At 72.5% G+C, this 45,391-nt stretch carries 45 protein-coding genes (1 of these 45 only partly in view); 27 read left to right on the top strand and 18 right to left on the bottom strand.

What is annotated here, in order from left to right; translation table 11 throughout:
• A protein-coding gene (locus ACZ4VK_RS33790; RefSeq protein ID WP_468360775.1) for a response regulator transcription factor crosses the window boundary here: on the top strand, positions 1-286 show its 3' portion. The gene continues 386 nt to the left of window position 1, outside the view; 286 of the gene's 672 nt are visible here — the last part of the coding sequence; its start codon lies beyond the left edge, outside the window; the stop codon is at positions 284-286.
• Between the two features lie 89 nt (positions 287-375).
• Here the strand turns inward: ACZ4VK_RS33790 and ACZ4VK_RS33795 are convergent, their stop codons facing one another.
• Entirely contained in the window at positions 376-1,458 is a 1,083-nt protein-coding gene (locus ACZ4VK_RS33795; RefSeq protein WP_468360907.1) for a DUF5937 family protein, read from the bottom strand.
• Between the two features lie 106 nt (positions 1,459-1,564).
• Between ACZ4VK_RS33795 and ACZ4VK_RS33800 the strand changes: the two genes are divergently transcribed.
• On the top strand, positions 1,565-1,774 hold the full coding sequence (locus ACZ4VK_RS33800) for a hypothetical protein (RefSeq protein ID WP_468360778.1): 210 nt from the start codon (positions 1,565-1,567) through the stop codon (positions 1,772-1,774).
• A 59-nt stretch (positions 1,775-1,833) separates the two neighbouring features.
• Here the strand turns inward: ACZ4VK_RS33800 and ACZ4VK_RS33805 are convergent, their stop codons facing one another.
• Positions 1,834-2,991, bottom strand: coding sequence for a threonine aldolase family protein (locus ACZ4VK_RS33805; RefSeq protein WP_468360780.1), 1,158 nt, complete (start codon positions 2,989-2,991; stop codon positions 1,834-1,836).
• A 125-nt stretch (positions 2,992-3,116) separates the two neighbouring features.
• Between ACZ4VK_RS33805 and ACZ4VK_RS33810 the strand changes: the two genes are divergently transcribed.
• The 10 genes from ACZ4VK_RS33810 to ACZ4VK_RS33855 all read left to right on the top strand — a co-directional run bounded on the left by ACZ4VK_RS33810 (position 3,117) and on the right by ACZ4VK_RS33855 (position 11,219).
• Positions 3,117-4,076 carry a Rossmann-like and DUF2520 domain-containing protein gene (locus tag ACZ4VK_RS33810; RefSeq protein ID WP_468360783.1) on the top strand — a complete coding sequence of 320 codons (960 nt, stop codon included), beginning with the start codon at positions 3,117-3,119 and terminating at the stop codon, positions 4,074-4,076.
• Positions 4,073-5,143 carry a pantoate--beta-alanine ligase gene (gene panC / locus ACZ4VK_RS33815; protein WP_468360786.1) on the top strand — a complete coding sequence of 357 codons (1,071 nt, stop codon included), beginning with the start codon at positions 4,073-4,075 and terminating at the stop codon, positions 5,141-5,143. Before ACZ4VK_RS33810 ends, panC begins: the two co-directional genes overlap by 4 nt.
• Positions 5,140-6,837 carry an L-aspartate oxidase gene (locus ACZ4VK_RS33820; RefSeq protein ID WP_468360789.1) on the top strand — a complete coding sequence of 566 codons (1,698 nt, stop codon included), beginning with the start codon at positions 5,140-5,142 and terminating at the stop codon, positions 6,835-6,837. The genes panC and ACZ4VK_RS33820 overlap by 4 nt, the downstream gene beginning before the upstream one ends.
• Positions 6,834-7,853: a carboxylating nicotinate-nucleotide diphosphorylase gene (nadC, locus tag ACZ4VK_RS33825; protein ID WP_468360792.1), complete on the top strand. Its 1,020-nt coding sequence runs from the start codon at positions 6,834-6,836 to the stop codon at positions 7,851-7,853. The genes ACZ4VK_RS33820 and nadC overlap by 4 nt, the downstream gene beginning before the upstream one ends.
• Positions 7,853-8,659 (top strand): type III pantothenate kinase, encoded by an 807-nt coding sequence (locus ACZ4VK_RS33830; RefSeq protein ID WP_030219841.1) that lies wholly within the window; start codon positions 7,853-7,855, stop codon positions 8,657-8,659. Before nadC ends, ACZ4VK_RS33830 begins: the two co-directional genes overlap by 1 nt.
• Positions 8,660-8,806: 147 nt before the next feature.
• The gene (locus ACZ4VK_RS33835) at positions 8,807-9,379 is read left to right on the top strand and encodes a hypothetical protein (protein WP_468360910.1); all 573 of its coding nucleotides are present in this window, start codon (positions 8,807-8,809) and stop codon (positions 9,377-9,379) included.
• Positions 9,380-9,393: 14 nt separating this feature from the next.
• Positions 9,394-9,573: a hypothetical protein gene (locus ACZ4VK_RS33840; RefSeq protein WP_468360795.1), complete on the top strand. Its 180-nt coding sequence runs from the start codon at positions 9,394-9,396 to the stop codon at positions 9,571-9,573.
• Positions 9,574-9,707: 134 nt separating this feature from the next.
• The gene (locus tag ACZ4VK_RS33845) at positions 9,708-10,127 is read left to right on the top strand and encodes a BlaI/MecI/CopY family transcriptional regulator (RefSeq protein WP_468360798.1); all 420 of its coding nucleotides are present in this window, start codon (positions 9,708-9,710) and stop codon (positions 10,125-10,127) included.
• A gap of 9 nt (positions 10,128-10,136) precedes the next feature.
• A complete protein-coding gene (locus ACZ4VK_RS33850) occupies positions 10,137-10,682 on the top strand; it encodes an amino-acid N-acetyltransferase (RefSeq protein WP_073810891.1) in 546 nt (181 codons plus the stop codon).
• A gap of 201 nt (positions 10,683-10,883) precedes the next feature.
• Entirely contained in the window at positions 10,884-11,219 is a 336-nt protein-coding gene (locus tag ACZ4VK_RS33855) for a histone-like nucleoid-structuring protein Lsr2 (protein ID WP_468360802.1), read from the top strand.
• Here ACZ4VK_RS33855 and ACZ4VK_RS33860 read toward each other — a convergent pair.
• On the bottom strand, positions 11,198-11,785 hold the full coding sequence (locus tag ACZ4VK_RS33860) for an SCO3374 family protein (RefSeq protein WP_468360805.1): 588 nt from the start codon (positions 11,783-11,785) through the stop codon (positions 11,198-11,200). The two genes, ACZ4VK_RS33855 and ACZ4VK_RS33860, sit on opposite strands and share 22 nt — an antisense overlap.
• 461 nt (positions 11,786-12,246) lie before the next feature.
• Here ACZ4VK_RS33860 and ACZ4VK_RS33865 point away from each other — a divergent pair, with 461 nt between their 5' ends.
• A complete protein-coding gene (locus ACZ4VK_RS33865; protein WP_468360807.1) occupies positions 12,247-14,769 on the top strand; it encodes an ATP-dependent Clp protease ATP-binding subunit in 2,523 nt (840 codons plus the stop codon).
• An 81-nt stretch (positions 14,770-14,850) separates the two neighbouring features.
• On the opposite strand, the gene ACZ4VK_RS33870 is transcribed toward ACZ4VK_RS33865, so the two are convergent.
• On the bottom strand, positions 14,851-15,060 hold the full coding sequence (locus ACZ4VK_RS33870) for a hypothetical protein (protein WP_468360810.1): 210 nt from the start codon (positions 15,058-15,060) through the stop codon (positions 14,851-14,853).
• On the bottom strand, positions 14,991-15,488 hold the full coding sequence (locus ACZ4VK_RS33875; RefSeq protein ID WP_468360813.1) for an NACHT N-terminal Helical domain 1-containing protein: 498 nt from the start codon (positions 15,486-15,488) through the stop codon (positions 14,991-14,993). Before ACZ4VK_RS33875 ends, ACZ4VK_RS33870 begins: the two co-directional genes overlap by 70 nt.
• A 368-nt stretch (positions 15,489-15,856) precedes the next feature.
• Between ACZ4VK_RS33875 and ACZ4VK_RS33880 the strand changes: the two genes are divergently transcribed.
• Positions 15,857-16,588: a M23 family metallopeptidase gene (locus ACZ4VK_RS33880; RefSeq protein ID WP_468360816.1), complete on the top strand. Its 732-nt coding sequence runs from the start codon at positions 15,857-15,859 to the stop codon at positions 16,586-16,588.
• Positions 16,589-16,624: 36 nt separating this feature from the next.
• Here the strand turns inward: ACZ4VK_RS33880 and ACZ4VK_RS33885 are convergent, their stop codons facing one another.
• Complete coding sequence (locus ACZ4VK_RS33885) at positions 16,625-17,182, bottom strand: TetR/AcrR family transcriptional regulator (protein WP_468360818.1); 558 nt, start codon at positions 17,180-17,182, stop codon at positions 16,625-16,627.
• A gap of 101 nt (positions 17,183-17,283) precedes the next feature.
• Between ACZ4VK_RS33885 and ACZ4VK_RS33890 the strand changes: the two genes are divergently transcribed.
• Complete coding sequence (locus ACZ4VK_RS33890) at positions 17,284-18,867, top strand: MDR family MFS transporter (protein WP_468360820.1); 1,584 nt, start codon at positions 17,284-17,286, stop codon at positions 18,865-18,867.
• 111 nt (positions 18,868-18,978) lie between these two features.
• On the opposite strand, the gene cseC is transcribed toward ACZ4VK_RS33890, so the two are convergent.
• The 6 genes from cseC to ACZ4VK_RS33920 all read right to left on the bottom strand — a co-directional run bounded on the left by cseC (position 18,979) and on the right by ACZ4VK_RS33920 (position 24,678).
• Entirely contained in the window at positions 18,979-20,295 is a 1,317-nt protein-coding gene (gene cseC, locus ACZ4VK_RS33895; protein WP_468360822.1) for a two-component system sensor histidine kinase CseC, read from the bottom strand.
• A gap of 9 nt (positions 20,296-20,304) precedes the next feature.
• Positions 20,305-21,006 carry a two-component system response regulator CseB gene (gene cseB / locus ACZ4VK_RS33900; RefSeq protein ID WP_468360824.1) on the bottom strand — a complete coding sequence of 234 codons (702 nt, stop codon included), beginning with the start codon at positions 21,004-21,006 and terminating at the stop codon, positions 20,305-20,307.
• Positions 21,007-21,121: 115 nt separating this feature from the next.
• On the bottom strand, positions 21,122-21,976 hold the full coding sequence (locus ACZ4VK_RS33905) for a hypothetical protein (RefSeq protein WP_468360825.1): 855 nt from the start codon (positions 21,974-21,976) through the stop codon (positions 21,122-21,124).
• Positions 21,964-22,536 (bottom strand): SigE family RNA polymerase sigma factor, encoded by a 573-nt coding sequence (locus ACZ4VK_RS33910; protein WP_351216954.1) that lies wholly within the window; start codon positions 22,534-22,536, stop codon positions 21,964-21,966. Before ACZ4VK_RS33910 ends, ACZ4VK_RS33905 begins: the two co-directional genes overlap by 13 nt.
• Before the next feature lie 259 nt (positions 22,537-22,795).
• The gene (locus ACZ4VK_RS33915) at positions 22,796-23,860 is read right to left on the bottom strand and encodes an HhH-GPD family protein (protein WP_468360826.1); all 1,065 of its coding nucleotides are present in this window, start codon (positions 23,858-23,860) and stop codon (positions 22,796-22,798) included.
• Between the two features lie 146 nt (positions 23,861-24,006).
• Positions 24,007-24,678 (bottom strand): phosphatase PAP2 family protein, encoded by a 672-nt coding sequence (locus ACZ4VK_RS33920; protein ID WP_468360827.1) that lies wholly within the window; start codon positions 24,676-24,678, stop codon positions 24,007-24,009.
• A gap of 245 nt (positions 24,679-24,923) precedes the next feature.
• Between ACZ4VK_RS33920 and ACZ4VK_RS33925 the strand changes: the two genes are divergently transcribed.
• The gene (locus ACZ4VK_RS33925; protein WP_468360829.1) at positions 24,924-25,769 is read left to right on the top strand and encodes a hypothetical protein; all 846 of its coding nucleotides are present in this window, start codon (positions 24,924-24,926) and stop codon (positions 25,767-25,769) included.
• 168 nt (positions 25,770-25,937) lie between these two features.
• Here the strand turns inward: ACZ4VK_RS33925 and disA are convergent, their stop codons facing one another.
• Together disA and radA are read right to left on the bottom strand one after the other, a co-directional pair.
• On the bottom strand, positions 25,938-27,062 hold the full coding sequence (gene disA / locus ACZ4VK_RS33930; RefSeq protein WP_468360832.1) for a DNA integrity scanning diadenylate cyclase DisA: 1,125 nt from the start codon (positions 27,060-27,062) through the stop codon (positions 25,938-25,940).
• A 322-nt stretch (positions 27,063-27,384) separates the two neighbouring features.
• The gene (gene radA, locus ACZ4VK_RS33935; RefSeq protein ID WP_468360835.1) at positions 27,385-28,788 is read right to left on the bottom strand and encodes a DNA repair protein RadA; all 1,404 of its coding nucleotides are present in this window, start codon (positions 28,786-28,788) and stop codon (positions 27,385-27,387) included.
• 160 nt (positions 28,789-28,948) lie between these two features.
• Here radA and ACZ4VK_RS33940 point away from each other — a divergent pair, with 160 nt between their 5' ends.
• Complete coding sequence (locus ACZ4VK_RS33940; protein WP_468360839.1) at positions 28,949-30,721, top strand: BACON domain-containing protein; 1,773 nt, start codon at positions 28,949-28,951, stop codon at positions 30,719-30,721.
• Positions 30,722-30,757: 36 nt separating this feature from the next.
• On the opposite strand, the gene ACZ4VK_RS33945 is transcribed toward ACZ4VK_RS33940, so the two are convergent.
• Positions 30,758-31,543: a DUF3109 family protein gene (locus ACZ4VK_RS33945; RefSeq protein WP_468360913.1), complete on the bottom strand. Its 786-nt coding sequence runs from the start codon at positions 31,541-31,543 to the stop codon at positions 30,758-30,760.
• Positions 31,544-31,719: 176 nt separating this feature from the next.
• On the opposite strand from ACZ4VK_RS33945, the gene ACZ4VK_RS33950 reads away from it, so the two are divergent.
• From ACZ4VK_RS33950 to ilvD, 4 genes are all read left to right on the top strand, one after another.
• Positions 31,720-32,652, top strand: a complete 933-nt coding sequence (locus ACZ4VK_RS33950; protein ID WP_468360842.1) for a Ppx/GppA family phosphatase — start codon at positions 31,720-31,722, stop codon at positions 32,650-32,652.
• A 128-nt stretch (positions 32,653-32,780) separates the two neighbouring features.
• A complete protein-coding gene (locus tag ACZ4VK_RS33955) occupies positions 32,781-33,617 on the top strand; it encodes a sugar phosphate isomerase/epimerase family protein (protein WP_468360845.1) in 837 nt (278 codons plus the stop codon).
• Complete coding sequence (locus tag ACZ4VK_RS33960) at positions 33,614-34,225, top strand: TetR/AcrR family transcriptional regulator (protein ID WP_468360848.1); 612 nt, start codon at positions 33,614-33,616, stop codon at positions 34,223-34,225. Before ACZ4VK_RS33955 ends, ACZ4VK_RS33960 begins: the two co-directional genes overlap by 4 nt.
• Before the next feature lie 136 nt (positions 34,226-34,361).
• On the top strand, positions 34,362-36,215 hold the full coding sequence (gene ilvD, locus ACZ4VK_RS33965) for a dihydroxy-acid dehydratase (RefSeq protein WP_468360851.1): 1,854 nt from the start codon (positions 34,362-34,364) through the stop codon (positions 36,213-36,215).
• Positions 36,216-36,339: 124 nt separating this feature from the next.
• Here the strand turns inward: ilvD and ACZ4VK_RS33970 are convergent, their stop codons facing one another.
• A complete protein-coding gene (locus ACZ4VK_RS33970; protein WP_468360854.1) occupies positions 36,340-38,526 on the bottom strand; it encodes a protein kinase domain-containing protein in 2,187 nt (728 codons plus the stop codon).
• Positions 38,527-38,683: 157 nt separating this feature from the next.
• On the opposite strand from ACZ4VK_RS33970, the gene ACZ4VK_RS33975 reads away from it, so the two are divergent.
• The 5 genes from ACZ4VK_RS33975 (at position 38,684) to proC (ending at position 42,129) form a co-directional block, all read left to right on the top strand.
• Complete coding sequence (locus tag ACZ4VK_RS33975; RefSeq protein WP_468360857.1) at positions 38,684-38,983, top strand: peptidase; 300 nt, start codon at positions 38,684-38,686, stop codon at positions 38,981-38,983.
• 35 nt (positions 38,984-39,018) lie between these two features.
• Positions 39,019-39,534, top strand: coding sequence for a hypothetical protein (locus ACZ4VK_RS33980; protein WP_468360860.1), 516 nt, complete (start codon positions 39,019-39,021; stop codon positions 39,532-39,534).
• A gap of 79 nt (positions 39,535-39,613) precedes the next feature.
• On the top strand, positions 39,614-40,501 hold the full coding sequence (locus ACZ4VK_RS33985) for an ABC transporter ATP-binding protein (RefSeq protein ID WP_468360863.1): 888 nt from the start codon (positions 39,614-39,616) through the stop codon (positions 40,499-40,501).
• On the top strand, positions 40,498-41,235 hold the full coding sequence (locus tag ACZ4VK_RS33990; protein ID WP_468360866.1) for an ABC transporter permease: 738 nt from the start codon (positions 40,498-40,500) through the stop codon (positions 41,233-41,235). The genes ACZ4VK_RS33985 and ACZ4VK_RS33990 overlap by 4 nt, the downstream gene beginning before the upstream one ends.
• An 84-nt stretch (positions 41,236-41,319) precedes the next feature.
• Complete coding sequence (proC, locus tag ACZ4VK_RS33995; protein WP_468360869.1) at positions 41,320-42,129, top strand: pyrroline-5-carboxylate reductase; 810 nt, start codon at positions 41,320-41,322, stop codon at positions 42,127-42,129.
• A 24-nt stretch (positions 42,130-42,153) separates the two neighbouring features.
• On the opposite strand, the gene ACZ4VK_RS34000 is transcribed toward proC, so the two are convergent.
• Positions 42,154-42,750 carry a cysteine hydrolase family protein gene (locus tag ACZ4VK_RS34000; protein WP_468360872.1) on the bottom strand — a complete coding sequence of 199 codons (597 nt, stop codon included), beginning with the start codon at positions 42,748-42,750 and terminating at the stop codon, positions 42,154-42,156.
• Positions 42,751-42,795: 45 nt separating this feature from the next.
• Between ACZ4VK_RS34000 and ACZ4VK_RS34005 the strand changes: the two genes are divergently transcribed.
• Positions 42,796-43,839: a GlxA family transcriptional regulator gene (locus ACZ4VK_RS34005; RefSeq protein ID WP_468360875.1), complete on the top strand. Its 1,044-nt coding sequence runs from the start codon at positions 42,796-42,798 to the stop codon at positions 43,837-43,839.
• Here the strand turns inward: ACZ4VK_RS34005 and trpS are convergent.
• Complete coding sequence (gene trpS / locus ACZ4VK_RS34010; RefSeq protein ID WP_468360878.1) at positions 43,806-44,804, bottom strand: tryptophan--tRNA ligase; 999 nt, start codon at positions 44,802-44,804, stop codon at positions 43,806-43,808. The two genes, ACZ4VK_RS34005 and trpS, sit on opposite strands and share 34 nt — an antisense overlap.
• Between the last annotated feature and the right edge of the window lie 587 nt (positions 44,805-45,391).

A 45,391-nucleotide genomic window follows, 5' to 3' on the forward strand; every position in this document is an offset into this window, starting at 1 on the left:
GACCACCCGGCGGCTGCTCGACCGCTTCTCGCCGATGCTGCCGTCGTCGGGCAAGGAGCCCGAGCACAAGGAGCTGGGCCGCCTGACGGACCGGGAGCGCGAGGTGATGATGCTGGTCGCCCAGGGCCTGTCGAACGGCGAGATCGCCGCGCGGCTCGTCCTCTCGGAGGCGACGGTGAAGACCCATGTGGGCCGCATCCTCACCAAGCTGGGCCTCCGCGACCGGGTGCAGGTCGTCGTCCTCGCGTACGAGACGGGCCTGGTCCGCGCGGGCGGCAGGCCCTGAGCGGTCCGCGAGAGGGACGGACTCCGAGCGGTCCGCGCGGGCGGCAGGCCCTGAGAGTCCGCGTCGGCGCCAGGCCCTGAGGCGGCGGCTCAGCGCAGGACCGACTCCAGGAAGTCGCTGCCGAGGCGGGCGACGACGGCCACGTCGAGCTGGTGCAGGACGTACCGGCCGCGGCGCTGGGTGGTGATCAGGCCGGCCTTCTTCAGGACCGCGAGGTGCCGCGAGACCTCGGGGGCGGTGATGTTGTACGCGTCGGCCAGCTCGCTCGTCGTGCTCGAACCGCGGGCCAGACTGCGGCAGAGCCGCATCCGCATCGGGTGGGCGACGGCCTCCAGGCGCAGCCTGACCTCCTCGACGGACGCCGCGCCGCCGAGGTCGCGGTCGGGGACCGGGTACTGGATGACGGGCTGCCAGCCGGGCGTGTAGAGCGCGAAGAGGTGCGGCCAGCCGAAGGCCGTCGGCAGAAACGTCACCGCGGAGCCCTGGGCCCTGATCCGGCCCTGGACCAGCTTGTCGACGACGATCCGGGAACCCTGCGCGTCCTCCTCCAGGGTCATGGCGCCGGAGGCGGCGGCGACGGCTTCGGCGAGCCCCCTGCGGCGCATCAGCTCCGTCTTGTGGCGGGCGTCGGCGGCGAGCTGGACGTGGACGCGGCGCCAGGTGTCCGCGAAGAAGGCCTCGTCGCAGTCCTCCAGGAGCCGCCGGACCCACGCGCGCGTGCCGGGAGGGTCGGCCAGCATCCGCTCCACGAACGCGGTCTGCCGGGGCCCCCGCGCCGCGGCCAGGTCGAGGGCGCGGCGCCGCATCCGCTCGTCGACGAGCGGGGAGGGGGCGCCGTGCGTGTACTTGCTGTTGCAGGAGATCTCCAGGGCGGAGCCCACGTACTTCTCGTCGTCCATGCGGTCGAGGTCGTCCAGCTCCTCGGCCAGGGTCTCCCGGGGCCGCGGCGGCAGCAGGATGTCCGAGCGGGTGGAGTTCCACATGAAGTCGGCCTCGTGGAGCCGGTCCGCGAGCTCCGGCTTCAGCGCCGCCGCGGTCGTGGTCGTCCAGGCGTGCAGCCGGGGGTGGTGCGTGGGCTCGGCCAGGGCGTGCAGGGCGGCGCCCAGTTCCGCCAGGGGCGAGGGGCAGAAGGTGATCCGCTCGTGCGGCAGTCCGGTGATGTCGATCGTCACGCTCACCCGACCATGGTGCGGGGTGGGTCGGGGGCGCTGTCGCGCCGTTTGACGACCCCCGTCAAACCACGGGCCTGACCACACCGGCGCGGCGCACGGTGAGGGCATGAACGCGCTGCACCAGTACGTCTTCGACAGCTACCGTGCCGCCCGCCTCGGGGAACCCCCGCCTCCGCCGCCCGGCACCTACGACGTCGCCCTGCTGCGGGCCGTCCGCGACCGCCGCCGCTTCGAGCGGGTGGTGGCGGGCCGCCTCGCACGGGGTGGCATCCGCGCCGCCCTGAGCCGGTGGCGCCGCCGACGGGCCTCCACGTGAGCCGAGCCGCTGGCCGAGCCGCTGAGCCCCGGTGGCGGCCACGGTCGCCGTCCACGCGCCTACGTGAGCCGCGACAGGAAGTCCCGTACCGCCGCCCCCACATCCTCCGCCGTCCACTCCAGGCCTCGTGCCGCCACCGTCAGCTCCGTCACCGCGACCCCCGGCGGGCCGCCCGGGCCCGGGGCGGACCAGCGGCGGAAGAGGGCCGTGCCGGTGGCCTCGGTCTGGGCCAGGGCCGCCGCCGTCAGGGCCTCCGGGGCGTACGGCAGCCAGACCTGGAACTGGTGGGTGTGCGGGACCTCCGGGTGGACCCGGAACCAGCCCACGCCCGCCTCCGTGAACGCCTCCCGGACCGCGTCGGCCACCACGCGCGCGTGTGCCACGTACGAGGGCAGCCGGGGCAGCTCGACGTCCAGGCCCCGGAGCGCGGAGAGCGCCGCCGGGTACTGCTGGAAGAGCAGGCCGCCGTACCGGTGCCGCCACACCCGCGCCTCCGCCATGACCTCCTCGGGTCCGGCGAGCGCGGCGCCGGACAGGCCGCCGAGGGACTTGTAGAACGAGACGTACACGCTGTCGGCGAGCCCCGCGATCTCCGCGAGCGGACGGCCGAAACGCGTCGGGCACTCCCAGAGCCGAGCCCCGTCGAAGTGGACCACCGCGTCCCGCTCCCTGGCAGCCTCCACCACCTCGGTCAGCTCGTCCCAGGTCGGCAGCACGAAGCCGGCGTCCCGCAGCGGCAGCTCCAGCATCAGCGTCCCGAAGGGCTCCGGGTGGTCGCGCACCTCCTCGGCCGTCGGCAGCCGGGGCGCGTCGGTGAGGTGGACCGTACGGAGCCCGGACACGGCCCCGAGCGCGCCGCCCTCGTGGACCTCGGGGTGGGCGAGCGGGTGGAGGGCGACGACGGGGCTGCCGGTGCGGCCGGCCCAGCAGCGCAGCGCCACCTGCTGGGCCATCGTGCCCGTCGGGAAGAAGACGGCGGCGGGCAGGCCGAGCACCTCGGCGACGCGCCGCTCCAGCTCCTCGACCGGCCCGTCCGCGTACGTGTCCACGGGCTGGTCCGCCCGCCCGGACGCCTCCGCCCACGCGGCGAGCTCACGCAGGTGCGTGCCGACCGTGCCGTCCGCCTGGGTGTGCCACAGCGTGCGCTCGGCACCGCCCCAGACCTTCGCCCGGTAGAGCCGGGCCGCTTCCTCGTCCACAGGACTCACAGGTTCCATGGCCCGATCATCACACCGCCGCCCACACCCTGTGGACAGCCACGGAGCAGCGCGAAACGCTGGCGTAGCATGACCAGAAATCGTCCGGTACCCGCCGAGGACTGGAACGGAAGGCCGTCCCCACCGTGAACGCACCAGAAGCGCCAGAGCCCCGATCCGAGGACCGACCCGCCCGGCTCACCGTCGGAGTCGTCGGCGCCGGCCGCGTGGGCCCCGCCCTCGCCGCCTCGCTCCGGCTCGCCGGGCACCGCCCGGTCGCCGTCTCCGCCGTCTCCGACGCCTCCCGGCGCCGCGCGGCGGCCCTCCTGCCCGACGTCCCGGTCGTCGAGCCCGCCCGCGTGCTCGCCCTCGCCGACCTGGTCCTCCTCACCGTGCCGGACGACGCGCTGCCCGGTCTCGCCGAGGGCCTCGCCGAGACCGGAGCCGTACGGCCGGGACAGCTGATCGTGCACACCTCCGGGCGGTACGGGGTACGGGTGCTCGACCCCGTCCGCCGGGCCGGCGCGCTCCCGCTCGCCCTGCACCCCGCGATGACCTTCACCGGCACCGCGGTCGACGTCCAGCGGCTCGCCGGCTGTTCCTTCGGGGTGACCGCTCCCGAGCAGCTGCGGCTCGCGGCGGAGGCCCTGGTGATCGAGATGGGCGGCGAGCCCGAGTGGATCGCGGAGGAGGCCCGGCCGCTGTACCACGCGGCCCTGGCCCTCGGCGCGAACCACCTGGTCACCCTGGTGGCCCAGTCGATGGAGCTGCTCCGCACGGCCGGGGTCGCCGCCCCCGACCGGATGCTGGGACCGCTCCTCGGCGCCGCCCTCGACAACGCCCTGCGCTCCGGCGACGCGGCCCTCACGGGGCCCGTCGCGCGCGGTGACGCGGGCACGGTCGCCGCCCATGTCGCCGAGCTGCGCAAGCACGCGCCCGGCACCGTCGCCGGCTATCTGGCGATGGCCCGTACGACCGCCGACCGGGCGCTCGCGCACGGCCTGCTCAAGCCCGAGCTGGCCGAGGACCTCCTCGGGGTGCTCGCCGCCGACACCTCGACGGGCACCGCCGGAGCGGCCGACGGGCCCCAGGGAGACGACCGATGACGCTGTTCGCCCGCAAGAGCGCCGAGGGCGGCCGGACCGTCCGTCACCAGCCGGCCGAGCTCCTCCCCACGGCCGAGGAACTCGCCGACGCGGTCGCGCACCACGGCGCCCCCGGCCGCAACGCCGTGGTCATGACCATGGGCGCCCTCCACGAGGGCCACGCCACCCTGATCCGCACCGCCCGCGAGCGCGTCGGCGACAAGGGCTTCGTCGTCGTCACCGTCTTCGTCAACCCGCTCCAGTTCGGCGCGGGCGAGGACCTCGACCGGTACCCCCGCACCCTCGAAGCCGACCTGGAGCTCGCCTTCGACGCGGGAGCGAGCGCCGTCTTCGCGCCCTCCGTCGACGAGGTCTACCCCGGCGGCGAGCCCCAGGTCCGGATCACCGCGGGCCCCATGGGCGAACGCCTCGAAGGCGCCGCACGGCCCGGCCACTTCGACGGCATGCTGACCGTCGTCGCCAAGCTCCTCCACCTCACCGCGCCCGACCTGGCCTTCTTCGGCCAGAAGGACGCCCAGCAGCTTGCCCTGATCCGCCGCATGGTCCGCGACCTGAACTTCCCGGTCGAGATCGTCGGCGTCGAGACCGTCCGCGAGACCGACGGCCTCGCGCTGTCCAGCCGCAACCGCTACCTGTCGGCCGACGAGCGCCGTACCGCCCTCGCGCTGTCCCGCGCGCTCTTCGCCGCCTGCGACCGGCTCGCCGCCCAGGAGGCACTGCGCGCGCGTGCCGCGTCCCTGCCGGGCGCCCAGGGCCGGGCCGAGAACCGCGCCGAGGCGCTGTCCCGGCTCGGCGAGGCACGGGCCGCCGCCGACGCCCACGCGGTCGCGCAGGCCGTCGAGGGCGGCCGCGCCGGGGCCGTACGGGCCGCGGCCCGCTCCGTCCTCGACGAGGCGACCAGGGCCGAGCCGCCGCTGACCCTCGACTACCTGGCCCTCGTCGACCCGGCCGACTTCACCGAGGTCGCCGACGACCACGACGGGGAGGCGATCCTCGCCGTCGCCGCGCGCGTGGGGACCACGCGGCTCATCGACAACATCCCCCTGACCTTCGGAGCCGCCAAGTGACCGGAATACGGCTGCACGCGCCCGCGCCGGGCTGGGCCATCGACGCCGACGTCGTCGTGGTCGGCTCCGGTGTCGCGGGCCTCACCGCCGCCCTGCGCTGCACCGCCGCCGGGCTCCGCACGGTCGTCGTCACCAAGGCGCGCCTCGACGACGGCTCCACCCGCTGGGCCCAGGGCGGCATCGCCGCCGCGCTCGGCGAGGGCGACACCCCCGAGCAGCACCTCGACGACACGCTCGTCGCCGGCGCCGGACTCTGCGACGAGCGGGCCGTGCGCGCCCTCGTCACGGAGGGCCCCGACGCCGTCCGCCGCCTCATCGCCACCGGCGCGGACTTCGACAAGACCGCCGACGGCGAGATCGCCCTGACCCGCGAGGGCGGCCACCACCGCCGCCGGATCGCGCACGCGGGCGGGGACGCCACCGGCGCCGAGATCTCCCGCGCCCTCGTCGAGGCGATACGGGACCGGGGCGTGCGCACCATCGAGCACGCCCTCGTCCTCGACCTCCTGACGGACGCCGAGGGCCGCACGGCGGGCGTGACCCTCCACGTCATGGGCGAGGGGCAGCACGACGGCGTCGGCGCCGTCCACGCGCCCGCGGTGGTCCTCGCCACCGGCGGCATGGGCCAGGTCTTCTCCGCCACCACCAACCCGCCCGTCTCCACCGGCGACGGCGTCGCGCTCGCCCTGCGCGCCGGGGCCGAGGTCTCCGACCTGGAGTTCGTCCAGTTCCACCCCACGGTGCTCTTCCTCGGCGCGGGCTCCGAGGGCCAGCAGCCGCTGGTCTCCGAGGCGGTACGGGGCGAGGGCGCCCACCTGGTCGACGCCGACGGCGTCCGCTTCATGACCGGTCAGCACGAGCTGGCCGAGCTCGCGCCCCGCGACATCGTCGCCAAGGCGATCACGCGCCGGATGCAGGAGCAGGGCACCGAGCACATGTACCTCGACGCCCGTCACTTCGGCGCCGAGATGTGGGAGCAGCGCTTCCCGACGATCCTGGCCGCCTGCCGCGCCCACGGCATCGACCCGGTGACGGAGCCGATCCCGGTCGCCCCCGCGGCGCACTACGCCTCCGGCGGCATCCGCACGGACCTCCGGGGCCGCACCACCGTGCCCGGCCTGTACGCGTGCGGTGAGGTCGCCTGCACGGGCGTCCACGGCGCCAACCGGCTCGCCTCGAACTCGCTCCTGGAGGGCCTGGTCTTCGCCGAGCGGATCGCCGAGGACGTCGTGGCCGCCGCGCCGCGCGCGGTGGGCGCGCCGCTGCCGCCCGCGGCCCCCGTGACCCTGCCGCTGCCCGTGGCGGGCGCCCGCACCCGTATCCAGCGGACCATGACGGCCGGCGCCGGGGTGCTGCGCTCCGAGGCCAGCCTGCGGGAGGCCGCCGAGGCCCTCGACGCCCTGCACAGCGACGCCCTCGCGGGCGGCACCGACGACACCAAGGCCGCCGAGCCGGGCGTGGACTCCTGGGAGACCACCAACCTGCTGTGCGTCGCCCGGGTCCTGGTCGCCGCCGCCCGCCGCCGCGAGGAGACCCGCGGCTGCCACTGGCGCGAGGACCACCCGGACCGGGACGACACGGAGTGGCGCCGCCATCTCGTCGTACGCCTGACCCCGGAGCGGACCCTCGACGTCCGCACCACCGAGACCCCCGACCTTCCCCCCACCCTCGACGCCCCAGGGAGCCGTAAGTGAGCACGCCCGAGGAAGCCCGTCCCGAGCCCGTGGACGTCCCTCTCATCCAGATCAGCACGGTCCCCTCCGAAGAGGCCGGCGGCTGCGGCGACGACTGCGCGTGCGGCGGCGGTGAGGAGTTCGAGTGCGGCCTCGACCCCGCGCTCGCCGAACTGCTCGCCGACGCCGGCCTCGACCCCGTCCAGGTCGAGGACATCGCCCACCTCGCCATCGCCGAGGACCTCGACGGCGGGGTCGACGTGACGACCGTCGCGACCGTCCCCGAGGACGCCGTCGCCACCGCCGACTTCACCGCCCGCGAGGCCGGTGTCGTCGCAGGACTGCGGGTCGCCGAGGCCGTGCTGTCCATCGTCTGCGCGGACGCGTTCGAGGTCGAGCGGCACGTCGAGGACGGCGAGCGCGTCGAGGCCGGGGACGTGCTCCTCAGCGTCACCGCCCGCACCCGGGACCTGCTCACCGGCGAGCGCAGCGCGCTGAACATCCTGTGCCGCCTCTCCGGCATCGCCACCGCCACGCGCGCGTGGGCGGACGCCCTGGAGGGCACGAACGCCAAGGTCCGCGACACCCGCAAGACGACGCCGGGCCTGCGCGCCCTGGAGAAGTACGCGGTCCGCTGCGGCGGCGGCGTCAACCACCGCATGTCGCTCTCCGACGCGGCCCTGGTGAAGGACAACCACGTGGTGGCCGCCGGCGGCGTGGCCCAGGCCTTCAAGGCCGTGCGCGAGCTGTTCCCCGAGCTGCCGATCGAGGTCGAGGTCGACACCCTGCACCAGGTCCGCGAGGTCCTGGACGCGGGCGCCGACCTGATCCTGCTCGACAACTTCACCCCGGCCGAGACCGCGGAGGCCGTCGCCCTCGTCGCCGGCCGCGCCGTGCTTGAGTCCTCGGGCCGGCTGACCCTGGAGAACGCGGCGGCGTACGCGGCGACCGGCGTGGACTACCTGGCGGTCGGCGGACTCACCCACTCCTCCCCGATCCTCGACATCGGCCTCGACCTGCGCGAGGTGCGGGCCTGATGCTGCTCACCATCGACGTCGGCAACACGCACACGGTCCTCGGTCTCTTCGACGGTGACGAGATCGTCGAGCACTGGCGGATCTCCACGGATCCGAGCCGCACCGCCGACGAGATGGCGGTCCTGCTCCAGGGCCTCATGGGCATGCACCCGCTGCTCGGCGTCGAGCTGAGCGACGGCATCGAGGGGATCGCCATCTGCGCGACGGTCCCCTCGGTGCTGCACGAGCTGCGCGAGGTGACGCGGCGGTACTACGGGGACGTTCCGGCGGTCCTGGTGGAGCCGGGCGTCAAGACAGGCGTCCCGGTCCTCACGGACAACCCCAAGGAGGTCGGCGCGGACCGCGTGATCAACGCGGTCGCCGCCGTCGAGCTCTACGGCGGCCCGGCGATCGTCGTCGACTTCGGTACGGCGACGACGTACGACGCGATCACCGCGCGCGGCGAGTACGCGGGCGGGGCCATCGCGCCGGGCATCGAGATCTCCGTCGAGGCGCTCGGGGTCAAGGGGGCCATGCTCCGCAAGATCGAGCTGGCCAGGCCGCGCAGCGTGATCGGCAAGAACACGGTCGAGGCGATGCAGTCGGGCATCGTCTACGGCTACGCGGGCCAGGTCGACGGCGTGGTCGCCCGCATGAAGCGGGAGCTCGTCGGCCCGAACGGCGACCCGTCGGACGTGACGGTGATCGCGACGGGAGGCCTGGCACCGATGGTCCTCGCCGACTCCAAGGAGATCGACGAGCACGAGCCGTGGCTGACCCTGATCGGCCTGCGCCTGGTCTACGAGCGCAACGTCTCCCGCATGTGACGGACCTGACGGACCCGCGCGGGACGGACGGGGGCGGGGCGGCGGCCGTCGCGTCGGACCGGCGCGCCGTAATGATCGCTAAGAGGAAATTGTCCGATTAGCGCGTATCGTCGGCCCATGCCCACGCCATACGGATCCCGCGGCGGCATGGCGTTCAGCGCGGACGAGCTGCGTGTGCTCCGCCGTGCCCTCGCCGTCGCCCTCCACCCCGCCCCCCTCCAGGACGAGGACGTCCAGGACGCCCTGCGGCTCGCCGCATCCGTGGACGAGGCCGTACACGAGGCCGGCAGGCTCCGCGCCTTCCTCCTCGACGACCTGGCCCGCTACCGCGAGGCGCTGCCCGGCTCCCTCGGCGGCTATCTGGAGCTCCTCCAGGACGCGCTCGCCGCCGGGTACGACCCGGCGGCCGACGACCTCGCCGCCCTCCGCGCACTGCGCCGCAACCCCGCCGCGGCCACGCTGCTCGCCCGCTGTCAGACCCTCGCCGAGCGCTCCGTACGCGCGCGCCTGGCCCGGGTCTCCCAGGCGACCACCAGCTCGGCGCCCGTCGCCTCCAGAGCCCGGCTGCTCGCCCTGCCCGGCGGGCGCGCGGCGGGGGACGAGCCCAAGCCGACGCCACCCGCCCCGGCCGAGCGCCCGGTCCCCAAACCCTCCGAGGTGTTCCCGCCGCGCCGGAGGCCCGTACCCCCGCCCCCGCCCGAGGAACGGGTCGCGGGCTAGCTACTCTGGTCGCCATGGACTACGTATCCGCGCTCCTGCCCCCCATCGTGATGGCCGCGTTCTTCACGGCCCTCGTGGTCGTCATCGTGAAGAGCCAGGGCGGCCCGAACAAGGCCAAGGAGGACGCGGTCGTGGACGCCGCCCTCGCCCGGGCCGAGGCCACCCGCCAGGCGGACGGCACCCCCGCCTCCTGAGCTCCCGGCCCCTCCTGAGCTCGGTCCCCTGAGCGCACGGGACGTACGACCCTTCGAGGTCGTACGTCCTTTTTGTTGCGTTTTTCTTTCGCTCAATAGCCTCTTACCGGCTGTTTGCGATCTAAAGTGGCGTTGTGCCCCGTCCTTTGGGAGAGCTCGAAGACGCCGTCATGACGCGCGTCTGGCAATGGAACCGTCCGGTGACCGTCCGGGAAGTTCTGGAGGACCTTCAGCAGGAACGGTCCATCGCGTACACCACCGTCATGACCGTCATGGACAATCTCCATCAGAAGGGCTGGGTCCGCAGGGAAGTCGAAGGCCGTGCCTATCGATATACGGCGGTCTCCACCCGCGCCGCATACGCGGCGGCCCTGATGAACGAGGCATGGGCGCAGAGCGACAACCCCGCCGCGGCCCTCATCGCCTTCTTCGGCATGATGTCGCAGGACCAGCGCGAGGCCCTCAACGACGCCATCCGTATCGTCCAGCGCGATACGCCGGTCGCCGCCCCGCCCGAGGAGGGCGCCGAAGGGACCGGGGCCCAGGAGCGATAGCGTCCCCCCATGTCGCCGTCTGCTTCCCCGGCCGCCTCCGCGGCCTCCGCCAAAGCCGTCACCGTACGCAGGGCCCGCACCGGAGATGTCGCCGCGGTCCGCCGTCTCGTCGATCCGTTCGTCCGGCGCGGCATCCTGCTCGACAAGGCGACCGTCACCCTTTATGAGTCCATCCAGGAGTTCTGGGTCGCGGAACGCGACGAGGACGCCACCGTCGTCGGCTGCGGTGCCCTGCATGTGATGTGGGAAGACCTCGCCGAAGTGCGCACTCTCGCCGTCGATCCCGAGTTCAAGGGAGCCGGTGTGGGACATCAGGTGCTGGACAAGTTGTTGCACACCGCCCGATGGCTCGGGGTGCGGCGGGTATTCTGCCTGACCTTCGAAGTCGACTTCTTCGCGAAGCACGGCTTCGTCGAGATCGGCGAGACCCCGGTCGACGGAGATGTCTACAGCGAGCTCCTGCGTTCCTATGACGAGGGAGTCGCGGAGTTCCTCGGTCTCGAACGAGTGAAGCCGAACACCTTGGGCAACAGTCGGATGCTTCTGCACCTGTGACGGGGAACCTGCCCGAACCCCACACGGAACACCGGTGGAACCCTCCGTGGAACCCCGTCCTGAGCCCCGCACGGAACCCTATGTCCGAATCGCGCACGTTTCCCGCGTTGCCGGGCTTCTGAACCTCTGCCAGGGGTTTGTGTTTTTCCGGGAAAAGCGGTTTCCTTTCCGCGTACTGCATTTTCGATGAAAGGAAATCCGGTGGCACAGAAGGTTCAGGTCCTTCTTGTCGATGACCTCGACGGTGTCGAGGCGGACGAGACCGTGACGTTCGCGCTGGACGGCAAGACCTACGAGATCGACCTCACCACCGCCAACGCGGAAAAGCTCCGCGGCCTGCTCGAGCCGTACACCAAGAGTGGCCGCCGCACCGGTGGCCGCACCACCGGTGGACGCGGCAAGGGCCGTGCCGTGGCGGCGGGCAGCCCGGACACCGCGAAGATCCGCGCGTGGGCCAAGGAGCAGGGCATGAACGTGAACGACCGCGGCCGCGTGCCCGCCGACATCAAGGCGGCCTACGAGGACGCGAACCGCTGAGGCGACAGCTGCTGAGGCGCCGGCCCCCGGGTCCGGGCACTCAGCAGCCGCACCCGATGGCACTCCACGGCCGCGGCGGCCACGAGCCGCACCAGGCAGGGGACGTCCGCACCGCCCCACAGCGCGGAGCGCAGCGCCGGCAGGGAGGCCTCGACCTCCCGACCCGGTGCCGGGGCCCGCAGCCACACCGCGGTGCCCGGCGTGCCGGATCCGCCCCCCGGGGGAAGGGGCGCGGTCATCCGGCCGTCGGCGCCCAGCGCCCTGAGATCGAGCGAGATGCCGCCCCACTCGAGCCAGTCGAGCAGGCCAGGTAGCTCCTCCGCGCTCCCCGCGGCCACGAGCAGCTCCATCCGGGGCCCGCGCAGGGCCACGGGGCCCGTCGCCGGGCCCATCCGGCGCAGCACGCCGTGACCGGCCGCCGCAGGCAGCTCCAGGACGTCGAAGCGCAGCCCCGTGACGAGCCCCACCGGCGGTCCCGCCACCGTCGCCCAGCCCAGCTCGTGCTCGTACCACCGCGCCAGACCGACGTCGGGCGGAGTACGGGGAGACGGGACGGTGAGGGCCATGCCGGGGGAACTCCCGCGAGGGCACCTCGGTTACGCCCGCGGTGACGCACGGTCCCCCTCCGAACGCGCGAGGTGTCCGGGATGGGGTGTACGGGTGCATTCGGGAGCGCAAGGGTGTTCGCTGGTAGCGGAGGGAACCGGGGTGCACCGCATGGAGTGTCAGTCCTTACGGGTAAGACATTCCTAGTGGAGAGGGGGTGACTCGCGGGCTTCGGCGTCTCACGTTCGCCATCGGCGTACTCAAGGCGCGGCTAACTACTTGGCCTGCGGGAACATCGTCTCGCACCATCGGGTTGGAGCATTTGTCGGTTGTTCGGCGGCAGGTCTCCCCACGGAAGAGGGGTGATCCGGACGGATGTCGGCAGTTGGAATGAGCGGTCCCCGCTTGCGGGACTAAGCTGCGGAAGGACAGGGAGGGGATCGACCCCTAACTGACTGACCGCTCTGAGGAGCGATTAACGATGTTCGAGAGGTTCACCGACCGCGCGCGGCGGGTTGTCGTCCTGGCTCAGGAAGAAGCCCGGATGCTCAACCACAACTACATCGGCACCGAGCACATCCTTCTGGGCCTTATCCACGAGGGTGAGGGTGTCGCCGCTAAGGCCCTGGAGAGCCTCGGGATTTCGCTCGAGGCGGTCCGCCAGCAGGTTGAGGAGATCATCGGGCAGGGGCAGCAGGCCCCGTCCGGGCACATCCCCTTCACCCCGCGTGCCAAGAAGGTCCTGGAGCTGTCGCTCCGCGAGGCCCTCCAGCTCGGCCACAACTACATCGGCACCGAGCACATCCTGCTCGGCCTGATCCGCGAGGGTGAGGGCGTCGCCGCCCAGGTCCTCGTGAAGCTGGGCGCCGACCTCAACCGGGTGCGGCAGCAGGTCATCCAGCTGCTCTCCGGTTACCAGGGCAAGGAAGCCGCCACCGCCGGCGGTCCTGCCGAGGGCACCCCCTCGACGTCCCTGGTCCTCGACCAGTTCGGCCGCAACCTCACCCAGGCGGCCCGCGAGTCCAAGCTCGACCCGGTCATCGGGCGCGAGAAGGAGATCGAGCGGGTCATGCAGGTGCTGTCCCGCCGCACCAAGAACAACCCGGTCCTCATCGGCGAGCCCGGCGTCGGCAAGACCGCCGTCGTCGAGGGCCTGGCGCAGGCCATCGTCAAGGGCGAGGTGCCCGAGACCCTCAAGGACAAGCACCTCTACACCCTGGACCTCGGCGCGCTGGTCGCCGGCTCCCGCTACCGCGGTGACTTCGAGGAGCGCCTGAAGAAGGTCCTCAAGGAGATCCGCACCCGCGGCGACATCATCCTGTTCATCGACGAGCTCCACACCCTCGTGGGTGCGGGTGCCGCCGAGGGCGCGATCGACGCCGCCAGCATCCTCAAGCCGATGCTGGCCCGCGGTGAGCTCCAGACCATCGGTGCCACTACGCTCGACGAGTACCGGAAGTACCTGGAGAAGGACGCGGCCCTCGAGCGCCGCTTCCAGCCCATCCAGGTCGCCGAGCCGTCGCTGCCGCACACCATCGAGATCCTCAAGGGTCTCCGCGACCGGTACGAGGCCCACCACCGGGTCTCCATCACCGACGAGGCCCTCGTCCAGGCCGCGACCCTGGCCGACCGGTACATCTCGGACCGCTTCCTCCCGGACAAGGCGATCGACCTGATCGACGAGGCCGGCTCCCGGATGCGCATCCGCCGGATGACCGCGCCGCCGGACCTCCGCGAGTTCGACGAGAAGATCGCCGGCGTCCGCCGCGACAAGGAGTCCGCGATCGACTCGCAGGACTTCGAGAAGGCCGCCTCGCTCCGCGACAAGGAGAAGCAGCTCCTCGCCGCGAAGGCCAAGCGCGAGAAGGAGTGGAAGGCCGGCGACATGGACGTCGTCGCGGAGGTCGACGGCGATCTGATCGCCGAGGTCCTCGCGACCGCCACCGGCATCCCGGTCTTCAAGCTGACCGAGGAGGAGTCCAGCCGCCTGCTCCGCATGGAGGACGAGCTCCACAAGCGCGTCATCGGGCAGAAGGACGCCGTCATCGGCCTCTCGCGGGCCATCCGCCGTACGCGTGCCGGTCTGAAGGACCCGAAGCGCCCCGGTGGCTCGTTCATCTTCGCCGGTCCGTCCGGCGTCGGTAAGACCGAGCTTTCCAAGGCGCTCGCCGAATTCCTCTTCGGCGACGAGGACGCGATGATCTCCCTCGACATGTCGGAGTTCAGCGAGAAGCACACGGTTTCCCGTCTCTTCGGTTCGCCGCCCGGATACGTCGGCTACGAAGAGGGCGGCCAGCTCACCGAGAAGGTGCGCCGCAAGCCGTTCTCCGTCGTCCTCTTCGACGAGGTCGAGAAGGCCCACCCCGATATCTTCAATTCCCTTCTCCAGATCCTGGAGGACGGTCGCCTGACCGACTCCCAGGGCCGGGTCGTGGACTTCAAGAACACGGTCATCATCATGACGACCAACCTCGGGACCAGGGACATCTCGAAGGGCTTCAACCTGGGCTTCGCGGCCCAGGGCGACACGAAGTCCAACTACGAGCGGATGAAGGCGAAGGTCAGCGACGAGCTGAAGCAGCACTTCCGCCCCGAGTTCCTCAACCGTGTGGACGACGTCATCGTCTTCCCGCAGCTGACCCAGGACGACATCCTCCAGATCGTCGACCTGATGATCGGCCGCGTCGACGAGCGCCTCAGGGACCGGGACATGGGCATCGAGCTCTCCCAGTCCGCGAAGGAGCTGCTCGCCAAGAAGGGTTACGACCCGGTGCTCGGCGCCCGTCCGCTCCGCCGGACGATCCAGCGCGAGATCGAGGACACGCTGTCGGAGAAGATCCTCTTCGGCGACCTGCGCCCCGGTCACATCGTGGTCGTGGACACGGAGGGCGAGGGCGAGGAGCGGGCGTTCACCTTCCGCGGCGAGGAGAAGACGGCCCTGCCGGACGCCCCGCCGATCGAGGCGACGGGCGGCACGGGCCCGAACCTGTCGAAGGACGCGTGACGCCGCGCTGAGCGTGTAGTGCGCTGAGGGGCGGCCCCGGAACCGAATCGGTTCCGGGGCCGCCCCCTTTCGTTTGTCGGCTCAGATGTGGATCTCGACCGTCGGGGCGAGCTTCTCGGTGCCGACGAACCGGCCACCGACGCCCATGACGGAGCCGAGGCGCGGCAGGGACGCCAGCGGCGCGAGGTCGTGGACCTGCTGTCCGAGGTCACCGAGGAGTCTCAGCTGGACCAGGGCCGGGAAGGTCCGGGCGATGACGTCCAGGGGGGGGGCGACGGCATCGGCATGCAAGCGGGGGCCGCCGTGTCGAGGTCGCCGATGGCGGTCAGGGTCGCCGCGAGGGTGTCGGTGTCGGCCTCGGTCTCGTCGGCGGGGAAGGGGGTCTCGCCGAGGCCGCTGCCCGAGCGTTCGACGAGGGTGGCGGCCAGCTTCCGGACGTCCTTCTCCGTCAGCGCCCGCTTCTCACCGCGGAAGGAGACGAGGGCGGAGAGCCGCACCTTGGGCGCGTTCCCCGTGAGACCCGCCCCCGGAACGTCGCTGACCAGCAGTTTCTTCAGGAGGGGGCCGATCGCGGCCGAGGCGAGTCGCGCGCCGATGAGTGACGGTTCCCTCTGTGTCCCCCCGTGGGTCCCCGAAGCGGTCAGCGTAGTGCGGGACGGCCTCGGAGGCGGCTCGGCTGCGTGACCCAGGTCGCATCCGGGGCGTGCCGCTGGTGACAAGGGGCACAGGGGTTTCGGGGGGCACTAACCGGAATAGTGGCGACCTTTGGTGTCGATTCGGGACGTTCAGGAGTGAACCGTCGGGACTTTGGTCCCGGAGGGTCCCGAACCGGGCGAGGTCGGCGTTTTCGGCGGTTCCGGGCGAAGGTGACATGCGGATAAACCGATTCTCTTGTGTCGGTATGTCCGATTTCGAAGGTGGTCTCCGGGGTCGTCAAGGGCTGAACTTCCACGGAGATCGCTACGACGCGATGTCGTAGATGGGGTGTTTTGGGCTGGCCGGGGGTCCGGGTTACCAAGGATGAGCAAGCCCGGCGCCGCAGCACTGTTCGCGTCGGGTCCCGTACTTCCCGGAGGTTTTCCCCCGTATGTCGAAGCGCGTCATGAACCCCGCCACCCGCGTCACCGCCGTCGCTCTCGCCGCCGCGGGCCTGGGAGCGACGATGGTGACCGGAGCAGGGTCCGCCTTCGCCGCCGAGGGCAACGCCGCCGCTCCGGTCGCGGTCACCGCGTCCGCCGCCGTCGCCGCCCAGGCCGAGACCCAGGCCCACGTGGCCGCCCAGGTCAAGGCCGCCGCCGCGAAGGCCTCGGCCGCGAAGGTCACCGCCGCCCAGCAGGCCGCTGCCAAGCAGGCCGCCGTCAAGAAGGCCGCCACGAAGGTCGTCGCCGCCAAGAAGGCCGCGTCCTGGGTCAAGCCGGTCACCTCGTACACCCTGACCGCCAGCTACAACCAGGGCGGCGCCATGTGGTCCCACAAGCACTCCGGCCAGGACTTCGCCGTCCCGGTCGGCACCCCGGTCAAGGCCGCGGGTGCGGGCACCGTCGTGAAGGCCGGCCCGAACGGCGGCGGTGACGGTCCCGCGTACGGCAACGCGATCGTCGTCAAGCACGCCAACGGCACGTACTCGCAGTACGCCCACCTCTCGAAGATCAAGGCGTTCGTCGGCCAGAAGGTCGCCGCCGGCCAGCAGATCGCCCTCTCGGGCAACACCGGCAACTCCTCCGGCCCGCACCTGCACTTCGAGATCCGTACGACCCCGAACTACGGCTCCGCCGTGAACCCGGCCGCGTTCCTGCGGTCCCACGGCGTGACCATCTGAGCCACCACCACCCCCGCGTGAGCCTCTGAGCTCCCGCTACCCGGCCCCGTGGGCCTGGTTCAGCAGATCGAGGGCGACCTCGAGGACGGCCTCGCGCTTCTCCTCGGGGTCGCCCTCGACGTTGTCCATGAAGAACATCCCCGCGTGCAGCGTGAAGATCGCGCTCACGCAGCGCACCCGGTCGCGCACGGCGAAGTCCGGCTCCTGGACCAGGCCGCTCAGCTCGAGCATCCGCTCCTTGAAGGTCAGGCCGATGCTCAGCTCGCGGACGGCCGCCTGGTTCTCCTGCATGAAGCGGAACAGCGGGTAGGCGCCCATCAGCGCTTCCTGGTAGCGGCGGAGGATCTGCTCCCTGACCTCCAGCGTGCGCGGCTGCTCCCTCGCCCAGGCGATCAGCTCGTCCATGGGCCGGGTGAGGTCCTGGAAGATGCCGATGATGATGTCTTCCTTGGTCTTGAAGTGGTAGTACAGCGCGGCCTTGGTGACATCGAGGTGCTCGGCGATCTCCCGCAGCGAGGTCTTCTCGTACCCCTGCTCGGCGAAGAGCTGCAGGGCCACGTCCTGGATGCGCTGGCGGGTGTTGCCTCGGGCCATGGCTGCTCTCCACTTTCAAGAAAACTTACTTGACGACCGGCAAGTTACGGCTCTACCGTCCCCAGTGTAGTAACTAGCCGGGCGGCAAGTAAGGGGACGACATGACGACGCAGACCACAGCGAAGCCAGCGCAGGGAGAGCCGGAGCCGCAGCCACGCAGTGTCCGCGTCGTCCTCCTCGCCCTGATGATCGCGATGCTCCTCGCGATGCTGGACAACATGATCATCGGCACCGCGATGCCGACGATCGTCGGCGAGCTCGGCGGCCTCGAGCACCTCTCCTGGGTCGTCACCGCCTACACCCTGGCCACCGCCGCCTCCACTCCCCTCTGGGGCAAGGTCGGCGACATGTTCGGCCGCAAGGGCGTCTTCCTCACCTCGATCGTGATCTTCCTGATCGGCTCCGCGCTCAGCGGCATGGCCCAGGACATGGGCCAGCTCATCGGCTTCCGCACGATCCAGGGCCTCGGCGCCGGTGGCCTCATGGTCGGCGTCATGGCCATCATCGGCGACCTGATCCCGCCCCGTGAGCGCGGCAAGTACCAGGGCATGATGGCCGGCGTGATGGCCCTCGCCATGATCGGCGGCCCCCTCGTCGGCGGCACCATCACCGACCACTGGGGCTGGCGCTGGTCCTTCTACATCAACCTGCCGCTCGGCGCCGTCGCCCTCGCCATGGTCACCACCGTCCTGCACCTGCCGAAGAAGCGACGCGCCACCGGCACGCCGATCGACTTCCTCGGTGCCGCGCTGCTGACCGTGGGCATCACCGCGATCGTCCTGGTCACCACGTGGGGCGGCACGGAGTACGCCTGGGGCTCGGCCACCATCGTCGGCCTCGCCGTCGGCGGAGCCGCCGCGCTCGCCGCCTTCCTGTACGTCGAGACGCGGGCGAGCGACCCGATCATGCCGCTGCACATCTTCCGCAGCCGCAACTTCACCGTGATGTCCCTGATCGGCTTCATCACCGGCTTCGTGATGTTCGGCGCGGTCCTCTACCTGCCGATCTTCCAGCAGTCCGTCCAGGGCGCGTCGGCCACCAACTCGGGTCTGCTGCTCCTGCCGATGCTCATCGCGATGATGATCGTCTCGCTGCTCGTCGGCCGCTTCACCACCAGCACCGGCAAGTACCGGATCTTCCCGATCGTGGGCGGCGCCCTCATGACGGTCGGCCTCTTCCTGCTGGCCCAGATGGACACCGACACCTCCCGGCTGACCTCCGGGGTCTCCATGGCCGTCCTCGGCGCCGGCATGGGCTTCCTCATGCAGATCACCATGCTCGTCGCCCAGAACAGCGTCGAGATGAAGGACATGGGCGTCGCCTCGTCGTCCACCACCCTCTTCCGGACGCTCGGCTCCTCCTTCGGCGTCGCGATCATGGGCGCGCTCTTCACGAGCCGCGTCCAGGACGAGATGGCGGCGCGCGGCGGGTCCGGCCTCACCGAGGGGACGGCCCAGCTGGACGCGGCGAGCCTGGCCAAGCTGCCGGAGGCGCTCCGCGAGGCCTACCAGCACGCCGTCGCCTCGGGCACGCACAGCGCCTTCCTGGTCGCCGCCGCGATCGCCGTGCTCGGCTTCGCCCTCGCCTTCCTCGTCAAGGAGGTGGCGCTCCGCGGCGCGGGCCCCGCGCAGGCCCCGGAGACGGAGAAGGGCGGGGACCAGACGAAGGTGGCCGAGACGGTCTGATCTCGCGCTGAGGCGGTACGGGGTGGGGCCGGTCCTGAAAAGGGGCCGGCCCCGAAACAGGAGGCCGGTCCCGACACAGGGACCGGCCTCACCCCCGTACCCCCGGAGCCGTCAGTCGGGCTGGCGCAGGATCGGGAAGCTGCCCGTGTTCGTCGGCGCGTGGTCCGGGAGCCACAGCACCGCGATGGCGCCGCCCACCCCGTTCGGCGCGCTCTCCGAGGCCACGTTCCGGAAGGTCAGCCGGGCGCCGAGGACCCGGGCCTGGCCCGCCGCGATCGTGAGGCCGAGCCCGTGGCCCTGGCCCGCGCGGTCGCTCGACCCCGTACGGAACCGGCTCGGGCCCTCCTTCAGGAGCGCCTCCGGGAAACCAGGACCGTGGTCGCGGACGCGGACGACCCGGCCCTCGACGGTGACCTCCACCGGCGGCCTGCCGTGCTTGGCGGCGTTCGCGAGGAGATTGCCCAGGACGCGCTCCAGGCGCCGCGGGTCGGTGTTCACCCACGACTCGTGGACGACCCGGACGACCACCTCGGGATCGAGGGTCCGCACCCGCCGCTCCACGAACTCGCCGAGCGAGATCTCCTGGAGCTCCGCCCGCTCGGACGCGCTGTCGAGCCGGGCCACCTCCAGGACGTCCTCGACAAGGGTCCGCATGGCCTGCGCCCGGTCCCGTACGAGCTCGGTCGGGCGCCCCGGCGGCAGCAGCTCGGCCGCCGTGAGCAGACCGGTCACCGGGGTGCGCAGTTCGTGCGCGATGTCAGCGGTGACCCGCCGCTCGGCCTCGATCCGTTCGTTGAGGGCGTCCGTGAGGGCGTCGACCGCCCACGCCAGGTCGTCGGTCTCGTCCCGTACGACCCCGCCGACGGCCTCCCGCACCCGGACGTCCGTGTTGCCCTGGGCGACCCGCCCGGCCGCGACGGCCGCCTTCCGCAGCCGCCGCGAGAGCTGGCCGCCGATGAGCACACCGAGCGCGCAGCCGCCGAAGACGACCGAGACCGAGCCGATGACGAGCGCCCGGTCCAGATCGTTCATGATCGTCGCGCTGCGGTCGGCGAAGGGGATGTGCAGCGAGAGCACGTCGCCGTTGGCGAGCGGCACGGCCGCCCACACGTCGGGCGGCCCGCCGTGCCGGTGCTCCTGCACGTACGTGCCGCGCCGCTTGTCCCGCATCAGCTGGTCGAGCTGGGCCGGCAGCGACGGATCGTTGATCTTCGTGCCGAAGCGCGGCTCCTTCGGCTTCGACGTCTCGTACATCCGCTGTGCGAAGAGCAGCCGCTCCATCTGCACCTCGCGCGCGTTGTCGAGCATCGAGATGCGGGCGGCGTTGTGCACGACCACGCTGAGGGTGACCGCGATGAGCGCGCCGACCGCCGCGATGGCGACGGCGATCTTCCATCGGACCCCGGTACGGATGGGCAACAGCCTCACGACCCCGCCCTAGCTCTTGAGCTTGTAGCCGAAGCCACGGACCGTCTCGATCCTGTCCTGGCCGATCTTGGCGCGCAGCCGCTGCACATGGACGTCCACCACCCGGGTGTCGCCACCCCAGCCGTAGTCCCAGACCCGTTCAAGGAGCTTGTCCCGGGAGAGCACCGTGCCCGGCGCCGCCGAGAACTCCAGGAGCAGCCGCATCTCGGTCGGGGTCAGCCCGACCGGCGCCCCGCCCTTGCGGACCTCCATGCCGTCGGGGTCGACCTCGAGGTCGCCGAAGACGAGGAGCCCGCCGCCGGGTCCCTCGTCCCCCTGCTCACCGGCGCCGGACCCGCCGGCGTGGCCGAAACGGCGCAGCACGGCACGGATCCGGGCCATCAGCACGGAGCCGTCGAAGGGCTTGGTGACGTAGTCGTCGGCCCCCGCCTCCAGGCCGAGGACGACGTCGATCGAGTCGGCACGCGCCGACAGCATGATCACCGGCACGGTCGACTCGTCACGGATGCGGCGGCAGAGGCTGACCCCGTCCATGCCCGGCAGCATCACGTCGAGCAGGGCGATGTCCGGCCGCCGCGCCCGGAAGGCGTCCAGGCCGGACAGCCCGTCGGGCATGGCCGTGACACGGAAGCCGTCGCGCTCCAGGGCGAGCTGGGTGGCCTCACGGATGACGTCGTCGTCCTCGACGAACAGGACATGGGTCTCGGCCATCGTGCGGTGCCCTTCGGGTGCGTGCGCTGCTTCTTCGGTCGGGGGTGTACGGCTCGGAGAACGGTGTACGGCTCGGTGTACGGAGAGCGGTGTACCGCTCGGCGGATGCTACGGCTCAGTTGGCCGGGGGCTCGCTCGGCGCGGGCTCCTCGATGCCGCCGTCGCCGACGGCCCGGCTGTAGTCGTTGTGCACCCAGTCGTGCTGGACGAACCTGTTCCCGGACCAGCGGTAGGTGAGCACGTCCTCGCCCGAGGGGTACGCGACCGGGTCACCCTCCGCGTACACCTGCTTGGTGACGACGAGCTCGCCGCGGTCGATCGTGGCGTACACCGCCGCGTCCTCCGCCATGAAGACGTTCTCGTACCGGTCGCTCTCCTTCCGGTAGACGTACGTGCCGATCCCGACGGCATCGCCGCAGGTCATCACGTTGACGACGACATCGGGGGCGGGTGCGTCCGTGAGATTGCCGTAGGAGGCGTCCACCGGGTAGGCGTCGGCGACGCACGGCTTCAGATCGGCCTTCAGCCGTTCGCCGATCTTCGGGTCGGCCTTGAGCAGCGCGATCGGATCCACCCGCTCGGCGGACCGCAGTCCGCCCTCGGCGGAGGGAGAGGGGGTGGGCGCCGCGGCCGCGTCGCGGGTGGCCGCCGCGCCCTCGTCGCGGGAGCCGGTGCCGCCGGTGGAGCAGGCGGCCATGGACAGCCCGACGGCGACGAGCCCGGCCGCCGCCGTGATGCTCGCCGCCTTGACGGTACGGCGCCGGCGCCGGGGCCCGGCCCCTGTCCCGTACCGGTCGCGGCCTCCGGGGCCGTCACCACCGCCGCCGTCGTCGTGTCCGCCGCCGAGGCGGTGTCCGCCGTCGTCGTGTCTGCTGCCGACGTGGTGTCCGCCGTCGTCGCGTCCGCCGCCGACGTGGTGTCCGCCGTCGTCGTGTCTGCTGCCGTCGGCTTCGCCGTCTAGGCCGCGCACCGCTCCCGCTCCCGTTCGTCGCCTCGTACGGTCGTCCGCTCCCCGGTCCGGCCCAGGGCACGGGCGTCGAGGTCACGGCTCTCCAGCTCCTGGCGGAGCCGGGCGAGCGCGCGGTGGAGCGTCGACTTCACCGTACCCGTCGACATCCCGAGCGCCGCCGCCGTCTCCTCGGTGCTCATCTGTTCCCAGTGGCGCAGGACGACGACGCTGCGCTGCTTCGGCGCGAGGACCTTCAGGACGTCCATGAGCAGCGCCCGGTCGGCGTGCTGCTCGGTGGGGTCGTCACCGCAGGCGTCGGGCAGCTGCTCGGTGGGCACCTCTTCGAGCCTGCGGGAGCGCCACCACTCGGTCCGCGTGTTGATCATGACCCGGCGCAGGTAGGCGTCGGCGAGGGACTTGTCGGCGATGCCGTCCCAGCGCCCGAAGGTACGGGCGAGGGCCGTCTGGAGGAGGTCCTGCGCGTCGACGGGGTCGGCGACGAGACGCCGGGCGCTGCGCAGCAGCGCCTCCTGCCGCGTGCGTACGTACTCCTCGAAGTCGAGCACCTCGCCATGCCTCATCCCAACCGCCTCCGCAACCCCGTGACCAGCCGTGTTCCTCGTGTCGTGGACGACGCTACGGAGCGGTTGTCACGGGGCTGTGCGGGACAGCCGTCGGTGGACGCACGGCTACCCATCGGTTGTGTAACAGCGGCGGTGAGAAGGTTTCGACGCGGGGGCGGGGGCTCAGGGCGCCCGGAACCCGGTAGGAGCGGGGCTCAGGGCATCGAAAGGTAGGAGCGCGGGCTCAGGACGCCCGGGAGTCGGCCGCGACCGGGGCTCAGGACACCGGAAGCCGGTAGTACCCGTCGTCCAGCGGCTCGACGAGACCGTCCGCGACCAGGCCGTCCAGTGCCCTGGCCCGCTGCACCGGCTCGTCCCAGACCGCGTCCAGGGCCGCCTGCGCCACCGGGTCCGTCGACTCGCGCAGCACGGCGAGGAGCCGGCCCCTGACCTGCCGGTCGGTCCCCGCGTACGTCTGGCCGCGCCGCGCCGGGCCGTCGTGGGCCGGCTTCCCGGAGAGCCGCCAGGAGCACCGCCCGGAGATCGGGCAGCGCCCGCAGTCCTCGTTCTTCGCCGTGCAGACCAGCGCGCCCAGCTCCATGGAGGCGGCGGCCCAGCGGGACGCGGTCGCCTCGTCCTCGGGCAGCAGGGCGCGGGCGAGCCGCCGCTCGGCGGCCGTGGTCGCGTTCGGCGGGTACTGGACGCCGGTCGCCGCACGGGCGAAGACCCGGCGCACATTGGTGTCCAGGACCGCGTGCCGCTGTCCGTACGCGAAGGAGGCCACCGCGGCGGCCGTGTACTCGCCGATGCCGGGCAGCGCGAGCAGCTGCCCGTGATCGCTCGGTACGTCGCCGCCGTGCCGTTCCGTTATGGCGACGGCCGCCGCGTGCAGCCGCAGCGCACGGCGCGGATAGCCGAGCCGCCCCCAGGCGCGGACCGCCTCGCCGGGAGCGTCGGCGGCCAGGTCGGCCGGGCGCGGCCAGCGCGCGAGCCACTGCTCGTACACGGGCAGGACCCGGACGACCGGGGTCTGCTGGAGCATGAACTCGCTGACCATGACGCCCCAGGCGCCGGCCTCGGGGCGGCGCCAGGGCAGGTCACGGGCGTGCCGGTCGAACCAGGCGAGGACGGGCCCGTGCAGCTCGGCGGGGGCCGCCGCCGGGACGGCGGGGGCGCCGGGGCCTTCGGGCACGAGCCGGTCGTCGGGCACGAGCCGGTCGTCGGACGTGCGCCGGTCGTCGGACGTGCGCCCGGCGTCGGACGTGACCTGAGCGTCAGGCGTGAGCCGGGCGTCGGGAGCGAGGGAAGCGTCAGGCGTGAGGGAAGCGTCGATGGAAGTCATGGCACCCCGATCCTGGCACGTCCGCGAGGTGATCCGTACGCGCCGTGGCTCGGGCACCGGGAGGGCGTCAGCACGTGCCGTGGCGCTCGCGCCGGAGTGAGCCGCGCCCGAGCCGGCGCGGGCGCCCGGGGGCACGCCGCCCGTGCTCAGTACGCTCCGTGGTGCGCGCACGGGGGCTCCTCGGCGCGGGGGACGGCGTGCGTCCGGGGCCCGCGCCCCGCGCACCAGACCACGGCCGAGCTCCGGCTCGACCGGGCCGTCTCCACCAGGGACCCCATCGGCCGGACCGCCGCCCGCATGACGAGGAAGGCCACCAGACCACCGAGGAGCAGACCGATGGTCACGTCGTGCGGGTAGTGCACGCCGACGAAGACCCGGGAGAAGGCCATGAGCACGGCCATCGGCACCGTCAGCCAGACGAGCCCGCGCCAGGAAAGCGCGAGCGCGATGGCGGCGGCGCCCGCGATGGCCGAGTGGTTGCTGGGGAAGGACCAGTCGCCGTACGGCGGGCAGGTGACGAGCGACGCGGGCGCCCCGACGACCGCGCGGCACGGACGTTCCTCGTCGATCAGCGACTTCAGCCCCTCGCTCACCACGTAACCGAAGGCGGTGGCGAGCGGGGCGAGCAGCGCGAGCGCCATCAGCCGGTTCGAACCGTCGCGGGAGCGCCACCAGCCGGCCAGGAACAGCACGCCGAACAGGAGCAGTCCGGCCTCGGTCCAGACCTCGGCGAGCCACTGGAACCAGTGGGGGGTGGAGTGGGCGAAGTCGGCGACGTCGAGATACAGCCGGTCGGACAGGTCGAGGAGGGTGTTCATGGTGGACGACGCTAACCGGAATCCGGAGTGCGCCGCCCCGGGCCAACGGCCAGAGCGACCCCCGACGAAAGTGGGGGTCTCGCCGCCCCGCCCGATTCCCCCCGGTTTCGGGTGAGGTGGTGAGGCGATCGGGCGCCGACGCGGGAAAGTTCCCGGAACCGACGGATGTGATCATCGGCAAAACTTGAGTTCTCGGGCGGCGGGTGGGGCGGGAGTTGGGCCCGATCTCTCGTAAGGTTCGGGTCGTGGGATCTTTGCGCAATCCGGTCGGGCCGCTTCCCTCCACCATCTACTGGCGACGGAGGGCGGTGGCGGCGTGCCTAGTGGCGCTTCTCGCGCTCCTCGCCGTATGGGCCGTCACCTCCGGTGACGGAGGCGGGAAGAAGTCGAACGACGCGGCCAACGGCTCGTCTCCCACCCCGCCCTCGATCACCCCAGGACCCTCCGGCACGGGACCGGCGATCAGCCAACAGCCCGGCGGACGCGACGAGTCGGACGACTCCGGCGACGCCACCGGCGGCAACGGCGGTTCGGGCGGCGCCGGTACGGACCCGGGCACCGGCACCGGCACGGACGCGGGTACGGCCGCCGGAACCGGTGACAGCGGCAAGAACGGCGACACCGACGGCGCCGGCGGCGACGGAGGCGCGGGCACCGGCGCGGGACAGCAGGTACCGGCCGACTCCCCGCTCCCCAACTGCCCCGTCGGCGCCCTGCAGTTGACGCTCCGCAGCGAGAAGGTCAGCTACGAGCCGGGCGAGAAGCCGCGCTTCCACCTCGTCGCGAAGAACACTTCGAACGCCGCCTGCAAGGCCGACTTCGGGCCCCGCAGCGCGGTGCTGACGATCAGCGACGCCCAGGACGACGAGATCTGGTCCTCGGCCCACTGCCCCCGCCCCGGCACCCCGGTCCTCCTGCGCGTCCCCGCGCGGACCACGGTCACCCACACCGTGGAGTGGGACCGCGGACGGAGCGCACCGCTGTGCGCCACCGCCCCGAAGGGCCAGGCCGGCCCCGGCACCTACCTCGTGGAGGCGACGATGCCGGGCGCCAAGGTGCTCCCCGCCTCGTTCACCCTCGCCAAGGACTGACGCCCGCACACCCGGACCTACGCCCGGCCGCGCGACTCCGGCCGCGCGACTCCGGGCGTACGGATCTCAGGCGTACGGACCTCAGACGTACGGACCTCAGTCGTGCGGCTCCGGACGTGCGGCTCCGGGCGTGCGGATCTCAGGCGTCCGGCTTCGGGCGTCCGGCTCTCAGACGTACCGTTCCAGGATCGAGGACTCCGCGAGCCGCGACAGGCCCTCGCGCACGCTGCGGGCGCGGGCCTCGCCGACGCCGTCGACGGTCTGGAGGTCGTCCACGCTCGCCGCGAGCAGCTTCTGCAGCCCGCCGAAGTGCTCCACGAGCCGTTCGATGATCGCGCCCGGCAGCCTCGGCACCTTCGCGAGGAGCCGGTAGCCGCGCGGCGAGACGGCCGAGTCGAGGGTCTCGGGCGAGCCGCTGTACCCCAGTGCCCGCGCCACGACCGGCAGTTCGAGCAGCTCGGTGTGGGTGAGCGCGTCCAGCTCCGTGAGCGCCTCCGCGACCGTACGCGCGCGCTTGGCGGTGGGTTCGGGAACGTAGTCCCGGATCACCAGCTCGCGCTCCGGCTCCACGCCCGCGATCAGCTCGTCGAGCTGGAGCGAGAGGAGGCGTCCGTCGGTGCCGAGCTCGACCACGTACTCGGCGATCTCGGTGGCGATCCGGCGGACCATCTCCAGACGCTGGGCGACGGCGGTGACGTCCCGGACCGTGACCAGGTCCTCGATCTCCAGGGCGGAGAGCGTGCCGGCCACCTCGTCGAGCCGGAGCTTGTACCGCTCCAGGGTCGCGAGGGCCTGGTTGGCACGGGACAGGATCGCGGCCGACTCCTCGAGGACCCGGCGCTCGCCGTTCACGTACAGCGCGATCAGACGCATCGACTGGGAGACGGAGACGACCGGGAAGTTGCACTGCTTGGAGACCCGGTCGGCCGTACGGTGCCGGGTGCCGGTCTCCTCGGTGGGGATGGAGGCGTCCGGGACCAGCTGCACACCCGCGCGGTGGATCTTGGTGATGTCCTTGTCGAGGACGAGCGCGCCGTCGAGCTTGCACAGCTCACGCAGGCGCGTGGCGGCGAACTCGACGTCCAGCACGAAACCGCCGGTGCACATCGAGTCGACCGTCTTGTCCAGGCCGAGCACGAGGAGCCCACCGGTGTTGCCCCGGAGGATCCGCTCCAGGCCGTCGCGCAGCGCGGTGCCGGGTGCGACCGCGCTCAGGGCGGCACGCATCAGTGCTTCGTTGCCGGAGCCCGCGCCGGACTTTCCAGGAGCTGCTGCCCCGTCCTTGGCTGCCACTGCACTCCTCCGGCTCGTACGGATGGGCGAGACCAGGGCAAAGTCTAGCGACACCACCCCGCCGCCCTCCGCCCCCGACCGATCCCGGGTGGTCCGAAAGGGGTCCCCGCCCCGGCACGGACCTAACCCTCCGCACCTTTGCGAAGCGTACGGAGCGAACCTGAAGGCCGTCGGCCGGGGTGCCCCTTGCGCACCGGTGTCGCTTTTGTACGGGACGCGGCGCTCGGTCGTGCGCGGCGCGCCGCTCATGTGGGGGCGCCGCTCACGCGGGCGCGCCGCTCAGCGGAGACGCCGCCAGGGCAGGGCGCCGCGGCCCCCCGCCCTACCCCTCCGCCACCTCCGGGGCCTTCGCGCGTCGGCTGCGCGGCAGCACCCGCAGCGCGTCGCCCATGTCCGCGACCTCCGTCACCTTCATGCCCGCCGGCACCCGGCCCGGGTCCGAGGGGACCAGCGCGTGCGTGAAGCCGAGACGGTGCGCCTCGGCCAGCCGGCGCTGGACGCCCGTGACCCGCCGGACCTCGCCCGCGAGCCCGACCTCGCCGATCGCCACCAGGTTCTTCGGCAGCGGGGTGTCGCTCGCCGCGGAGGCGAGGGCGAGCGCGATCGCCAGGTCGGCCGCGGGCTCGGTGAGCTTCACACCGCCCACCGTCGCGCTGTAGATGTCCCGCTTGCCGAGCGCGCTGATCCGGCCGCGCTGCTCCAGGACCGCCAGCATCATCGAGACCCGGGAGGTCTCGAGACCGGAGACGGTCCGGCGCGGGGACGGGATCTGGGAGTCGACGGTCAGCGACTGGACCTCGGCGACGAGCGGCCGGCGGCCCTCCAGGGTGACCGTCAGACAGGTGCCGGGAACGGCCACGTCACGCCGGGTCAGGAAGAGCCCCGAGGGGTCGGTGAGACCCGTGATGCCCTCGTCGTGCAGCTCGAAGCAGCCGACCTCGTCGGTCGCCCCGTACCGGTTCTTGACGCCCCGGACGAGCCGCAGACGCGCGTGCCGGTCGCCCTCGAAGCTCAGGACGACGTCGACCAGGTGCTCCAGGAGCCGGGGGCCCGCGATGGCCCCGTCCTTGGTGACGTGACCGACGAGGAGCGTGGACATGCCCCGCTCCTTGGAGGCCCGGATGAGGGCCCCGGCGACCTCGCGGACCTGGGCCATGCCGCCGGGCGCGCCGTCGATCTCGGGAGAGGCGACGGTCTGCACCGAGTCCATGATCAGCAGGGAGGGCTTCACGGCGTCCAGGTGCCCGAGGACCGCCGACAGGTCGGTCTCGGCCGCCAGGTACAGGTGGTCGCTGAGGGCGTTGATCCGGTCGGCGCGCAGCCGGACCTGGCTCGCGGACTCCTCGCCCGTGACGTAGAGCGTGCGGTGCTCGTCGCTCGCCGCCTTCGCCGCCACGTCGAGCAGCAGCGTGGACTTGCCGACACCCGGCTCGCCCGCGAGCAGCACGACGGCACCGGGCACCAGACCCCCGCCGAGGACCCGGTCCAGCTCGTCGACGCCGGTGGAGCGGGCGGTGGCCTGCCGGCCGTCGACCTGCCCGATGGGGACGGCGGCGGTGGAGACCCGGCCCGCGGCGGTCGTGCGGACGGCGGGCGCGCCGTACTCCTCGACCGTCCCCCAGGCCTGGCATTCGGGGCAGCGGCCGAGCCACTTGGCCGTCTGCCAGCCGCACTCGGTGCAGCGGTAGGACGGCCTGTCCTTGGTCGATTTCGTACGGGCAGCCATGTCGCCACCGTAGTGGCCGCCACCGACAACGGGCCCCGGGCCGTCCCGCCGTCGCGGAATGCTGGGTTCCTGTCCCCTTTCGAGCGATACCTTCACCCGTACGAATGAGAAGTGCGCGACCGGTACGAAAAGTGCCCCCCTCGCTGCCTACGGTCACCGGGTGACGAGCAGCAGGCTGGAATCTCCCGGACGCACCACCGGCGCACACCCGGCGCACCGCGCCGCGGACGAGGGCCCGCGCACGTCCGGCCGGCGGGCCCCCGCCCACTACGAGGCCGCCCTCGACGGCCTCTTCACGTACTGCCTCTCCGTGCTCTGCGACCACGACACGGCCACCGCCGTCCTCGGCGACGTCCTCGCCGTCGCCGAGCGCCACCACGGCCGCTGTCCCTCCGACGAGGACGGCCGTACGGCCTGGCTGTACGCCCTCGCCCGCTGGGCCTGTCTGCGCAGCCTCGGCGAGCAGCGCCGCAAGCGCCAGGGCGCCCACACCGGCCGCCCCGCCGTCACCGCGCCCGAGCCGCCCCGGATCCCCGAGGAGACCGCCGAGCGGCGCCGCGCCGAACTCGCGCTGCTCGCCTGGCCCGAGGCCGCCGGCACCACACCCGAGCAGCGCGAGGCCCTGGAGCTTGCCGTACGGCACCGCCTCAGCCACCGCCAGGTCGCCGCCGTGCTCTCCCTCGACCCGCTCGCCGCCCGCGAACTCCTCGCCACCGCCGGCTGCGAGGTCGAGCGCACCAGGGCCGCCCTCGCCGTCGTCGACACCGGCAGCTGCCCCACCGTCGCCCGGCTCACCGGCGACCACCAGGTGCTCCTGTCGGCCGCCCTGCGGGCCGAGCTCGTCCGGCACGTCGACGACTGCCCCCGCTGCCGGCGGGCCGCCGAGCGCGTCGGCGCCGCAGGACCCTGGCCGGGGGCCGGGGCCCTCCCGCCGGCCGGACTCCCGCTCGTCGAGGCCCCCCGGGCGGCCGCGTACATGGCGATGCTCCATGTCCCGCGCGCGCGTGCCGGGGCCCCGCGCTTCGCGCCGACCGGCTTCCCCCTCGACCCGAAGGACCACGCTGCCCGCCGCGACCGGATGCGGGCCCGCGCGGTGACGACCACCGTCGTCGCGGCCGTCGTCGCCGCGCCCGTCCTCGCCCTCTGGACCTCCTACCGGGGCGCCCCCGCCGCCGAGACGACCGCACGGGACGGCTCCCGGATCAGCGCGCGCGAGGCGGACGAACCGGCGAGCGCCGACAGCGACCGGTACGAGAACACGGGCAACGCCCGGACGACCCCCGAGCCCCGCTTCACCCGGGGCAGCCGCGCCCCCGACGTCTCCGTCGAGATCCTCAGCCCCGGCGGCCCCACCGGCCCCACGGAAGCCGCGGGCCCGGGCGAGACCGCCCCGGGCTGGATCACGGTCGGCGCGCGCGGCCACGGCGACCTGACCCTGCTCACCCTCACCGCGTCCGGGGGCTCCCCCGTCGAGTGGTCGCTGTGGACGGACGCACCCTGGCTGTACGTGAGCCGCGCCTCCGGCACGCTGCGGCCCGGCGAGACGGTCACGCTCGCCGTCCGCGTCGACCACGACCGCGAACCCCGGGGCGCCTGGAGCGCCAGGATCGGGGTGAACCCCTCGGGCGCCGTGGTCAGGATCGACGGGCGTGGAGTCAGCGCCCCGCCGCCGGCCGACCCGGTCACCCCGCCGCCGACGACACCGCCGACGAACCCTCCGACCACGGACCCGACGACGCCCCCGCCGACGACGGAGGAACCGCCGACGACGCCTCCGTCGACCACCGAGCCGACGACACCTCCGAGCACGGAGCCGACGACCCCGCCCCCGACGACGGAGGAACCGCCCCCGAGCACGACGGACCCGGGCACCACGGAGCCGACCACCCCGCCGCCGACGACGGAGGAAACGCCGGCGCCGTCCACGTCCTGAGCGAAGCGGATCCCGGCAACCGGCCCGCCCGAGCGGCTAGATCTTCGGGTCGGCCGGGTGCGGGGCCACCAGCGGCAGCTGCGAGGAGAGCCGCGCCTCACACAGCCCGGCCAGGACCTCGTACGCCTCCTTGCCCATCATCTCGGTGAGCTCGGGCCGGTACGTGACGTAGACCGGCTCCCCGGCCCCGTGCGCCGACGTGGCCGAGGTGCACCACCAGTGCAGGTCGTGGCCGCCCGGGCCCCAGCCCCGCCGGTCGTACTCACCGATCGACACCTGCAGGACCCGCGTGTCGTCGGGCCGGTCGATCCAGTCGTACGTGCGCCGCACCGGCAGCTGCCAGCAGACGTCCGGCTTCGTCTCCAGCGGCTCCTTGCCCTCCCTGAGGGCCAGGATGTGCAGCGAGCAGCCCGCGCCGCCCGCGAAACCGGGACGGTTCTGGAAGATGCAGGACCCCTCCCAGCGGCGGGTCTGCCGGTCGCCGTCCTCGTCGAGCTGCACCCAGCCCGTCTCCGTACCGACGTCGTGGAACTGCCAGAGCTCCGGAGTGAGACGTGCCACATGCGAGGCGACCCGCTTCTCGTCGTCCTCGTCGGAGAAGTGCGCGCCCAGCGTGCAGCAGCCGTCGTCGGCCCGGCCCGCCTGGATGCCCTGGCAGCCACTGCCGAAGACGCACGTCCAGCGCGAGGTCAGCCAGGTCAGGTCGCAGCGGAAGACCTGCTCCTCGTCGGCCGGGTCGGGAAACTCGACCCACGCACGCGCGAAGTCGAGCCCCTTCTCGTCCGGCTCGGCCTTCTTGCCCCGCTTCCTGCCGCTCTTCACCGCGCCGCCCGCCGGGGCGGCCTCGGCGGTCCTGCCGGCCTTCGCTTCCGCCACAGCCGTCACGTCGGTCACAGCCGACACACCCGTGTCGCTGCCGCTGTCCTTGCCGGGCTTCGCCTTCTTCGTCTTTGGCACAACACCAAGCGTATGCGGGTGCGCGCAGTACCGTTCCGCCCATGAGACTCGGAGTCCTCGACGTCGGTTCGAACACAGCGCACTTCCTGGTGGTGGACGCCCATCCCGGCGCCCGGCCGCTGCCCGCCCATTCCCACAAGGCGGAGCTCCGGCTCGCCGAACTGCTCGACGAGCGGGGCGCCATCGCGCCCCACGGCGTCGAGCGGCTCACCGCGACCGTCCGGGACGCGCTCCTGGCCGCCGAGGACAAGGGCTGCGAGGAGGTACTGCCGTTCGCGACCTCCGCGGTCCGCGAGGCCAGCAACGCCGACGCCGTCCTCGCGCGCGTGAAGGACGAGACCGGGGTCGAGCTCCAGGTCCTCACCGGCGAGGAGGAGGCCCGGCTCACCTTCCTCGCGGCCCGCCGCTGGTTCGGCTGGTCCGCGGGCAAGCTCCTCCTCCTCGACATCGGGGGCGGCTCCCTCGAAGTCGCGTACGGCATCGACGAGGACCCGGACACGGCCGTCTCCCTGCCGCTCGGCGCGGGCCGTCTGACCGCCGGCTGGCTGCGGGGCGACCCGGCCGACCTCGACGACGTGAAGGCCCTCCGCCGCCACGTGCGCGCGCAGATCGCCCGTACGGTCGGGGAGTTCAGCCGCTCGGGCCGCCCCGACCACGTCGTGGCCACCTCCAAGACCTTCAAGCAGCTGGCCAGGATCGCCGGGGCCCCCGGCTCGGGCGAGGGCCTCTACGTCCAGCGGATACTGACCCGCAAGTCCCTGGAGGAGTGGGTTCCGCGCCTCGCCGGGATGACCATCCCCGAGCGCGCGGCCCTGCCGGGCGTCTCGGAGGGCCGTGCGGGACAGCTCCTCGCGGGCGCGCTCGTCGCGGAGGGCGCGATGGACCTGCTCGGCGTGGAGGAACTGGAGATCTGCCCCTGGGCCCTCCGCGAGGGCGTCATCCTGCGCCGCCTGGACCACCTCCCGGAACACTGACGAGCCGCGGGCCCCGGCCCGCCGCCCGCCGCCTCTCCCTGCCCGGCCCGCCGCCCGCCGTGGGCTCCCCGGCCCCAGCGTGACCTGAACCACCCCCCGTCCCCCGCCCCGCCCCGTACCCTGTCCCCGTGGCAGAACCAGTGGTGCGCATCCCGGATGCGAAGGTCGCCCTGTCGACGGCCTCGGTCTATCCGGAGTCGACGGCGACGGCCTTCGAGATCGCCGCGCGCCTCGGCTACGACGGTGTCGAGGTCATGGTGTGGACCGACCCGGTCAGCCAGGACATCGAGGCGCTGCGCCGGCTCTCCGACTACCACCAGGTGCCGATCCTGGCCGTGCACGCCCCCTGCCTCCTCATCACCCAGCGCGTCTGGTCCACCGACCCGTGGGTCAAGCTCCAGCGCGCACAGGCGGCGGCCGAGCGGCTCGGCGCGTCGACGGTCGTCGTCCACCCCCCGTTCCGCTGGCAACGCCAGTACGCCAAGGACTTCGTCACCGGCATCTGGCGGATGGCGGACGAGACCGACGTACGGTTCGCCGTCGAGAACATGTACCCCTGGCGGTACAAGGACCGCGAGATGCTCGCGTACGCCCCCGAGTGGGACGTCACCAAGGACGACTACCGGCACTTCACCGTCGACCTCTCGCACACCGCGACCGCCCGCACGGACGCGCTCGCGATGATCGACCGCATGGGCGACCGGCTCGGCCATGTCCACCTCGCCGACGGCAGGGGTTCCGCCAAGGACGAGCACCTGGTCCCGGGGCGCGGCACCCAGCCCTGTGCCGAGCTCCTGGAGCGCCTCGCCCTCACCGGCTTCGACGGCCACGTCGTCATCGAGGTCAACACCCGCCGCGCGATGTCAGCCGCCGAACGCGAGGCCGATCTCGCGGAGGCCCTGGCCTTCACCCGGCTCCACCTCGCGTCGGCGTCCGCCCGCCACTCCCGGGTCCCGCGACCGTGACCGAACCGGCCCCGCGCCGGCGCGGCCGCCCCTCCCGTACCGGGGAGGAGAGCGGGCCGGGCGCACGCGAGCGCATCCTGGACGCGGCCCGCGCCCAGTTCGCCGAGCGCGGCTACGACAAGGCCTCGGTGCGCGGCATCGCCAAGGCGGCCGGCGTCGACCCGGCACTCGTGCACCACTACTTCGGTACGAAGGACGAGGTCTTCGCCGCCGCGATCGAGGTCTCCTTCGAGCCGGCGACCGTCATCCCGGCGATCGTCGGCGGCCCGCGCGAGACCATCGGGGAACGCCTGGCCCGCTTCTTCATCGGCGTCTGGGAGAACCCCGTCAGCCGCGCCCCGCTCCTCGCGATCGTCCGCTCCGCGCTGACCCACGAGGCCGCCGCCAAGGTGCTGCGGACCTTCGTGCTGCGACGGCTCCTGGAGCGGATCGCGGACGAGCTCGACGTACCGGACCCGAAGTTCCGCGCGGAGCTGGCCGCCTCCCACATGATCGGGATCGCGATCATGCGGTACGTGATCCAGGTCGAGCCGATGGCCTCGGCGGACCCGGAGAAGATCGTGGCGATGGTGGCCCCGACCCTCCAGCGCTATCTGACCGAGGCCTGAGGCGCAGCCCCGAGCGGCGCGCGGCGACACGTCCGGAAGCTGAACAGTCGGTCCGCCATACGGACACCCTGTCCAGATCTTGGTCCGTCGGCGTACGCTCGAAAGCAAGCACATCCATCACGAGGAGCGAGCGACGATGCCCGAGCTGAGGTCCCGCACTGTCACCCACGGTCGCAACATGGCGGGCGCACGCGCCCTTATGCGCGCCTCCGGTGTACCCGGCGCGGACATCGGCCGGAAGCCGATCATCGCGGTGGCCAACTCCTTCACGGAGTTCGTCCCCGGCCACACCCACCTCCAGCCCGTCGGCCGGATCGTCTCCGAGGCCATCACGGCCGCCGGCGGCATCGCCCGCGAGTTCAACACGATCGCCGTCGACGACGGCATCGCGATGGGGCACGGCGGCATGCTGTACTCGCTCCCCTCCCGCGACCTGATCGCGGACAGCGTGGAGTACATGGTCGAGGCGCACTGCGCCGACGCCCTGATCTGCATCTCCAACTGCGACAAGATCACTCCCGGCATGCTGATGGCCGCCCTGCGCCTCAACATCCCGACGGTCTTCGTCTCCGGCGGCCCGATGGAGGCCGGACGCGCGACCCTCGTCGACGGCACGGTTCGCACGCTCGACCTGGTCGACGCGATGTCCGACGCCGTGAACCCCAAGATCTCGGACGAGGACATCCTCCGGATCGAGGAGAACGCCTGCCCGACCTGCGGATCCTGTTCCGGCATGTTCACCGCCAACTCGATGAACTGCCTGACCGAGGCGATCGGCCTCTCCCTCCCGGGCAACGGCTCGCTGCTCGCCACCCACACCGCCCGCAAGGGCCTGTACGAGGCCGCGGCCCGCACGGTCGTCGACATCACCCGTCGGTACTACGACGAGGACGACGCCTCCGTCCTGCCGCGCTCGATCGCGACCCGCGGGGCCTTCGAGAACGCCATGGCCCTCGACATCGCCATGGGCGGCTCGACCAACACGATCCTGCACCTGCTCGCCGCCGCCCAGGAGGCCGAGCTGGACTACGGCCTGCCGGACATGGACGAGGTCTCGCGCCGGGTCCCCTGCCTGGCCAAGGTCGCTCCGAACGTCGCCAAGGACCGTACGTACTACATGGAGGACGTGCACCGGGCGGGCGGCATCCCGGCTCTCCTCGGCGAGCTCTACCGCGCCGGTCTCCTCGACGAGGACGTCCACTCCGTCCACTCCCGCTCCATCAAGGAGTGGCTGGACGCCTGGGACGTCCGTGGCGGCTCCCCGTCGGACGAGGCCGTCGAGCTGTTCCACGCGGCCCCCGGCTGCGTCCGCTCGGCGACCGCCTTCTCCCAGTCCGAGCGGTGGGAGGCGCTGGACGTGGACGCGGCCGGCGGCTGCATCCGCGACGCGGCCCACGCGTACTCGAAGGACGGCGGCCTCGCGGTCCTGCACGGCAACCTCGCCGTCGACGGCTGCGTGGTGAAGACGGCCGGTGTCGACGAGTCGATCTGGACCTTCGAGGGCCCGGCGGTCGTCTGCGAGTCGCAGGACGAGGCCGTCGAGAAGATCCTGAACAAGCAGGTCAAGGACGGCGACGTGGTCGTCATCCGCTACGAGGGCCCGCGCGGCGGCCCCGGCATGCAGGAGATGCTCTACCCGACCTCCTTCCTCAAGGGCCGGGGCCTGGGCAAGACCTGCGCGCTCGTCACCGACGGACGCTTCTCGGGCGGTACGTCGGGCCTGTCCATCGGCCACGCGTCGCCGGAGGCGGCCTCGGGCGGCACGATCGCCCTCGTCGAGGACGGCGACCGCATCCGCATCGACATCCCGAACCGTTCGATCGAGCTGCTCGTCGACGAGGCCACCCTGGCCACCCGCCGGGAGGCGCTGAACGGCGTGTACGCGCCGAAGAACCGGCAGCGCAAGGTGTCGGCGGCCCTGCGCGCGTACGCGGCGATGGCGACGAGCGCCGACAAGGGCGCGGTCCGGGACGTGACGAGGCTGGGCTGACCGGTGACGACCGGCTGACCGGCCCCGGAGGAGACGACCCGCGGCGGCGGGGAGCGGCACGAAGCCCGTTCCCCGCCGCCGCGGTGTTTCCCGGCGGCGCGTACGGGCTACGCGCCCGCGTGGCTCACCAGGACCCGGGATCGCGCGTGTCGACCGCGAAGACGGAGCCGTCAGGGGCCGTACCGAACACCCTGTCCCCGACCACCAGCGGCGGGGGCACGAGGGGCGCGTACTCGAGCCGGCCGTTGAGCAGCCGCGGCCGGGTCTGGCCGATCAGGGCGCCGCGTACGGTGTCGACGGCGAGCAGCCGCCCGTCCTGGACGGAGAAGTAGAGCCGGTCACCCGGGCCGACGACGGGCGCGGACACGTTCCCGGCGCCCGTCTCGAGCTCCCACAGCACCCGCCCCTTCTCCGCCGCCGTGTCGAAGGCGGTGAGGTGCCCGTTCGCGTCGAGCACGTGGACGATCGCGCCGCGCACGGCGACGCCCCGGAGGTCGATCCGGTGGGGGAGGGGGAGCCGCCGCACGGTGCCGTCGTCCGGGTCGAGCAGCACGAGGGCGTCGACCAGTGAGGCCTGGTGGAACGAGGCGAGGACCAGCGCTCCGTCGCCGGTGCGGCCCAGCGGGTCGAGAGTGCCGTCCAGGTCGTGCCGCCAGTCCATCTCGCCGGTACGGGGCCGGACGCCGCCGACCCGGGTGCTCGTCCCGTCGGGAGAGGTCTCGGACACCGTGAGGAGGCCGGTCGGAGCGTCGTACGGTCCCGGCCGCGGGATCCCGAAGCCGGCGAGGCCGTGCCGCCAGAGCTCCTTGCCGGTACGGCTGTCGACGGCCCGGATCCCGCCCCGCCCGTCGGAGAGCACGACGGCGGTCCCGGCCGGCCGGTACGTCTCGGGAAGCTTCGCCTCGGCGGTCCAGCCGGGCGTGCCGCCCTCGGCCGCGTAGGCCCGCAGCGGGCCCGTCGGGGTGGCGGCGCCGACCAGACCGTCCGCGAGGAGGAAGGGCGCGGCCGGGGACTCCGCCCTGACGGGGGCGGACCGGGACCAGAGGACCCGTCCCGTCACCGGGTCGAGCCGGGTGAGGTCCACGCTCCTGGCCGAGCAGTACAGCGCGCCCCCGGCGTGGGTGCACGCGGGCGCGGCCGTCGGGCCGTGCCTCTGGAGGGTGGTCTGCCAGCCGGCGAAGACGGTGGCCACCTCCGCGGGGCGGGTGGGGGTCTTCGGACCGCCGGGCGCCGAGGGGCTCAGGGCCGCGTAGAGGCCCGCTCCCGTCAGCACGACCGCTGCGGCGACGGCGATCGTCAGCCGCGGCCGGACACGCGGGCCCCGGCGGCGCGGGGGAGCCGCGGGGGCGCGTACCGGCGTGTCCGCGTCCCACGCGGGGGAAGGTCCGGTCGCCCCGGCCATGCCGCCGTCGAGGGCCTCGCCTCCCCCGCCTCCCGGCAGGGCGGGCCGCCGCCGCTGAGCCGGTATGAACGCCTCCGCCGCGTACGAGGGCGGCAGCAGCGCCGCCATGATCTGGCCCGGCGTCGGTCGCTCGGCCGGCTCCTTGGCGAGGCAGCGCGCGACGAGCGGCGCCAGCTCCTCCGGCACGCCCGTCAGATCCGGCTCGTCGTGGACGACCTGGTACGCCACGATGTACGGGCTGTCGGAGTCGAAGGGCCCGTGCCCGGTCGCCGCGTGCACCAGGACCGAGCCGAGCGCGAACACGTCCGCCGCCGGCCCGACCTCCCTCGGCCGCTGGAACTGCTCCGGCGCCATGAACGGCGGTGAACCGATGAGCTTGCCCGTCTCCGTGCGCAGATCGCTGTCGACCGGCCGCGAGATGCCGAAGTCGATGACCTTGGGGCCGGTGTCGGTGAGCAGGACGTTGCTGGGCTTCAGATCGCGGTGGACGACACCGGCGCGGTGGATGTCGCGCAGCGCCTCCGCGAGCCCGGCGGTGAGCCGGCGCAGTTCGGCGGGGGCCAGCGGACCGTTCCGCCTCACCTGGTCGGCGAGGGTGGGTCCGGGGACGTAGAGGGTGGCCATCCAGGGGCGTACGGCATCGGGGTCGGCGTCGACGACCGGCGCGGTGAAGGCTCCGCTGACCCGGCGGGCGGCGGCGACCTCCTGGCGGAAACGCGCCCGGAACTCGGGGTCCTCCGCATACCGTGCGTGCACGACCTTGACCGCGAGCCGCAGCCCGGACGCCGAGGCCGCGAGGTGCACGACGCCCATGCCGCCGGCGCCCAGACATGCCTGGAGACGGTAGCCGCCCGCGTACTCGGGCCCCTCCGCTTCCCGGCCGGCACCGGTACCGCGCAACGGCGGCATCGCCCACCCCCGTGTGATTCCCCGTCACCTCACGCGCCCGTGCGCGACCCGACGGAGCCTAGTCCATGGGGTCCCCGATGTCGGTGGGGCTTGCTAGCCTGCGCGTCGCGGAGAGTGAAACTCGGCGGAGCGCTTTTGCGCCAAGGGGGAGGACACCATGGGTACGGAAGAGAAGCAGACCACGGGGGACGCGGTCACGACACTGGCGGCGACGCGCTACGCGGTCGCACCGGGCTACCGGGTGAACGTGCGCTCGGGCCCGAGCACCCAGTACCCGATCGTCCGGGTACTGCCCCTGGACGCCACGGTGGCGATCTCCTGCCAGAAGTACGGCGAGTGGATCAGCGGCCCCTACGGCACCACGCGCATCTGGGACAACATCGCGCCGGGCGAGTACATCTCCGACGCGTACGTGCGCACGGGCAGCGACGGCTTCGTCGCGCCGCGCTGCGCCTGAGGTCCTCCCTCGTCGCCCCGGGGATAATCGACCTCGTGAGCGACGACGAGCAGACCCCCAGCACGACCGGCGGCACCCCCGCCGGCCCCCGACCCGAGGAGATCCGCTTCTTCGGGACGACCTGGGTCGACCACAGCGGCCACTACCCGCTGCGCCGCGCCGGCCTGGCCGCCGGCTCGCTCGCCGCCGCCGTCGCGGCCTGCTTCGTGCTGCGCTTCGCCTACGAAGGCCTGCAGATCGCGGACGTCGGCGGCATCGTCAACATGCTGGTCGTCGTCATGTTCGCGATCTGCAGCGCCATCGCCTTCCGCAAGACCTGGGAAGGCTTCCTCCGCCGGCCCGCCGACCCGGCCCGCGAGGACTCCCTGCGCAGCCTGAAGGCGATCGGCTTCGTCGGCTCGCTCCTCGCCTACAGCGCCCGCTGCCTCGTCGAGGCACCCGGCGAGAAGCTGCGCCGCACGGAGTACGACAAGGCCCGCGAGCAGTACGAGAAGCGCCGCGGAACCCGCACCGGCAACCCCGCCGCCCGCAAGAAGCCGAAGCGCACGTAGCAGCCACCCCCCGAGAACCGACGACCGTCCAGGCCCCACGTCCTTGACGACCGGTACCCCCAGGCGCACTATTCATCACATGATGAATTACCCGGCGGACGAGGCCGCCGACAAGGCCACCGCCCAGGCCGCCGACAAAACCACGGCCACGGCCAAGCCCACCGAACCGGACGCCCCCACCGGCCCCCCGGGCAACACGACCCACGAACCGGCCATCACCGCCCACGGCCTCACCACCGTCCGCGGCGACCGCACCGTCCTCCGGGGCCTCGACTTCACCGTCCCCGCCGGCAGGATCACCGGCCTCCTCGGCCCCTCAGGCTGCGGCAAATCCACCCTCATGCGCGCGATCGTCGGCACCCAGGCCAAGGTCGACGGCACCCTCCACGTCCTCGGCCGCCCCGCCGGCGACCCCACCCTCCGCTCCCGCATCGGCTACGTCACCCAGGCCCCCTCCGTCTACGACGACCTCACCGTCCGCCAGAACCTCGACTACTTCGCCGCCGTCCTGCTCCCCGGCCGCGCCCACCGCCACGACCGCCACACGGCCGTCGACCGGGCCCTCATGGACGTCGACCTCGCCCCGCACGCCGACTCCCTCGCCGGCCGGCTCTCCGGCGGCCAGCGCAGCCGCGTCTCCCTCGCCGTCGCCCTCCTCGGCACCCCCGAACTCCTCGTCCTCGACGAACCCACCGTCGGCCTCGACCCCGTCCTCCGCCGCGACCTGTGGAACCTCTTCCACCAGATCGCCGCCGACCGAGGCACGACCCTCCTCATCTCCTCGCACGTCACGGACGAAGCCGAACGCTGCCACCGGCTCCTCCTCATGCGCGAGGGCGAGATCCTCGCCGACGACACCCCCGAAGCCCTCCGCCGCCGCAACGACACCGCCACCGTCGAAGAGGCCTTCCTCCACCTGGTCGACGCCGCCGCCGCCCGAGCCGCACACGAGGAGTCCCGGTCATGAGTAGCGCCCGCACCCTCGCCACCGCCGCCCGCGTCCTGCGTCAGCTGCGCCACGACCCCCGCTCGATCGCCCTGATGCTCCTCGTCCCCTGCGCCATGCTCTTCCTGCTCCGGTACGTCTTCGACGGAAGCCCCGGCACCTTCGACACCATCGGCGCATCCCTGCTCGGCATCTTCCCGCTCATCACGATGTTCCTGGTGACCTCCATCGCCACCCTCCGCGAACGCACCTCCGGCACCCTCGAACGCCTCCTCGCCCTGCCCCTCGGCAAGGCCGACCTCATCGCCGGCTACGCCCTCGCCTTCGGCCTCCTCGCCGTCGTCCAGTCCACCCTGGCCACCGGCCTCGCCGTCTGGTTCCTGGGACTCGACGTCATCGGCTCCCCCTGGCTCCTGCTCCTCGTCGCCCTCCTCGACGCCCTCCTCGGCACCGCCCTGGGCCTCTTCGTCTCCGCCTTCGCCGCCTCCGAGTTCCAGGCCGTCCAGTTCATGCCGGCCGTGATCTTTCCCCAGCTGCTGCTCTGCGGACTCTTCACCCCACGCGACCGGATGGCCCCCGCCCTCGAAGCGATCTCCGACGCCCTGCCGATGTCGTACGCCGTCGACGGCATGAACCAGGTCCTCCGCCACCCCGACATCACCGGCGACTTCGTCCGCGACGCCCTCGTCGTCGCCGGCTGCGCCCTCCTCGTCCTCACCCTCGGCGCGGCCACCCTCCGCCGCCGCACCGCGTGACCGCCCCTCGGACACCGGCGCACCTCCCGGCCCACCGGTGCGAGGATGACGACACGTACCCCCTCCGGCGAGGTGAACAGAGCCATGACCCAGACCGTCGCAGTCCTCGGCACCGGCAAGATCGGTGAAGCGCTCCTCAGCGGCATGATCCGCGCCGGCTGGCGCCCCGCGAACCTCCTGGTCACCGCCCGCCGCGCCGAACGCGCCGAAGAACTGCGCGCCCGCTACGGCGTCGAGACCGTCACCAACGCCGAGGCCGCCAAGCGCGCCGACACCCTCATCCTGGCCGTCAAGCCCCAGGACATGGGCCGCCTCCTCGACGAGCTCGCCCCGCACGTCGCCGCCGACCGCCTGGTCATCAGTGCCGCCGCCGGCATCCCCACCTCCTTCATCGAGGAGCGCCTCACCAACGGCACCCCCGTCGTCCGTGTCATGCCCAACACCCCCGTCCTCGTCGACGAGGGCATGTCCGTCATCTCGGCCGGCAGCCACGCCACCCTCGAACACCTCGCCCACACCGAGGAGATCTTCGGCGGCGTCGGCAAGACCCTCCGCGTCCCCGAGTCCCAGCAGGACGCGGCCACCGCCCTCTCCGGCTCAGGCCCCGCGTACTTCTACTTCCTCGTCGAGGCCATGACCGACGCCGGCATCCTCCTCGGCCTGCCCCGCGCCCAGGCCCACGACCTCATCGTCCAGGCCGCCATCGGCGCCGCCGTGATGCTCCGCGACAGCGGCGAGCACCCGGTCAAGCTCCGCGAGGCCGTCACCTCCCCGGCCGGCACCACCATCAGCGCCATCCGCGAGCTGGAGAACCACGGCGTCCGCGCCGCCCTCATCGCCGCCCTCGAAGCCGCCCGCGACCGCAGCCGCGAACTCGCCTCCGGCAACAGCTGACGCCCGACGCCCCCCCCGCCGGGGTCACCGGACCCCGGCGGACGCCCCTTCCACGACCTCCTCCGTCGACACGACCTTCGCGAACCCTCCCCCGTGCAGGGACACGGCCGTCGCCTGCGCCAGCTCATCGGCGCTCCGCGACCATCCGAACGGCCCGTCCAGGTCGAAGGTGTGCATCGCGTCCAGCGGGAACACCACCTGGTACCCGAGGTTCCCGCCCATCCGGGCCGTCGTCTCGTTGCACATGTTCGTCTGGATCCCGACGATCACGATCTGCGCGATGTCCTGCCCGGACAGCCACGTGTCCAGCGACGGTTCCCCGTAGAAGGCCGAGTTCACGGTCTTCGTCACGAGCAGCTCCGGACCGCTGCCCTTCCCGCGCCGCTCCTCGACGAAATCCTTGAAGGCGTTCCCCGCGTACCCCGTCCGCAACGGCGAGCGAGAACCCTCAGGGGAGTCGTGCCGCACGAAGACGACCGGCCGCCCCGTCTCCTGCCACAGGTCGATCAGAGCCGCGATGTTCTCCTCCGCGTCCGGATTGTTCCGCTTCCCCCAGAACTCCTCCTCGAAGCCCTTCTGTACGTCGATGACAACCAGCGCTGCGTTCTGTGCGATCTCCATACCCACGATCCTTCCCCTGGTCGGCCCCCTCTCCCAGAGGAACGAATGACAGCGATCGATGGTTTACTGCCACACGTGTCGTCCATCCCCACACCCCGCCCCCAGCGCATCGCACTCCTCTCCTTCCCGGGCATCCGCGCCTTCGACATCTCCGTCATCACCGAGGTCTGGGGCAGCGACCGCAGCCTCCGAGGCGTCCCGCCCTTCGAACTCCGCAGGGTCGCCGCCGACCCGCACACCCCCGTCTCCCTGCGCGGCGGGCTCACCCTCACCCCCGACCGCCCACTCACCTGGCTCGACGGACTCACCCCCACCGACCTGGTCCTCGTCCCCGGCATCGAAGACCCCGACGCCGACCTCCCGGCCCTCCTCCTCGACGCTCTCCGCCGCGCCCACACCGCCGGCATCCCGGTCGCCTCGCTCTGCGCCGGCGCCTTCGTGCTCGCCCGAGCCGGACTCCTCGACGGCCGCCGCGCCGTCACCCATTGGCACCTGGCCACAACCCTGGCCACCCGCCACCCGAAGATCCACGTCGAACCCGACGCCCTCTTCGTCGAGGACACCGGTGTCTGGACCTCAGCCGGCACAGCCGCCGGCATCGATCTCTGCCTCCACCTCGTCCGCACCGCCCATGGCGCCGAGGCCGCCGCCTCCATCGCCCGCTCGATGGTCACCGCCCCTTTCCGCACGGGCACCCAGGCCCAGTTCATCGAGCACCCCACCCCCCGCGCCGACCGTGACGCCGACGCCCTGGCCGACGTCCGCGCCCATGCCCTCGCCCACCTCGACGAGCCGCACACCGTCGCGACCCTCGCCGCCCGAGCCGGGATGTCCCCCCGCTCCTTCGCCCGCCACTTCCAGGCCACCACCGGAACCACCCCCCTGCACTGGCTCATCGGCCAGCGCGTCGCCGCCGCGCAGAAACTCCTCGAACTCACGGACCACCCTCTCCCCGAGGTGGCCCGCCGCGCGGGCTTCGGCAGCGAGGTCACGATGCGCCAGCACTTCGCCTCGCACCTCGCCACCAGCCCGCGCGACTACCGGAACGCCTTCCGTCACCCGGCGGGCAACAGCCCGATCGCCCGATAGGCCCGGTCCACCAGAGGCCGAGCCGCCCCCCGGGCCCGCTCGGCCCCGTCCCGTAGCACCTGATCCACATAGCCGGGGTCCGCCGCGAGCTCTGCATGCCGCTCGCGCACGGGCCTCAGCAGCTCGACGACCGCATCGGCCGTGTCCCTCTTCAACGCTCCGTACGATTCATATACACCGGCCAGCGCCTCCGGGTTCCCACCCGTCGAGGCCGCCATCAGATCGAGCAGATTCGCGAGCCCCGGCTTGGCGTCCCGGTCGTACTCCACGTCCCGCCCGCTGTCGGTCACAGCCCGCATGATCTTCCGCCGCACGGTCTCCGCGTCGTCGAGCAGATAGACGATCCCGCCCCCGTTGGCGTGCGACTTCCCCATCTTCGACGTGGGGTCCTGAAGATCCATGACCCGCGCCGCCACCTCCGGCCGCGTCGCCCTCGGCACCGTGAACGTGTGCCCATACCGCTGGTTGAACCGCACCGCCAGATCCCGGGTCAGCTCGACGTGCTGCGTCTGGTCCTCACCCACCGGCACCTCATCGGCCCCGTAGGCCAGGATGTCCGCCGCCATCAGCACCGGATACGTAAGCAGCGACAGCCGCACCCCCTGACCCGCCGCCTGCGCCTGGACGCTCTTCTCCTTGTACTGGATCATCCGCCGCAGCTCGCCGTCCGTGGCCGTGCACTCCAGCAGGTACGACAGCCGCGCATGCTCATCGACATGGCTCTGTACGAACAGGGTGCACAGCTTCGGATCGAGTCCCGCGGCGAGGAGCAGCGTGGCCGCCTGCCGGCTGAGCCGCCGCACCCGCGCGGGGTCGTGCTCCACGGTCAGCGCGTGCAGGTCCACGACGCTGAACAGCGCCTCCGCCCGATGCTGATCGACCTCGACCCACCGCCGGACGGCCCCGAGGTAGTTGCCCAGCGTCAGGTGCCCGGTCGGCTTGACCCCGCTGAAGATCCTCGTCATCGCGTTGGTTCTCCCTCTTCTCCTGGGCGCCGATCCGACGGCCGCCTCCCGGAGGGGGATACGCGAACGGCCGCCGAAGCGGCGGCCGCGTGGTGCATGCGCGAGTGCGGGCCGCCGTCAGGCGGCCCACCACTGGGTGGTGTGCGCACGCGTAGTCATACGCAGAGCGTACGCCCCAGGACCGGGGTTGACACGGGATTGACCGATCCGTAAGGTTCTCCGAGTTGTCCGACGTGAGCACCGACCCCGGTCGGCCCCGGACAGCCATTCCGCAAGACCTACTGAAGCTGATGGTGCTTTGTCGTGCCGTCGTGCTTTCCGTGCGTTTTTGCGAAATGAGGAATCCGCGTTCGAAACCTGAGCGCAGCCGCCCGATTAGCGTCGGAGGCAGGAAATCCGCTAAAGTCTCACTCGTCGGAACGGCCCAACAGCCGGAAAGACAACTCCCGCTGACTGGGAATCAGACGCCGAAAGGATCTGGTAGAGTCGGAGACGCAAGACCGAAGGGAAGCCCGGAGGAAAGCCCGAGAGGGTGAGTACAAAGGAAGCGTCCGTTCCTTGAGAACTCAACAGCGTGCCAAAAATCA

The sequence above is a fragment of the Streptomyces sp. NPDC028711 genome, from assembly GCF_055565415.1.

Excerpts from the sequence above, each read along its gene's own strand:
- ACZ4VK_RS33910 (WP_351216954.1), bottom strand. The coding sequence starts at position 22,536 with ATGAGGCATGGCGAGGTGCTCGACTTCGAGGAGTACGTACGCACGCGG.
- ACZ4VK_RS33830 (WP_030219841.1), top strand. The coding sequence starts at position 7,853 with ATGCTGCTCACCATCGACGTCGGCAACACGCACACGGTCCTCGGTCTC.
- ACZ4VK_RS33800 (WP_468360778.1), top strand. The coding sequence starts at position 1,565 with ATGAACGCGCTGCACCAGTACGTCTTCGACAGCTACCGTGCCGCCCGC.
- ACZ4VK_RS33860 (WP_468360805.1), bottom strand. The coding sequence starts at position 11,785 with ATGGCCCTCACCGTCCCGTCTCCCCGTACTCCGCCCGACGTCGGTCTG.
- cseB (WP_468360824.1), bottom strand. The coding sequence starts at position 21,006 with ATGGCCGAGACCCATGTCCTGTTCGTCGAGGACGACGACGTCATCCGT.
- proC (WP_468360869.1), top strand. The coding sequence starts at position 41,320 with ATGACCCAGACCGTCGCAGTCCTCGGCACCGGCAAGATCGGTGAAGCG.
- ACZ4VK_RS33990 (WP_468360866.1), top strand. The coding sequence starts at position 40,498 with ATGAGTAGCGCCCGCACCCTCGCCACCGCCGCCCGCGTCCTGCGTCAG.
- radA (WP_468360835.1), bottom strand. The coding sequence starts at position 28,788 with ATGGCTGCCCGTACGAAATCGACCAAGGACAGGCCGTCCTACCGCTGC.
- ACZ4VK_RS33885 (WP_468360818.1), bottom strand. The coding sequence starts at position 17,182 with ATGGCCCGAGGCAACACCCGCCAGCGCATCCAGGACGTGGCCCTGCAG.
- ACZ4VK_RS33890 (WP_468360820.1), top strand. The coding sequence starts at position 17,284 with ATGACGACGCAGACCACAGCGAAGCCAGCGCAGGGAGAGCCGGAGCCG.
- ilvD (WP_468360851.1), top strand. The coding sequence starts at position 34,362 with ATGCCCGAGCTGAGGTCCCGCACTGTCACCCACGGTCGCAACATGGCG.
- ACZ4VK_RS33850 (WP_073810891.1), top strand. The coding sequence starts at position 10,137 with ATGTCGCCGTCTGCTTCCCCGGCCGCCTCCGCGGCCTCCGCCAAAGCC.
- ACZ4VK_RS33970 (WP_468360854.1), bottom strand. The coding sequence starts at position 38,526 with ATGCCGCCGTTGCGCGGTACCGGTGCCGGCCGGGAAGCGGAGGGGCCC.
- ACZ4VK_RS33950 (WP_468360842.1), top strand. The coding sequence starts at position 31,720 with ATGAGACTCGGAGTCCTCGACGTCGGTTCGAACACAGCGCACTTCCTG.
- trpS (WP_468360878.1), bottom strand. The coding sequence starts at position 44,804 with ATGACGAGGATCTTCAGCGGGGTCAAGCCGACCGGGCACCTGACGCTG.
- ACZ4VK_RS33835 (WP_468360910.1), top strand. The coding sequence starts at position 8,807 with ATGGCGTTCAGCGCGGACGAGCTGCGTGTGCTCCGCCGTGCCCTCGCC.
- ACZ4VK_RS33840 (WP_468360795.1), top strand. The coding sequence starts at position 9,394 with ATGGACTACGTATCCGCGCTCCTGCCCCCCATCGTGATGGCCGCGTTC.
- ACZ4VK_RS33920 (WP_468360827.1), bottom strand. The coding sequence starts at position 24,678 with ATGAACACCCTCCTCGACCTGTCCGACCGGCTGTATCTCGACGTCGCC.
- ACZ4VK_RS33880 (WP_468360816.1), top strand. The coding sequence starts at position 15,857 with ATGTCGAAGCGCGTCATGAACCCCGCCACCCGCGTCACCGCCGTCGCT.
- ACZ4VK_RS33975 (WP_468360857.1), top strand. The coding sequence starts at position 38,684 with ATGGGTACGGAAGAGAAGCAGACCACGGGGGACGCGGTCACGACACTG.
- ACZ4VK_RS33985 (WP_468360863.1), top strand. The coding sequence starts at position 39,614 with ATGATGAATTACCCGGCGGACGAGGCCGCCGACAAGGCCACCGCCCAG.
- ACZ4VK_RS33805 (WP_468360780.1), bottom strand. The coding sequence starts at position 2,991 with ATGGAACCTGTGAGTCCTGTGGACGAGGAAGCGGCCCGGCTCTACCGG.
- panC (WP_468360786.1), top strand. The coding sequence starts at position 4,073 with ATGACGCTGTTCGCCCGCAAGAGCGCCGAGGGCGGCCGGACCGTCCGT.
- ACZ4VK_RS33865 (WP_468360807.1), top strand. The coding sequence starts at position 12,247 with ATGTTCGAGAGGTTCACCGACCGCGCGCGGCGGGTTGTCGTCCTGGCT.
- ACZ4VK_RS34000 (WP_468360872.1), bottom strand. The coding sequence starts at position 42,750 with ATGGAGATCGCACAGAACGCAGCGCTGGTTGTCATCGACGTACAGAAG.
- ACZ4VK_RS34005 (WP_468360875.1), top strand. The coding sequence starts at position 42,796 with ATGACAGCGATCGATGGTTTACTGCCACACGTGTCGTCCATCCCCACA.
- ACZ4VK_RS33915 (WP_468360826.1), bottom strand. The coding sequence starts at position 23,860 with ATGACTTCCATCGACGCTTCCCTCACGCCTGACGCTTCCCTCGCTCCC.